Below are 56,423 nucleotides of genomic sequence, written 5' to 3'. Positions count from 1 at the left end.
TGTCGAATGCAACGAAGGGTATTATCTTTCCGCCAATGCCAGCAATCCGGCGGCCGCATTGTTTCGGGACTGGTTGCTTGAACAGATACGTGTTTGATCAGGCGCGGGCCCAGGATCGTTCGTGCACCACTCAGGGCTTGACGATTACTTTGCGTGGTCGTTTGCACAGACACTCTGCGGGACCGTTTTCCTTGATCAGGATGGTTTCGGTGATCGCAAGCCCCCAATCATCCATCCAGAGCCCGGGCATGAAGTGAAATGTCATGCCAGCTTCGAGGATCGTATTGTCTTCGTCCCGCAGCGAGATCGTGCGTTCGCCCCAGTCCGGAGGATAGCTGAGGCCGACAGGATAGCCGCAGCGGGCACCGCGTTCGATCCCCGCACGTTCGAGAGGCGCCGCAAGCGCTTTGGCGATATCCTTCGCGCGATTGCCGGGGCGCGCAGCCTCCAGACCCGCTTCCAACCCCTCGACCAAGGCCGCCTCGGCCCTTTTGAGATAATCAGGCGGTTGACCCAGAAATACCGACCGGCAGAACGGAGCATGATATCGGCGATAGCAGCCAGAGAGCTCGAAGAAGGTGCATTCGCCCGATTTGAACACATCTCCATTCCAGGTCAGGTGCGGCGCGGCGGCATCTGAGCCGGACGGCAAAAGTGGGACGATGGCTGCGTAATCCCCCCAGTCATCACCGACGCCCGTGATTGCGTCATGGTAAATCTGTGCGACCAGCTCGTTCTTGCGCAGGCCGGGTTCAACGCGCTCAAGCACGCCGTCAGTCACAAACTCTGAAATCCGGGCCGCCTTGCGCATCAGGGCGATTTCTTCGTCGGATTTCACGACCCGTTGCCAGTTGACCAAGGCCGTTGCATCGATCAGGGTTGCCCCGGGCAGTTCCGTTGTCAAAGTAATATGGGCTTTGGCCGAGTAGTAATAATTGTCCAGTTCCACCCCAATTCGGCTTTGGCCGTGTCCGCAGTCCGCAATAAGTTTGGCCAGATCCTGCATTGGATGCCGTGTGGTCGACTGCACGAAGTGATCCGCGTATCCGAAAACCCGATCGTCCCCCATCCACACCGTGCGCAGCGCACCGTTTGCATCCTGCCGGCGCCCCCACCAGATCGGGTCCGCGTCAAGAAAGATCAAGGCACCCTGGTGAACGTAAAATGACCAGCCATCATACCCGGTGAGCCATCCGATGTTCGAAGGGTCTTCGACAAAAAGGCAGTCAATTCCCTTTGCGGCCATCGCCTTTCGGGTCTTGGCAAGACGGCGATCATATTCCGCCCGGCTGAAGGCTGGATCAGAGTGGGTCATTGGCGCCTCCGGTCAACAAAAGACTTTGGTTGACAGAACCCTACCGATCCGCTCACGTCAACGAACGAAAATTCGGGGGGCTGCATGAAAGCCGATATCAATCTACACCGAACGGGCCATAGCACCGGGCCAATCAAGCGGTGTCGTTTCAACGGTTCAGCCTGCATGCGACGCACCACCTGTGAGGTCGCCGGATGAGAGGGTTCGAGCCAGCAGAATTCGCAGCGCGTACCGAACGCGCACAGGTGATGATGAATGCCGCTGGCCTGTCGGCGCTGCTGCTGACCACGGAAACCGACGTGCGTTACTTTACCGGATACCTGACCAGATTCTGGGAAAGCCCGACCCGCCCTTGGTTCCTGATCCTGCCTGCGGCCGGTAAACCGGTTGCGGTTATCCCTTCGATCGGCGCCTCGTTGATGGGGCAAACCTGGATCGACGACATCCGAACGTGGAGCTCACCCGACCTTCAGGATGACGGCGTCTCGCTTTTGACGGATGCCCTGACGGAATTGACACCCCTCAAAGGCCGTATTGGAATGCCCGATGGTCACGAGACGCACGCGCGTATGCCCGTGTCGGATATTGAACGCCTGCGAAACAGGCTCGGTTCGCGCCACATCACCGGAGATCACGGTATTTTGCGCCAACTTCGCATGGTCAAATCCGAGGCGGAAATCGCCAAGATCGAAACCGCATGCGCCATAGCCGGTCGGACCTTCGCCCGAGTTCCCGAGATTGCTCGGGCAGGCGTGCCTTTGGATGAAGTATTTCGCGGTTTCCAGATACTCTGTCTGGAAGAGGGTGCCGACTGGGTGCCGTATCTCGCAGGTGGGGCAGAGCAGGGCGGTTACTCTAACGTAATATCGCCGGCGTCTTCGTCCCCCTTGGAGGATGGCGATGTACTGATGCTTGATACCGGCTTGGTCTGGGATGGCTATTTCAGTGACTTCGACCGCAACTGGTCGGTCGGCCCAGCAAATCCGGACGTGAAATCTGCTTACGCCAGGCTGATTGAGGCGTCTGATGCTGCTTTCGAGATTGCCCGCCCCGGCGCCACCGCAGCAGAGCTGTTTCATGCCATGAACGCCGTGCTGACCAAGGCATCCGAAAGCACAGATGCCGGTCGGTTGGGGCACGGGTTGGGAATGTCGCTGACCGAATGGCCGTCGCTCATCCCGACGGACCAGACAGTTCTTGAGCCAGGCATGGTGCTGACCTTGGAGCCGGGCATTGCCGTTGGTGGCAAGATCTTGGTTCACGAAGAAAACATCGTCGTAACAGACGATGTTCCGCGCTTTATCAGCCCGCGTATCGGGCCGGAGATGATCCAGCTATGACCTACGTGCCATACACGCTTGACGAGGACGACCCGCAAGCCCCGCCGCTTGGATTGATTGTTCTTCAGGTCGACGAGACGATCGAGCCGGAATTCAGCAAGATTTTCTCGGACCGGAAAAACCCGTTGTATGTAACACGGATACCCAGCGGCATTGAAGTGACACCGGAAACCCTGGCCGAGATGGAAGAGGCCCTGCCGGCGGCGGCGGGATTGCTGCCCAGCGCGCGTCCTTTCCGGGTGGTGGGTTATGGCTGCACGTCCGCAAGTTCCGTCATTGGTTCAGAACGTGTGGAGGAACTTGTCAAACAGTCGTGCAAAACAAAAGAGGTTACGAACCCTTTGCGCGCTGCCACGGCCTGCGCCGCGGATCTTGGCGTGTCCAGGTTTGCACTGCTGTCGCCTTACATCGAAGAGGTCAACGCACCGCTGCGTGCCGCGTTTTCGGAAAACGGAATAACCATGGATGTTTTCGGGACATTCGGGCAGGCCGAAGAGGCAAAGGTTGCTCGGATTTCGGTGCAGTCCGTGATCGAAGCTGCGACAGAATTGGGATCTGATCCGTCGGTAGAAGCGGTATTCATTAGCTGCACCAACCTTCGGACCATTGAAGCAATCCCTGAGATTCGCAAACGGATTGGTAAGCCTGTTCTTTCAAGCAATCAAAGTCTTGCATGGCATATGGGTCGCCTCAATCTTGCTGATTGAAACAGCAAATATGATATGAATATTCGCAAAAGCGTCATCTAATGTTGCCAAGTGCCTACTGCATGGTCTTAACTGCTGACTACAGATCAATGAAATCCGCAACTCTCGGATAATCATTTGACGCAACAGGGGGTCTTGTGACCGACACAAATACTGATGCCGCGTTTGTTGAATTCCAACGCGTACAAAAATCTTATGATGGCGAGAATCTCGTTGTCAAAGATCTCAACCTTGCAATGCCTAAAGGCGAATTCCTGACCATGCTCGGGCCGTCCGGGTCTGGAAAGACAACCTGCCTTATGATGCTTGCCGGATTCGAAACCGCCACACATGGCGAAATCCTTCTTGACGGGAAGCCCATCAACAATATCCCTCCACACAAGCGTGGGATTGGCATGGTCTTCCAGAACTACGCCCTGTTTCCGCATATGACGGTGGCCGAAAACCTTTCATTCCCCTTGGAAGTTCGCAAATTGGGCAAGTCTGAACGGGATGAAAAGGTTCAGCGTGCCCTGGACATGGTTCAGATGGGTGCGTTTGGTGGGCGGCGCCCGGCTCAGTTGTCTGGCGGTCAGCAACAACGAATAGCCTTGGCGCGCGCCTTGGTTTTCGAACCCGAACTGGTGTTGATGGATGAACCCCTGGGCGCACTGGACAAACAGCTGCGCGAGCATATGCAGTTTGAAATCACGCGTCTTGCGCATGAGCTTGGAATTACCACGGTCTATGTGACGCATGACCAGACCGAAGCGTTGACTATGTCGGATCGTGTCGCTGTGTTCGACGATGGCCGTATTCAGCAGCTTGCACCGCCTGATCAGCTTTATGAAGAACCAGAAAACAGCTTTGTTGCCCAATTCATCGGGGAAAACAACACCTTGGAAGGTGTCATCAAATCGATTGATGGCGACACATGCCTTGTCCAACTCGATGATGGCTCTGAAATTGACGCGGTTCCGATCAATGTTCGCAATCCGGGCGAAAGGACAAAGGTGTCAATCCGGCCTGAGCGGGTGGAATTCAACAAGGATCGCTTGCACGCCGATGCTCATACGCTGAAAGCGACTGTCAAAGAATTCATCTACATGGGTGACGTATTCCGTTTCCGCATGTCCGTTGCAGGAAATGATGAATTCATCGTCAAAACACGGAACGCGCCAGACGCAATCCGCCTGACCCCCGGTCAGGAGATCGAGATCGGCTGGCTGGCTCAGGATTGTCGTGCGCTCGACGCATAGGCCAAGTCGCGCGGAACAAGCGCGACCTCACTGAGGGACCGGCTGGTGAAAACCCGTGCATCAGTCGACCACACACATAAACGGGAAGAACTGGGAGTAATTCATGAAGAAAACCAAAACATTGTTGACAGCAGCGGCACTTGGGGCGGTTGCCGGCGGTGCGTTCGCCGAGGAGATGACGATCGTTTCCTGGGGCGGCGCTTATTCCAAATCGCAGCTGAAGGCGTATCACGAGCCCTATTCTGAAAAGACAGGTGTCACCATCCTGAATGATGACAGCTCAGCCGAAGCGGTTGCAAAACTGCGCGCGATGAACGAAGCCGGCAATATCACCTGGGACGTGGTCGATGTTGTGGCCGCAGACGCAATTCGTCTGTGTGACGAAGGGCTTGCGCTGGAAATCGACTTTGACACCCAGCTTGCCCCCGCGCCGGATGGCACACCTGCCTCCGAAGATTTCGGCGACCTGTTGGTCAGCGACTGCTTTATTCCGCAGATCGTGTACTCAACCACCTTCGGTTACCGTACCGACCTGGTCGGCGATACACCCCCAACCGATATCTGCGCTGTGTTCGATCTGGAAGCTTACCCCGGCAAGCGCTCGTTGGAAAAACGCCCGATCAACAATATGGAATGGGCCCTTTTGTGCGATGGCGTCGCGAAGGAAGAAGTCTATGACGTTCTGGCCACTCCGGAAGGTCAGGATCAGGCGCTGGCCAAGCTAGGAACCATCAAAGACAGCGTTGTCTGGTGGTCTGCGGGTGCCGACACGCCGCAGCTGCTGGCCGATGGAGAGGTTGTCATGGGTTCTACCTATAACGGCCGTTTGTTCAGCGTAATCGAAGAGCAGAAGCAGCCGGTCGCCATGCTTTGGGACGCTCAGGTGTTCGATCTGGATGGTTGGATCATTCCCGCCGGTCTGAGCGAAGAGCGTCAGAAGCGCGCGCTGGACTACATCATGTTCGCGACCGATACCCAGCGTCTGGCGGATCAGGCCAAGTACATCTCGTACGGCCCGGCCCGTGCATCGTCGGCTCCGCTGGTGGGTAAGCATGCCGAACTGGGTATCGATATGGCACCCCATATGCCAACCGATCCGGAAAACGCCAAGAACACGTTCCTGTACAACTATGAGTTCTGGGCGGACTACCGTGACGACATCGACGCCAAATTCCAGGCGTGGCTGGCGCAATAATCCAGTTTTGAATTGGTGACACTGTCAGGGGCGGGAAACTGCCCCTGACCCCAAAAAAGCCAAGGGGCAACAATGACCGACGCCACCCAAAACGCGGGCCCTATGCTGGCCGCTGATGGAACACCGCTCAAGCAGTCGCTGGCGCGGTCGCTACGCAGGCAAAAGCTCCGGGCGTTGCTGTTGGTTGCTCCGCTTCTCCTCTTTGTCCTGTTTTCATTCATCGTTCCCATTGCATCGATGCTGTTCAGGTCCGTTGAAAACAGTATCGTGTCCGACACGCTTCCCTTGACCGTAGAAGCCCTGAACAACTGGGACGAGCAGTCAGGTGAGTTGCCGGGTGAGGATGTATACGAGGCCTTTGTCCGCGACATGATTGTTGCGATTGACAACAAAGAGCACACAAGGCTCGGTTCGCGTTTGAACTACGAAGAGACTGGCATGTCTTCGATGTTCCGCAGGTCCGGGCGCCAGATCAAAAAACTGGACCCTGAAACGGATGGGCCGTTCAAGGAAAAATTGATCGAGATTCATGACGGATGGGGAGACCCGCAAACCTGGCGAGTGATCAAGACCCACTCACCAGCGATTACCAATGGTTACTTCCTGAATGCCGTCGATATGCGCAGAACCCCGGAAGGCGCACAGGCCCAACCCGAAGACAAGCAAATCCTGATAAAGCTTTTTGGACGTACTCTGTTCATGTCGCTCGTAATAACAGGTGCTTGTATCCTGCTTGCTTATCCTGTCAGTTATTTGTTGGCGACACTTCCGATGCGGGTATCGAACCTGTTGATGATACTTGTCCTTTTGCCCTTCTGGACGTCCCTTCTGGTTCGAACGTCCGCCTGGAAGGTCATGTTGCAGCAACAGGGGGTTATTAACGATACCCTCGTTTGGTTGGGGCTGGTCGCTGATGACGCTCGCCTGATCATAATCAACAACCAGATCGGCACCATCATCGCGATGACACACATCCTTTTGCCGTTCATGATCTTGCCAATGTATTCGGTGATGCAGACCATTCCGCCGTCTTACACGCGTGCGGCCAAATCCATGGGTGCAACGAACTGGACGACGTTCTGGCGCATCTACTTCCCGCAATCCGTGCCCGGAATCGGAGCCGGTTCGATCCTCGTGTTCATTCTGGCGATTGGGTACTACATCACGCCCGAGATCGTGGGCGGCACCAAGGGCGTCTTTATCTCGAACCGGATTGCCTATCACATCTCGTCCTCACTGAACTGGGGGCTGGCTGCGGCCTTGGGTACGATCCTTCTGGCGGTCGTGCTGTTGCTCTACTGGGTCTACGACAAGATCGTGGGCATCGATAACGTGAAGTTGGGATAATCAAGATGGCAGCACTGACACCGATATCCCGCAAACCCATGTCCATGGTTTTGCCCAGTGTCGCACTAGCCGGGGCATTTGCCGGCATTTTCGTCGGGGCCGGAAATGGTTCGGTCCTTCTGGGCATACTGGGCGGAGCCGTCCTGATCGCGGGGCTGGCCTGGGTCTACATAAATATCGTGAAGAACGAAAACCTCGCACGCTTGATCAATATCATCGGATTCGGTGTCGTGGGTTTTTTAGTGGCCGGGTTGATGGGCGGTGTATTGGGGCTGCTCGGCGGCTGGTTTTTCGCCTGGTTTATCTATTGGTTGTACGAGGGGCGGTATAGGCGCAAGCTGCTGCCGTATCTCACGGCACAACAGGTTTTCTATCACTACCTGTTTCGCGTGATCTGTGGTGCGATCTTCGTCTTTCTGATCACGCCGATTCTGGTGGTGTTGCCGTTGTCTTTCAACGCGCAGGACTTCTTTACCTTCACGCCCGAGATGCTGCGGCTTGATCCGGAAGGCTATTCGCTGAAGCATTACCGAGATTTCTTCACCAACAACGAATGGCAACGCAGCTTCAAGAATTCGCTGATCATCGCGCCGATTGCGACGGTTATCTCGGTAACGTTAGGAACGCTGGCCGCGATCGGGCTCAGCCAGTCTCACGTTCCAGGACGCCGTGCGATCATGGGAATTCTGATTTCGCCGATGATTGTTCCGCTGATCATCTCGGCGACGGGTATGTTCTTTTTCTACAGTGATATCGGACGTTTCCTCGAAGGTACACTTGGCATGAACAAGAACTTCGTAGGCTATCTGAAAGTTATCCTGGCCCACGCCGTGCTGGGTATTCCCTTTGTGATCATTACCGTGACGGCGACCTTGGTGGGCTTTGATCGATCTCTGACACGGGCGGCTGCCAATATGGGCGCAGGGCCCGTTAGGACCTTCTTCAAGATACAGATGCCGTTGATATTGCCGGGGGTTATCTCGGGCGGCCTGTTTGCCTTCATCACATCGTTCGACGAAGTGGTCGTGGTCTTGTTTGTGGGCTCCGCCTCGCAAAAGACATTGCCGTGGCAGATGTTCACCGGTCTGCGGGAACAGATCAGTCCAACCATTCTGGCGGTCGCGACAATCCTTGTGGTCCTCTCCATTGCCCTGTTGACGACGGTCGAACTGTTGCGGCGTCGGTCAGAACGTCTGCGGGGTCTTTCGCCCGCTTGACGCAGCAAATCGTCTGATCTAACGATTCACCTGTTCATCTCTGCCGCGATGGCGTCGCGGCGACTACGGAGGTGATCGGCTCTCGGACCCCGAGACCGCCTGTCCTGAACGCCGGGACATGTGGCCGGGAAAATGCATGCCCGGCATAGATGAGAGACCAAGGATGACTGACATTTCAAACCGCCCTCAGTTCTTCACCTGCCACAATGGTGAAAAGGCCCCGTTGCCGTTCAGCAAAGCCGAATATGACCGCCGTCTTGGCAAGCTGCGCGCCATTATGGCCCAGCGGGATATCCCGGTGGTGCTGCTGACGTCGATGCAGAATATCGCCTATTATTCAGGCTTTCTGTATTGTGCGTTCGGGCGCCCCTATGGCTGCGTTGTGACCCAGGACAACTGCACCACCGTGTCCGCCAATATTGATGCCGGGCAACCCTGGCGCCGGTCGGTTGAAGACAATGTGATCTATACGGACTGGAAACGCGACAACTACTGGCGGGCAGTTGCGAGCCTGATCGGCAATGCAAAGCGGATCGGCATCGAAGGCGACCACATGACGCTTGCGGTGCGCGACACGGCGCTGAACATGCTGGGTGAGCCTGAGTTGGTTGACATCGCGGCCGACACCATGGCCGCACGGATGATCAAATCCGCTGAAGAAATCGAATTGATCAAAGGCGGTGCCCGTACTGCCGATGTGGGTGGTGCTGCGATCCATGCCGCAATTCGCGAAGGCGCAACCGAAATCGAAATTGCGATGGCCGGCCGAGACGCGATGGAAGTGGAAATCGCGCGGGCCTACCCGGAATCCGAATACCGTGACACCTGGGTTTGGTTTCAATCGGGTTTGAACACCGACGGCGCGCATAACCCGGTCACCAAACGCGCGTTGCAAAAAGGCGATATCCTGTCGCTGAACACCTTTCCGATGATCTCGGGCTATTACACCGCCCTGGAGCGGACCCTGTTTCTGGGCGAGCCGGATGCCGACAGCCTGCGCCTGTGGAAGGCCAATGTGGCCGCGCATGAACTTGGACTGAGCCTGATCAAACCCGGTGCCACATGTTCCGGTATCACCGCCGAGATCAACCGGTTCTTTGCCGACGAAGGTCTGCTTCAATATCGTTCCTTCGGCTATGGGCACTCGTTTGGTGTTCTGAGCCACTACTATGGTCGCGAAGCCGGTCTGGAACTCCGCGAAGACATCGACACAGTGCTGGAACCCGGCATGGTGGTGTCGATCGAGCCGATGCTGTGGATCCCCGAAGGCCAGCCCGGTGCAGGCGGTTACAGGGAACACGATATTTTGGTGGTGGGCGAAGACGGAGCCGAAAACATCACAGGCTTCCCCTACGGGCCGGGGCACAACATTATCGACGCCTGAGGTTTTGGGTGGAGCTTCCGCTCCACCCGCTTTTCACGTGCGTCGGGCACGTTCGTGAAAAATGAAACCCAGAAAATTCAACAGCAGCTGCGCCGCCAGAATCTGAGTGCTTTCAGTGGGGTCGTAGGCGGGGGCCACCTCGACCAGATCGATGCCCACCACGTCACCCCTTTTCGCCAGCCCCTGAAGGATTTCCAGAACGTCGTAGTACAAGAACCCTCCGTGGCTTGGAGTGCCGGTTCCTGGCGCGATTGAGGGGCAGAACGCATCGATATCGATCGTTACATAGTACCGTTTGCCTTCGGGAATGCGGTCAAGAACGGCCTCTGTTCCCAACCTGCGAACCTGCCGCACGGACAGGATGTCCGATCCGCGCGCACGCGCGTCGTCATACCCTTCCTTGGCGGTGGACGATACGTTTCGAATGCCCAGCTGGTTCATCCCTGAAACATAGTCTTTCTCGATCGCGCGGCGCATGGGATTTCCGTGTCCGTTGGTGACGCCATGACGTTCATCTACAAAGTCCAAATGCGCATCGATTTGAACAACATGGATCGGGCCGTTTTCGACGCAGTCGCTTTCAAATGCGGAAATGCAGGGGATGTTGACCGAATGATCACCGCCAATCACCAGCGGAAGTGCCCCGGCCTCGAGAATTTTTTGCACGCCAAAGGCTATGTTCTTGTGGCTGGTCTGGGTCTTGGTGTGGACAATATCCGCATCGCCCAGGTCGACGATCCGAACCGAGCTGTCCAGATAGGTCGCGTCATCCTCATGATCATAGGCGCCGGCATGGCCAAAACTGAAAAGTGTCGATGCCTCTCGCACGGCCCGAGGACCAAAACGCGCGCCGGGGCGCCACTGAGTTCCAAAGTCGAACGGCGCGCCGAGCACGCAAACGTCGGCGTCAATTTTGTCCCAGTTCTCGACATATGGAGATTTTGCGAAGGTCGATATTCCGACAAAAGGAAGATTCAGTCGCCCGGACGCATATCCATGTTCCTGCACTTTTGGTCCTTTCGATGGTTAAGCCATTTTTTGCATGTGAACATGAGGACACGCCGTATTGAAACCAAATTCTCTTTGAACGGCTACTTCTGGGGGGACCAGAGGAAAATTTCCTCCAGAAGGGCGGGCTGCTTGCGTTCAAAGCTGATCCGGCCCAGCCCATCAGAGCGCTTTAAGATCAGTCAATAGATAATCCTGCTTGGTGTAACTTTCCTTCGTTTCCCATTCTCAAAGAACGTATGAAGGGTCCTCTTCGGCCTCAGCGATGCTCTGGCAGGTTTTCCTGTGCGGAAAGACGGTTTTGGATCCTTCCGGGCCAGAAAATCATAAGCGTTAACAAAAATATCGATTTGATATAAAGTTGTGGGGTTATTGATTGGTAACGCGCGGGTATTCGTGTGGCACAGACACTTTATGAAAAATATGGCGGTTTTAAAACGATCAGCCGGGTCGTGATGACCTTCTATGAAATGGCTTTGGATTCGGATGAGATCGGCCATCATTTCGAAGACATTGATATGCCGCGCCTGATCGACCATCAAACCAAGTTCGTCTCGTCTTTGATTGGCGGACCCGCATCCTTCAGTGATGACAGGATCGAAGCAGTTCATCGGCATCTAAACATTTCGCACAACGAGTTCGACGTCATGGCCGAGCTGTTTGGCGACGCGCTGAGTCAGCATGGCATGTCCGATGGAGACATCAAAACTGCGCTGACCGCAATCGAAGGCAAACGTTCGATCATAGTCACTCGGAACGCGGCATGAGCATTCTGGCGATAAACGAGCAATTGCTGCGTGCGATCGGAGTCGGCGTCGCCGTGGTGCGCGCATCCGACCTGCAATTCGTTTTTCACAACGGGCCTTTCACGGAGTGGTTCGGCACTCCTGAAAAGGGGAGTACCCTAAGCGACGTTCTGTCGGATCTCGACCCCAAAGAACTGGAGGATGTAAAGCAGTCCGGCCTTCGGTACTCGGTCGAATTGCAGATAAAGCCGAAACGCAGGACCTTGATCTTTGCAGTCACGGTCTCACTGGCCAATGGCTTGTCCGAGCAGGTGCTGATTGTGGAATGTCAGAACATCACCCGCATTCGAGAATTGGAAAGCATGATCGACAGCTATTCCACCATGGTCGAGCGCAACACCCGAGAGCTTGAGCGCGAAAAGGAAAGAGTGGAACGGCTGTTGCTGAACCTGATGCCCCGAGCCGTGTATGAAGAGTTCAAGACGTTCGGCGTTGTCACACCGCAGCTGTATCAGCAGGTTTCGGTAGTGATGCTGGATTTTGTCGGGTTCACGGATTTTGCGGCCAAGACCGACCCGACGGTCACCTTGAGTGAACTGAACGACATCTTCACGGCCTTTGACCGGATCGTGGAACAATTCGGGTGTGAGCGGATCAAAACGATCGGAGATGCTTATCTGGCCGTGTCAGGTATGCCAGATCCAACACCGGATCACGCGACCGCCGTGGCGCATTGTGCGGTAAGGTTCCTGCGCTATCTCGAACGCCGCAACGAAAGCCATCCGCATAAGTGGCAGGCCCGGATCGGATTGGGGATGGGTGCGGCGGTTGGATCGGTCGTGGGCATTCAGAAATATGTCTATGACGTGTTTGGCCCTGCCGTAAACATCGCATCCCGGTTGCAGGTCTTTGCCAACCCCATGAACATCGTGGCCCCGGAAGAGATGAAATATGCCCTGATCGACGAGTTTCAGGTCTCGGAGCTTGGGTGCGTTGATATCAAGGGGATGGGTGAGATGGATCTGATCAACGTGACATCGGGCTTGAGTATGCCGCAGGGCAGTCGTTCGTTCTGACCGCGTCACTCATCCTGGGGGATCAGACCCAGACCGCGCAGGTAGATGCCGATACCGCTTTCCAGCAAATCTTCGGGGGGAAAAGGCGAAGTTGCGCCGGTGTTTCGGGCATACAGCTCGACGACTCCGTGGCTCATCGCCCAGATATGGGCGCTGAACATCGACGCGGGCGGGCGCTTTTCCGGCGGAATATGCTGGGACAGGTCCGCGGCCGCTTTTTCAAGAACGGACTTCGCCCGATTGGCGGCCAGGGACAATTCGGGCGTGCGGTTCAGGGATATTCCACTTTCGAACATGGCGATGTAATGCCCGGGATTTTTGCGCGCAAAGGCCAGATACGCACGCCCCGTTGCTTCAAAGGCGGCAAGGGCTGAAGGCTGTCCTTCGTCATAGGCGTATTGCATCAGGTCTGCGAACATCTCAAACCCCTGCCGGGCGGCTTCGGCGATCAGGTCCTCGCGCCCTTGAAAATGACGGTAGACGGCGGCAGGCGTGACACCGGCAGTTTTTGCGGCCTCGGACAACGTGAAACCGGTTGGGCCCTTGTCTTCGATCAGGGACAAGGCAGCCTCGATCAGGGCTTGCTTCAGGTTTCCGTGGTGATAACCGCGTTTCGTCATCCCGGCCTCAGGTGCATTGATTGGGTGTTGGAAGACAAGGACATAGACCACCGATGCATTGTCGTCCAATACATGCTCGTGATGGCATCAACAGGGCAGGGCAGAGCGGCATTTTATGCCTCCCACACGTCCGGGCCACCGCAGATACGGGCATCAACCTCGCCGATACTCTTCTTGTCCTTCTCATCATAGTCCAAGGCATGCAGAACCGTTCGGATGGCCGCAAGGCGTGCGCGTTTTTTGTCGTCAGAACGGACAATTGTCCACGGGCAGGCATCAGAATGCGATCGGGTCAGGGTTTCCGAGATCGACTGCGTGTATTCGCCCCATTTGCTCAGCCCGGCCACGTCGATCGCGCTGAGCTTCCATTGCTTCAAAGGGTCGTTTTCGCGCGCAAGAAAACGGTTCAGTTGTTCTGCACGACCGACATTGAGCCAGAATTTGAAAAAATGGATGCCGTCATTCACCAGGCCCGTTTCAAGTGGCAGGACCTGACGAAAGAACCGCTCACGCTGTTCCTGTGTGCAGAAACCAAAGACATTCTCGACGACGCCTCGGTTGTACCAACTGCGATCAAAGAACACGATCTCTCCTGCGGCGGGCAGATGCGGGATGTAGCGCTGGAAATACCATTGGCTGCGTTCGGCGTCTGACGGCTTGCTGAGAGCCACATTGCGCGCGCCGCGGGGGTTCAGGTTTTCGCGAAACCGCTTGATGGTGCCACCTTTGCCTGCGGCATCGCGGCCTTCGAATATGATGGCAACCCGCTGGTCGGTTTCCTTGACCCAGGATTGCATTTTGACCAATTCAATCTGAAGCAGGTTCATCTGCTCATCATAATCCTTGGTCTTCAATTTTTCGGAATACGGGTAGGTCGGGTTCAGGATATCGCCCTTTTTCGCGTTTTGAATCTCTTCCCGTACAGATTTGGGCGCGTCTTTCCGAAAATACTTCTCGATTGAGCCTTTTCCTGACCGGGCCATATGTCACCTCGCGATAAAATCCATATCTGACTATGGATTAGAGCGTGGGCTAACGCAAACCCGCGCGCTGCGCCGCGCGATCTATCGCGGCGGCAACTTCGGGTGCTGCGACCACCTGTGGCATATGGCCGACACCCGGTAGCTCGATCAACTCGGCCCCGGGGATCTGTTCGATCAGGCGTTCAGAATGCCATTCAAGACCAACGGTGTCATCGGCCGTTCCGTGGATGATTTCCGTCGGAACGGAGATCTCGCCATATCTGGGTTGCAGACGGGTAATTTCGTCCAGCAGGTTGGCGCGCTGCTTGGCGTTTGCATGCATCGAGCCACGCCGGATCGTCAGCCCGGGCCCGAAATGTTCCGCATAGCCTTCGGGCGCCGTTTGCGGTGCAAAAACTTTGTCCAACGCCTGTGTGACGTACCATTCGGGCACGAAAGAGCTGATCAAGGGCAAGGCCAGCAGATTGCCCGCCGTGGTTGACGCAAGTCGGTTGAACCCATCCAAGGGCGTTTCCCATGGGATAGCGGCCGGGGCGATCAGAACCAGAGCCGAGATATTCTCGGGTCGGGTCACGGCCCAGGCCAGCGAGACCGATCCGCCATAGCTCTGCCCGGCCACGATGGGTTTTTCCGCACCAAGCTGAGCCGCCGCCCGTTGCAGGATATCCGCCTGTTCAATGATGGTTTCGCCATCCGGATTGAAGCTTTCGGAATAGCCCAGGCCCGGTCGGTCAAAAACGATCACGCGGTATGACTTGGCCAGAATGGGGGCCAGCGCAAAGGTCATGTCGCGCGTGTTCCCGCTGGAACCGTGGATCAGAACGACATCAGGGCCGTCCCCCATGACCACGGCGTGCACGGCGATGCCGCCCACATCCAGAATCCGACCCTCGGGGGGGAAAGCCGCCTCGGCCAGCGCTTCGTTCCGGGCGCTTCGCCAGGTTGTCAGTATGACAAGGCCCAGAACGGCCAAGCCAAGTGATATCAGGACTTTAGTGGCCAATTTTCGTTATGTCGAAAGGCGTGGTCTGATAGATTTCGTTGACCCAGTTACCGTACAGCAGATGTGCATGACTGCGCCACCGGTTCTGCGGCGTTTTGGTTGGATCATCATCTGGGTAGTAGTTTATCGGCACGTTGATAGGCGTGCCGTTGCTGACGTCCCGATCATATTCCTGTTTCAGCGTGTCACTGTCGTATTCGAAGTGATTGAATATATACAGCGCGCGATGGCCGGGATCTTCGACCAGACAGGGGCCGACATCGTCGCTGCCCAACAGGGTCCTCAGCCCGGGTGCGCGATCGATTTCATCCTGTTTCATTTCCGTCCATCGACTGACCGGAACTACGCAGTCATCCGAGAAACCGCGCAGGAACGGAGACGCCGGGTCCAGGTTGCGATGCCGGAAACACCCAAAGGCTTTTGCGTCCAGCATGTGCTTTTTGACACCGTGAAAATGGTTGATCATCGCCATCCCGCCCCAGCACACACCAAAGGTGGAATGTACGTTGGTTTGGGTCCAGTCGAAGATCTCGCTGATTTCGTCCCAATAGGTGACATCATGAAATTCCAGATGTTCGATCGGGGCACCGGTGATGATCAGGCCGTCGAATTTCTGATCCTTGATCTCCTGAAACGGGCGATAGAACTCGGACATATGCTCTGCGGCGGTGTTCTTGGTCCGGTGTTCGGTCATGCGGATCAAAGACAGATCGATCTGCAACGGGGTTGCCCCGATCAGACGCGCGAACTGGTTTTCGGTCTGGATTTTCTTGGGCATCAGGTTCAGTAATCCGATGCGCAGCGGGCGGATGTCCTGACGCATTGCCTGATCTTCGTCCATGACCATGACGCCCTCTTTGGTCAGGACGTCAAAAGCAGGCAGTTCCGATGGGATTTTGATGGGCATGTGTCAGGCTTCTAAGAGATCAGTGAAAACTGATAGTTAGGCGTTGTTGCGCGTGGTCTCAAGTGTGTGTTCGATCAACTCATCGAAATCGGCGGCATCGCGAATTTTTCCGATGTCGTTGGCGGCAATCGTCACGCCCCAGTTATTCGCCATGGCTTCGTAACGCGGCTGGCGGTGTGCCAAGGCCTGTGCATAGGTCCAACGGACGAAATCATCGGGATCCACATCCGCTTCTGAACAGCCTTGCAGGTCCAGATAATCTGTCCACGCCTTGGTCAGGAATTCGGCCTGATAGGACATCGGCTTTGGGGCTTTGTCAAAACGGCGTACAAGCTCTGCCGTGTGTTCCTCATCCCCCTTCAGCCAGATCATCAGGGTGTGTTGCGAAAGCTGGGACAGTACCCGATCGTTCGGATCTTCGGGGTCTACCCATTCGCAGATCGATCCACCGGTGTCGCAGATGAAATGGGGGTATTTGTACAAACGCTCGGCCCGGTCGATGAAATACTCGGTATCCAGCAGCGCGTGTATTTCGGCCAGCCGAAACTGTTCCTGCCTGCGGCGGTATTCCGGCATCTCCAATCCGCCAAGGGCAGGGTTGCCCGGTTTGCCCAGATAGGCTGCGACCGGAGTCAGATTCGCGAACGAGATATTAGAGCCGATGTAAATGGAATCCGACAGGAGCAGGTCACGCAAGAACGGGACTTTCATCGCCTCGGCCTTCGCATTGTCGGTGATGTACTCGCCCATGTACCGGGTGCCGATGCGATAGTCGATCGAGTAGTGAAACCAGTTCCCCGAGTCCCGAAGTATGTTCGAGACATATGTCTTGCCCAGACCGGACATGCCAAAGAACAGCACCTTCTTGCGGCTTGCCGTGCGCCAGTCTTTGGCTGAATTGTAGATCATCTTGTGCTGTCCCTTTTTTGCCTTTGCTAAATCGGGCAGCGCACGGCGTCAATCACGGCGGCCAGCTCGGTTCAATACCAGAAGACCCATGGCAAGGATGACAAAGCCGAAATAGGCATTCGGCGGCAGCGCTTCGTTCCGCAGAATTGCGCCAAGCACGATGGCGACAGGAGGGATAACAAGCGTCACCAGCATCAGGTTGCCGCTGCCCGCCATTGCCAGGACTCGATAGTACAAAAGATATGCCCCCGCTGTTGCCACAATGGCGTAATAGCCAATCGCAACCCAGGTAATCGCGGGTAGGGCAAGTGTTGGCACCCCGTCCGTCATGAGCGCCAGCGGCAGGATCAGCACAGTCGAACCGGTCAGCATTCCTGCTGCCGCGACTACGGGATGAAGGTCAGACAGATGATGCCGCGCCCAAGCCGCCGCAAAAGCATACGACAGCGTTCCGGCCAACACGGCAAGCTGCGCTGTGTTTTGCAGGCTGAAAGACGTGAAGGTCTTTAGTCCGATCGTGATCGAGACACCGAGAAAACCCAAAACGACTCCGATAACCCGGGCTTGTGTCAAACGCTCATCTTTGAAAAACAGCGCCGCAACCAGAACGCCAAAGATGGCTGTGGTCGCGTTCAGAATGGCCGTAAGACCAGAATCGATGTAAAGCTGACCCCATGCCATCAAGCTGAACGGGATGACATTGTTCAGCAATCCCATGATCAGAAATGCACCCCAGATGCGCACAGAGCGGGGCAGCGAAAGCCCCTTGCCCCAAGCCACCAGCCACAGCACCAGCATCGCCCAGAACGTGCGGTGCAGAACCGATGTCATAACGGGAATGGAGTCCAGAGCGATCCGGATGGCTACAAAGGATGCGCCCCAGATGACGGCCAGAAGAAGAAGCTCGACCCAGGCGCGCCGAGAAAGGTGTTTTTGCGTGTTCATGGCCGCACAATTTCATTCATTCGACAGATATACGACCCGAAACCTGCGCATAAAAAAGGCCCCGCTGATACAGCGGAGCCTAAGATGAAAACACCTTGGATTTAGTTCAGAGCGTAAGTGATCTGAAACCCAACACTCCAGGCGCTATTGCCGCTGAAGGTGGCTGTTTGCCCAAAGGCGCCATCTGCCGTTGCATCACCGATGTCAGTGTAGCGTACGCCACCGGAAATTTTGGCATTCTCCAACGAATATGTTCCGCCCAGACCAACGCTCCAGAACCCGTCGGTCGGGCCGAGGTTGGATACAGGAGTACCCTGAGAAGACTCATAGCCTAGTGTTACAGCACCGCTGAACTCTTCCGAGAATTGATACCCCAAGCCCAACGAATAGGTGAAGGTCGCATCGTCGTAGTCAACAAGGTTGCTGGTCGGCGGGTAGTTTGGCGGGTTGTACACCAGCTGTGGCCAGTCGACCCAACGAACAGAACCAAACAACAGCGTTTTAGGCGCGACGCCCGTCTGAAAGTCTAGGTTGATCGACTGGGGCGTCTCAATTTCGCTGTTTGTGTTGAAGGTGGCCACGGTCCCGGGTGGAATCGGAGGGAACGGTGGTGGGTTCAGAGATTCTGTTTGCGATAGATCGTGGCTGATCTTGGAGTTGTATGTCAGTGACACACGTGCTGCGATTTCCGGTTTCTCCCATGCAACCCCGATAACGTAGCCGAATGCAGTGTCGGCATTGGTGTCAACCTGGTACCCTGCTGCAAGCGGGACAGTGACAGAAGCCTTCACACGCTGTGCTCGAATACCGCCGATTGCGCTGAACCCGCCATCGAATTTGTAACGCAGCAATGCCGTAATGGCGTCCGTGTCTGCTGTAGCCCTCAAAACATCGGTACGACCACCCGGAATAGGGTTGATCGAAAGAGGGTAGGTGTTTGCGTATTCAATGTCGGCCCCAAAGGGCTGGTCATACATGATCGCGAAATCGAGCTTTTCGGTCAGTGACGTTTTATAACCCAGATGCGGTGTGAAAAAGTCGTTCGCAACTTCTCCGGAATCGACCGGCTGCCCGATGTTTGGTCCAGCCAAAGCAGGCATGGTGCCCGTTACGCTGGGGTTGGTGTATCCCAACCGGAACTGGACTGCTGACCCTTCTTCGAAGATCAGGTTGATGCCCTGACCACTTCGATCCAGGCCGCCTGCGTATCCTGCCGTCGCTCCAACACACAAAGCGCAGGTCGCGAGTAGTGTTTTTTTCATTCTGTCCTCCCTAACAATCTCAGGCGGGTTTCAATGGCGTTTGGCTGAGTGTTACGAACGCCTATCCCGTGTATGATGAGCGATACTCTCTTTTTGGTTACTTTAAGGTCAACTGGTGACGGTGCGTTACGTATTGCGACTACTGTTTTCAACTGTTGCTAAACTGTTACGGCTTTCAGACCAGATATTCAGGAATATTCCTGAAAAGATGATCGCCGCACCGATCAGAACCCAATGGTCAATGGGTTCGTGGTACAGGATCATTCCGACCACAGCGATGGTGGGAAGCCTCGCAAAATCAAATGGGATCACAACTGTCGCCGGGGCGATCGCCAGCGCGTTGGTAATGCAGAAATGTGCCAGCAGCCCCGCCAGACCGACCAGAACCAAAAACGGAGCGGTTTGCGCCGTGGGCAAGGCAATCTGCCCATCAAAACCGGCTGCGATGGCCCCAAGCACCGCCTGCATGGAAGTAAGCCAGAAAACGATGCACCCGATGCTGGCAAAACGAGTGAGGTTTTTTGTTGTAATCGTTGTAAATGCGAAGAAAATCGCAGACGCGGCTGCGGTAGCAAGGCCAGGGCTTAAAGGCGCACTGCTTGGGCGCGTGACAATCAGAACACCAGCAAAACCGATAAGTGCTGCCGTTATTTTGAGGGGCGTCAGACGTTCGTTCAGCAGCAGCGGCGACAGCAGGATCACCCAAAGCGGCTGTGTGAATTCCAGCGCGAATACCTGCGCCAGAGGCGCAACAGCGACCGCATAGAACCAAAGATTCTGCCCTGTGAAATGCAGGGTGTTTCGCAGGGCGTGCAACCCCAGGCGTTGCGTGGAAACCTGAATCCAACCTCCTGTGGCCGTGAGTACGAGGGCGACAACAAGAAACCCGACGAGGCTTCGATACATCATGATCTCGAAGGTGTCGTGCACGAGGCTCAATTCGCGACCGGCAACCGCCATCGAGGAGAAGGACGCGATGGCTCCGGTCATCCACAAGGCGGCCTTGAATGTGTTTTTTTGTGTCTGATTCACGTACCGCACCCCGGCCTGGCCGCGCGGTCACGGCCTCGATATCGGGGCTTTCGCTACGCGATCAAAAAGATTGAATTCGTTGAATCATTGAAACGCTTATGAAGCGTCAGGTTCAAGGCCGTGCCCGACTTTTTCAGGCACGGCTAGGGAAGATTTCCCGGGATCGGGTCGTTTTGGCGTCGAACGAGGTTGCGTTTTACCGGATCATTCCCACTCGATGGTTCCGGGGGGTTTCGAGGTGATGTCATATGTGCATCGGTTGATGCCTTTGACCTCGTTGATGATCCGGGTTGCCGTTTCGCCAAGGAACTCATGGCTGAACGGATAGTAATCCGCCGTCATCCCATCGACCGAGGTGACGGCCCGCAACGCACAGGCATAGTCATAGGTGCGCCCGTCGCCCATCACGCCGACGGTGCGGACGGGAAGGATGGCAACGAAAGCCTGCCAGATGTCATCATAAAGCCCGTGTTTGCGGATCTGATCGATGTAGATCGCGTCGGCCTCGCGCAGAATCTCCAGCTTTTCGCGGGTGATCTCGCCAGGGCAGCGAATGGCCAGACCCGGACCGGGGAAGGGGTGGCGCCCGATGAAGCTCTGCGGCAGACCAAGTTCGCGACCCAAGGCACGGACTTCGTCTTTGAACAATTCGCGCAGCGGTTCGACCAGTTTCAAGCCCATCTTTTCCGGCAGGCCGCCCACGTTGTGGTGGGACTTGATCGTTACGGAAGGCCCGCCCGAGAACGACACCGATTCGATCACATCGGGATAGAGAGTGCCCTGAGCCAGGAATTCGGCGCCGTCGATGGTATCGGCGTGTTGCTGGAACACGTCGATGAACAGCTTTCCGATGATTTTGCGTTTGGTCTCGGGGTCGCTCTGACCTTCCAGTTCGCCAAGGAACAACTCGGATTCGTCGGCGTGGATCAACTGAATGTTGTAGTTGTCCCGGAACATGCCGACGACTTCTTCGGCCTCATTCTTGCGCAGCAGCCCATGGTCGACGAAGACGCAAGTCAGCTGATCCCCGATTGCTTCGTGAATAAGGATCGCGGCAACCGAGCTGTCAACGCCACCGGACAATCCGCAAATGACCTTTTTGTCTCCGACTTGTTCGCGGATCTTGCGGATCATCTCTTCGCGATAGGCGCCCATGGTCCAGTCGCCCTTGAACCCGGCCAGCTTTACGAAGTTTTCATACAGTTTCGCGCCTTTTGGCGTATGGTGTACCTCGGGGTGAAACTGCACGGCATAGAAGTGCCGCGATGGATCGGCCGTGATCGCATAAGGTGCGTTGGGCGAGGTTCCGAATACCTCGAACCCCGGTGCGATTTCACTGACATGGTCGCCATGGCTCATCCAGACTTGTTCATCGCCGTCCGCGAACCAGCCTTCCAGGATATCCAATTTGTCTTTGGGTGTAACAAATGCCCGACCAAACTCGGCTGTGCCATGGCCACTTTCGACCTTGCCGCCAAGCTGATGCATCATCACCTGCTGACCATAGCAGATGCCCAGAATCGGAACGCCGTAATCAAAAATCTCTTGCGGGGCGCGGGGCGAGCCCTCGCGCGTTACGCTGTCCGGACCGCCCGAGAAAATCACGGCGCGCGGCGCCATTTCCCGCACGAAATCCATCGTGACATTCTGGTAAGGGTGAATTTCACAATAGACATTCAGCTCGCGCAGGCGGCGGGCGATAAGCTGCGTAACCTGGCTGCCGAAGTCGATGATCAGAAGGCGGTCGTGGGATGTCTGGGTCATAACCGGCTCATAAGTTGCAAGCCTTGCATGTGCAAGCGGTATGGCGTCATTTGGTACAAAAGCTGAGTCAAACCGGTGGAAAGATCAGGTGCCATGTCAAAGATCGAGTTCAGAACGGCTGATGTGGCGGATGCGGATAAGGTAACGCGGTGCCTGGAAAGTGCTTATGCAGATGCAATGAGCCGGATCGAAGATCTGCCGGACGTTACTGCCGGAATCGCGGATGACATCAAGACCCATCGCGTCGTGGTTGCGATATCCGGCGGTATAGTCGGGGTCATCGTTTTTGACCAAGTTGACGACGCAATCATGGTGTACAACCTTGCGGTTGCGCCCGAAGCCCAAGGGCAGGGGGTTGCGCGGCAATTGATGCAGTTTGCCCAAGAAGAAGCACAGGCGCGGAATCTGTCCAAGTTGAAGTTGCGAACTCATAAAATGATGAAAGACACTATTGCGATGTATCGGCACATGGGCTGGAAAGTGACGGATCAGGCGCGCAGCGGCCTTACCATGGAGAAAGCGTTGGCGGCCGATCCTGACTGACCGGCCTGGGGCGGCAATGTCGCTTTTCCCCCCAGAGCGCCGCAATCCCTATGCTTGAGTTCCGGCAAACCTGTATCAAAACGCTCAATCTAACCAATCAGACGGGATTTTCTCATGGCAGAGGCAAACACCCGGCGCAGGGCGAGAGGTGGCGGTGGCGCTGCCCGCCGTGCCGAGCGTACCGCAGTTCGTATCGAGACTGCGAAATACATCGAACGCAACATTCCGAATTTCGAGATCCTCAACGAAGAGGCGCTTGAGATTATCGAAAACAACGCTGAAACCGTGCTGGAAGAAATCGGCGTCAACTTTGTCGACAATCCAGCCGCTTTGGAACGTTGGCGCGACGCAGGCGCGGATATTGACGGTGAGCGTGTGCGCATTCCGCGAGGTCTGGCCCGTGAACTGATCAAGACAGCCCCCAGCCAGTTTACCCAGCACGCCCGCAACCCCGAAAAATCGGTTGTGATCGGTGGCCGCAACATGGTTCTGGCCCCGGTCTACGGTCCTCCGTTCGTGCGTGATGCACAGGGTGGTCGACGCTATGCAACCATGGACGATTTCAACAAGTTCGTGAAACTTGCCTACATGTCCAAGTGGTTGCACCACTCGGGCGGTACGGTGTGCGAGCCGACCGACATTCCGGTGAACAAGCGCCATCTGGACATGCTGAAGGCGCATATGACCCTGTCGGACAAGCCTTTCATGGGCTCGGTAACCGATCCCAGCCGGGCACAGGATTCGGTTGAAATGTGCGAAATCCTGTTCGGCAAGGAATTCGTGCAGGAAAACACCGTGATGACCTCGCTGACCAACATCAACTCGCCGATGACATTCGACGATGTGATGATGGGCTCGTTGGAGGTTTATGCGCGCAACAATCAGGCCTGCATCATCTCGCCCTTCATCGTGGGCGGAGCGATGGCGCCGGTCTCGGTGGCCGGTACTTTGACCCAGGTTCTGGCCGAGGTCATGGCCGGCGTTGCCTACAGCCAGATCATCCGTCCGGGTGCCCCCGTGATCTTCGGTGCATTTGTGACATCGATCGATATGAACTCGGGCGCGCCGACCTTCGGCACTCCCGAAGCTGCGCATATCACTTATGGTGCCGGCCAGCTGGCACGTCGTCTGAACCTGCCATACCGGTCGGCCGGGTCGTTCTGCGGCTCGAAACTGCCGGATGCGCAGGCAGCTTATGAAACAGCGAATTCGCTGAACATGGGTCTGCTGTCGGGCGTGAACTTCATGCTGCATTCCTGCGGTTGGCTGGAAGGCGGTCTGGTCGCCGATTTCGAGAAGTTCGTCATGGATGCGGATCAGTTGGGAGTGCTGCATTCACTGGCCAAGGGCGTTGCATATGATGAAAACGCGCAGGCCATGGACGCAATCCGCGAAGTCGGTCCGGGTGGTCACTATCTCGGTTGTGCCCACACGCAGGCCAACTTCAAGGAATCCTTCTGGAAATCCGAAGTGCTGGATTACAAGCCATATGAAACCTGGCAGGAAGAAGGCGCGCGTGACACACGGGCTTTGGCGACGGCACGGGTTGAACATTTGCTGGCCAATTATCAGCAACCCCAGATTGACCCGGATATCGCAGCGGCGCTGGAAGCCTATATCGCCGAGAAAAAGGCCTCCATGCCGGATGCATTCGGTTGATTATTGAAGAACCGAGGCGCGGCTGGCCTGATACAGCTGCGCCTCACCCAACAGCGCAATAAGAAGATCCAGATGCCGCACCAATGAATAGGCGGCATCATCTTCTTTTCGCAGTTCATTTATCTCTCTTTCCATCTCGAGCAAACGCAGAAGCGCCTGACCTGAACCGGGCAGCGACCCGTATCCCAGGATGCGTTGCAGATGCCTGTCCCGATTGTAATCCCGCGCCCCGAATCTGGCAGCACGCGCCAACATGCGTGGGCGGCGGAGGGTTGCGATCATTGTCATCAGGTCCTGCATGTCATGTGTCCCTTTTCAGAAAATTGATGGGTCCTGTTTTGCACAACCTAAGCGGGTGTTGCCTTAGTCAGAGTCTCCCCGAACGATGGTTTCACGACTGTTTATCTTTTTGAATCAAATCTGGTTCTTGCCTTGTGTGGTTAACGAACGAGTAACGAATGGACCTCTAGTTAGATTTGGTTAACCCACATTCCGAGGGCGAAAAGTGGCAGTTTGTTTTGTCGACGAGGGCAAATAATTATGGAAAACAACATGGCTTTCACCATTCCGGCATGGGTTCCAGAAGGGGCGCAAAGATACCTTGCTCATACCGAGACCGGTCGCTCGATCCGCGATATCGCGCGATCAGCCGGGTGCCATGCGTCAACTATCCTCAGGCAAATTCGACGCATCGAAATGCGCCGCGACGATCCATTGGTGGATGCGGCGTTGCAATCGCTTGCAGAGACACATTTTTCAGCTTCGGATTGCGCCGACGGTCCGGCAAGCGGGTCAGAAAACGCGGCTGAAGAAGAGTTTGAAAATGAGGCACTGCGTGTGTTGCGCCGCCTGAGTGAGACGGGTTCGGTCCTTGCCGTGGCCGAGGAAATGGACAAGGCGGTCGTCGTACGCGACACTGGCAATGCCGGGGCAACAAGAACCGCGGTCGTAGAGTGCAGGATCGCGCAGGCCTTGGCCTTGAAAGACTGGATAACCTGCGACAATCCCGGTCGTATTTCGCGATATCGGATTTCCGCAGCCGGGCGAACGGCGCTAAGTCACTTGATCGCCAAGGCAGAAAACAAGGCGCGTGCCGGGACTGACTTTGGTTTTGCCGAAGCTCAAACTCCCTTTCAGGGCAGGTCTTCAGGCGGGTCCGCCGAGCGGGTCAAGCGCATTCGGTACAGTGCCGCGGAAAGCCCGTTGATTGCATTGTCGCGCAGACGGGATCGTGACGGAAAACCGTTTCTGGATGAATCCCTTGTCAGCGCCGGCGAGCGCTTGCGCGAAGATTTCGAGCTGGCACAGATCGGGCCTCAGGTTTCACAGAACTGGGATCGTTTTCTGACGACAGGTGGTCGAAGCAGCTTTGACAGTGAAAGCCATGGAGGAAAGGGGGTTTCTGATGCGAAGGACCGCGTTGCTCGCGCCTTGTCCGACCTGGGGCCGGGGCTGAGTGATGTTGCGTTGCGATGCTGTTGCTATCTGGAAGGGTTGGAGCTGGCGGAAAAGCGAATGGGTTGGTCAGCACGGTCCGGAAAGATCGTCCTGCGGATCGCCTTGCAACGGCTGAAACGGCATTATCAGGAACAGGCGGAACGAGACCGGATGATCGGCTGAACAGAAAAAAAGGCCCGGTGTATACGGGCCTTTTCTTTGGATTTGCGGCTTAGGCCATTTCAGGTTCTGCCGACGCCTTCAGGTGCTTCATCAGGTTTTCCGGCGAGGACACGCCATAGGGGTCTTCCGGGCAGTTATCCATCAGCCCGGGCTCTTCGAACCACGCCTCGACAACGCCATCATTGACGATGGCCGCGTAGCGCCACGAACGCATTCCGAAACCCAGATTGTCCTTTTCGACCAACATGCCCATTTTCCGGGTGAACTCCCCCGATCCGTCGGGGATGACTTTTACGTTCTTCAGGTTCTGATCCTGGGCCCATTTGTTCATCACGAAGCTGTCGTTGACGGACATGCAGTAAATCTCGTCGATCCCCATGGCCTTGAAATCGGCATAGCCGTTCTCAAATCCAGGCAGCTGATAAGTCGAACAGGTCGGGGTGAACGCACCCGGCAATGAGAACAGGATCACGCGCTTACCGGCGAAATAGTCGGCTGTCGTCTTGTCTTCCCAACGGAATGGGTTTGGTCCTTCGATGGAATCGTCGCGGACGCGGGTGTGAAAGGTCACGTCGGGCAGTTTTGCGCCGGTTTTCATAGTCAAACTCCTGTGATTCACATGTGATTTAGGTGTGAATTAAAACAGTTCTAAACCGCATTCAATCGCGTAAACGCTGCGATTGCGAATAAGGCCAACGTCTTGCTAGATGTTGAAATTAAATTGCAAATACGAATACGCGCATGATGTATTTCTGCGCTTGCGAGGGTACAACGCATAGCGGCTATGCGCCGCTGGTCTAACACCGCGCTTCTGACTATGTTATGAGCAAGAAGAGTTGACCCAAAGTCAGGAAAACGACCGTGCGAGATCTGAAGATCCCCGAAGAGCGCCATCCGGAAAAAGCCCATCGTCCGGACAATGCACAGCCCAAAAAGCCGAACTGGATCAGGGTCAAGGCACCTGGTGGCAAGGGCTATGCGGATACGCGGCGGATCATGCGCGACAACAATCTGGTGACGGTCTGCGAAGAAGCGGGGTGCCCCAACGTAGGAGAATGCTGGAGCCAAGGTCATGCCACCATGATGATCATGGGCGAGATTTGTACGCGCGGCTGCACCTTCTGCAACATTGCAACCGGTCGCCCCGACGACCTTGACGCGTTTGAGCCGGGTCGCGTGGCCCATGCGGTCGAAAAACTTGGCCTGAACCACGTGGTGATCACCTCGGTGGACCGTGACGACCTGCAAGACGGCGGGGCCGAGCACTTTGCGCAGACAATTCGCGCGGTACGTCATCGTTCTCCGAAAACCACGATCGAGATTCTGACGCCGGATTTCCTGAAATGCGACAGCACGGTCCTTGAGATTGTGGTCGAAGCGAAACCGGATGTGTTCAACCACAATCTGGAAACGGTACCGGGTCTCTACCCCGAAGTGCGCCCGGGGGCGCGGTACTTTCATTCCCTGCGTCTGCTACAGCGGGTGAAAGAACTTGATCCGTCGATCTTCACCAAATCGGGCATCATGGTCGGGTTGGGCGAAAACGAACAGCAAGTGCGTCAGGTCATGGATGACATGCGCGCGGCGGATATCGATTTCCTGACCATCGGCCAGTACCTGCAACCGACACCGAAACATCACGGAGTGGATCGGTTCGTAACCCCAGAAGAGTTCGCATCTTACGAAAAGGCGGCTTATGGCAAGGGGTTCCTGATGGTATCCGCGACGCCTCTGACCCGGTCTTCATACCACGCGGGCGACGATTTCGCCCGGCTTCGCGCGGCCCGGCAAGCAAAGCTACAGCAAGCGTGACGCCGGAGCGGATCGCGCAGCTCATCCGCCTGCGCCACGAGTTTCACCAACAGCCAGAGCTTTCGGGGCAGGAGGAGAATACCGCGGCGCGGGTTGCGGATCTTTTGCGCCAAGCGGGTGCGGACAGGGTTTTGTGTGGCATCGGCGGGCACGGTGTTGCGGCGGTTTACGAAAGCGGTGTTACCGGCCCCACAGTTGGAATTCGATGCGAGCTGGATGGGCTGCCAATTCAGGAACTCTCGGATCTGGAATATGCATCTCAGATTGCAGGCAAAGGGCATCTGTGCGGCCATGATGGCCACATGGTGATGGTTCTCGGGGTGGCGGAGGCGTTGAAGGAACAGCGCCCAAAATCTGGCCGCGTGGTTCTGATCTTCCAACCCGCCGAGGAAACCGGACATGGTGCGATTGCATATCGGGCCGATCCTCAGTTCGCTGAGGTTGCCCCTGACATCGTGCTGTCTCTGCATAATTTGCCGGGGCTGGAGCTGGGCGCGGTGGAACTGTGTGAAGGTCCCGCGAATTGTGCCTCGCGCGGGATGCAAATCGTTCTGACAGGCAAAACCTCACACGCAGCGGCCCCTCAGGACGGCGTGTCACCGGCAGTTGCATTGTCCACGTTGATTCCGGCATTGGCCAACTTGGGGGCGGGTGGCGACTTGGATGACACCTACGCTTTGACCACGGTCACCCATGCCACTCTGGGCGAGCGCACAGTCGGTGTCGCACCGGGACAGGCCGAACTGTGGGTGACCCTGCGTACGGTTTCGGACGCGCGGATGGAAAGCCTGATGACCGAGGCCGAAACTCTGGTCAAAAACACGGCGGAGGCCGAAGGTCTGGCGTTCGAAATCAGCTATGACGAGGTGTTCGAAGCCTGCGTCAATGACCGTGAAACCGTTTCGGTTTTGGCCAAAGCCTGTGCCGATCGGGGCGTCGCGTGCAGGCTGGTCGATCAGCCACAGCGTTTTTCCGAAGACTTCGGCCAATTTGGCAAAGGCGCGCAGGCGGCCATGTTCTGGTTGGGGGCGGGGCAGGACCATCCGCAACTGCACAACCCGGATTACGATTTCCCGGATGCGCTTATTCCGATTGGAACCGGGGTTTTCCTGAGCGCGATTGATGTCGCACTTAGCAACAACTACTAGACGCCATCCACTTATTTGACCAGATCACCAACGATTCCAAAGGCTTCTATAACTGTCTTTGTATCATCAGATATCGAGAGTATTTCATCATCCACCCGGATATAGCGCTGGCCGGGCCCCAAAGGCTTGAGCTTCCAGTTGTCGAGATCGTCGATATAGTCAAAACTCAGATCACCCGGCAGCTTCTGCCCGCGCGTGTATCTTTTGATTTGACCGGGCGGTACGGCTTTGCCGTTTGACTTGATGGATTTCTCTACCTTGTTTTTATTGGCACCTTGCCCTTTGCCCTTGTTGTCTTTTGCAGCACCCGAACTTGCAAGTGCTACGATCGCTATAACGACGCCGGCTGTCGCAACTACACGCTTCATCCATAATCCTCCCGAGCTGATAGGAAGAGTAAGGGCGCGCAAATAAGTTTGTCTATTATTATTCGGGTTTTTGAATTTGAGGCGCTGGGTAGCCACTCAAATTGCCCGGGTAAAGTGCGGCTAGTCCTCGGTAAACCGGACTTTGCCGATAAACGGCAGGTTGCGGTTGCGCTGAGCGTAATCGATCCCGTAACCCACGACGAATTCATCCGGAATTTCAAAGCCTATCCAGTCTGACCGGAAATCAACTTCGCGACGGCTGGGTTTGTCGAGCAGGGCAATCGACTTGAGCCGTTTCGGCTTGCGGCTGCGGAGCAGGTTGGTGACGTGGTTCAGCGTGTGTCCGGTGTCGACGATATCTTCGACCACCAGCACGTCGCGGCCTTCGATGGCGCCGCGCAAGTCCTTGAGAATGCGTACTTCCCGGCTGCTCTCCATCGAATCGCCATACGAGGACGCCTCAAGGAAATCCACTTCGATCGGCAGGTCCAGTTCCCGCACCAGATCGGCGATGAAGACGAAACTGCCGCGCAGCAATCCTACGACGACAAGCTTGTCCGTGTCGCCGAACTCATCCGTTATTTCGCGGCATAACTCTTCGATCCGCGCCGCGATGGCCTTGGCCGAGATCATCTCATCTATCACATAAGCGCGGTTAGTCATCGCAGCCCCCTTGATCTTTGGCGCGCAACATACGACATGACGCGCCATTGTCACCTGTAAATACCGGACATCATGCCAATCCATTCGGAAACCCGCCACCTGCCATACACAGCCCAGCAGATGTATGATCTTGTTGCGGATGTGGGCAGCTACCCAAAGTTTCTGCCCTGGTGCGCCGCGGCCCGGATCCGCAAGACCTATGCGGTCGGTGCGGCCGAGGTGATGGAGGCCGATCTGGTCATTTCGTTCAAGGTGTTTCGCGAACGGTTCGGCAGCCGGGTGACCCTGTTTCCAGATCAGAAGAATATCGATACCGAGTATCTGGACGGGCCTTTCAAATACATGAAATCCGACTGGCAGTTCGAGGACGCGCCCGACGGGGGGTGCAACATCTCGTTCCATGTGGATTTCGAATTCACGAACGCCATCCTTCAGGGGATCATCGGCGTTGTGTTTAACGAAGCCATGCAGCGGATCGTCCGCGCCTTCGAGGCGCGTGCGAAAGAACTCTACGGCTAGGCCTTTACGCGGCAAGGGCGCACGCTAGACTGCGCTCATGACGGATTTCACAGCAGCATTGGCCACCTTCGCGGCCGGCCCGGTTTCAACGACGGCTCAGGCGCGGATTGTCACGTCGCTGTCCGTTCTGGATTGGATGGCGGTTGGTCGTGCAGGGGCGTCCGAGCCGGTGTCTTGCATAGTTCGCGATATGGTTCTGGCCGAGGGCGGGAACGCTCAGGCCCATCTGTTCGGAGGGGGCGCGGCCCCATTGCGCGGCGCAGCTTTGGTGAATGGAACCATATCCCACGCGCTGGATTACGATGACACGCATTTCGCGCATATCGGGCATCCGTCAGTCGCCATCCTGCCTGCGACCCTTGCCGTGGCCGAGTGGGATGACCGCATTCTGGTTGATCTGCTCGAAGCCGCGCTGGTCGGTATGGAAACGTCAATCCGTGTCGGCCTGTGGCTGGGCAGGGGGCATTATCAGGCCGGGTTTCACCAGACAGCGACATCCGGTGCATTCGGGGCCGCTGTCGCCGTGGGGCGGTTGCTTGGATTCGACAAGGTTCAGATGCGGTCCGTATTGGGTTTGACGGCAACGCGCGCGGCCGGGTTGAAGGCCCAGTTCGGAACAATGGGCAAGCCTTACAATGCCGGGCTTGCCGCTTCGGCAGGGGTCGAGGCGGCTGTGCTTGTTCAGCGTGGATTTCAACCCAACGCCGACGCGCTGGAAGGCACGTATGGATTTGGTGCGACACATCAGGGTGCAGCGGATCAAGGCGCGCTGGATGGTTTGGGCGATGAATGGTTGTTCGAAACGGTAAGCCACAAGTTCCACGCCTGTTGTCACGGCCTGCACGCGGCGTTGGAGGCGGCGCGCGCGCTGGACATCGCGGAACCCGAAGTGGCCGAGATCAAAATCAAAACCCATCCCCGTTGGATGAGTGTGTGCAATCAGCTTTCGCCCACAACCGGGCTGGGGGCCAAGTTCTCTTACCGGACGGTCATCGCAATGCAGGCGCTGGGTTATGATACGGCTTTGCCGGGCAGCTACACCGACAAGGTCTGCGCGGACCCGCGCATTACGTCTCTGCAAGATCGCATCACGGTCGAAGCGGAAGAAAACCTGTCGGAAACGCAGGCGCATCTGGCCTTGCTGCGTCGCGACGGTATCCGCCGCGAGGCGACGCATGACCTGCTGACCCCAATGTCGCTGTCTGACCGCGAGGATCGTGTGCGCGCCAAAGCGTCGAAGCTGATCGGAACGGATGAGGCGGACGCGATCTGGTCGATGCTGCGCACCGGCGGTCGCGCCCGTGATCTGGCCGAACGTATGGCGGGTTAAGCCACGCGCCAGTGCAGCGGAAAACCGGGGTCGAACACCGTGACAGGTCCATCGCCCGTGTCGATCTTTGACGGGTATGCAACCGGCTCGCCTTTGGTCAGGGTAATCGTCTCTTCGTTCACAGGCAGGCGGTAGAAGCCCGGCCCGTTGAGAGAGACGAACGCCTCGAGCTTGTCCAGTGCACCTTCGCGGTCGAACATCTCGGCCACCAGAGACATGGTATTCGTCGCGGTGAAACACCCCGCACAGCCGCAGGCCATTTCTTTGTTTGCATCCGTGTGCGGAGCGCTGTCCGTGCCCAGGAAGAACCTCGGGTCGCCCGAGGTGGCGGCAGCCAGCAAAGCCTGGCGATGTTCCTCGCGCTTGGCGACCGGCAGGCAATAGTAATGCGGTTTGATCCCGCCCACCAGAATATGGTTGCGGTTGATGATCAGGTGGTGCGCGGTGATCGTCGCACCCAGATCCGTTTCGTTGGCTTTGACATAGTCCACGCCATTGGACGTGGTGATATGTTCCATCACCACGCGCAGACCCGGCGTCGATTTTCGGATTGGGTCCAGAACGCGGTCGATGAACACAGCCTCGCGGTCAAAGATGTCGATCTCGGCGTCGGTCACTTCACCATGGACACACATGGGCAGGCCGATCTCGGCCATTTTCTCCAGAACCGGGCGCACTTTGTCAAAGTCACGCACGCCCGAGGCCGAATTGGTCGTGGCCCCTGCGGGGTACAGCTTGACCGCTTTTATCAGCCCGCTGGCATGGGCGGCGGCGACGTCCTGCGCATCTGTATCCTCGGTCAGGTACAGAGTCATCAGTGGCTCGAACACCATGCCGTCGGGCAGGGCGGCCAGGATTCTGTCGCGGTAAGCGGCGGCCTGATCCCCGCGTACAACGGGCGGCACGAGGTTCGGCATAATGATTGCACGGGCGAAATGACGTGCAGTTTCGGGCAGAACGGCCTGCAACATGGCGCCATCGCGCAGATGCAGATGCCAATCGTCGGGGCGGCGGATCGTGAGGGTATCAGTCATGGCCTTCCGCTAGCATAGCTGCTCCGAAAGACCAACCAGCCCGGAACGAGTTGCCGAAAAAACTTGTCAACCAACCGGAACGTCGTAGCTCTGACAGGGGCTAGGGCCTTGACGCAAAGGCGCTTGCGTGACCTGTTTGTCCGCGAAGTAGAGAGGAATTCCATGACGCAGCCAAATTCCATCGATGCCGTGCAGCAGATGCTGGGACGTCAGGGCTATGTCTGCGGACGGGCCCTTGCCACGGTTGTGTTCCTGTCGCTGAAGCTTGGACGCCCGTTGTTTCTGGAAGGCGAAGCCGGAGTTGGAAAGACGGAAATCGCCAAGGCGCTGGCATCCGGTCTGAACCGCCGTTTGATCCGGTTGCAGTGCTACGAAGGTCTGGACGCGTCCTCGGCCGTTTACGAATGGAACTTTCCGGCGCAGATGGTTGCGATCCGAACGGCCGAAGCTTCGGGCGGGGCCGACCGGGGCGCGTTGCAGGCGGAACTGTTTTCGGATGAATACCTGATCGAACGCCCCTTGCTGCAAGCAATGCGCCCCGACGAAAACGGAGCACCGGTTCTTCTGATCGACGAACTGGACCGGACCGATGAACCGTTCGAAGCCTTTCTGCTGGAAGCTCTCAGTGATTTTCAGGTCACGATCCCTGAACTGGGCACCGTTGCAGCACCCCAACCACCCATTGTGATTGTCACGTCGAACCGGACCCGCGAAGTGCACGATGCGCTCAAGCGTCGCTGCCTGTATCACTGGGTCGATTATCCCGATTTCGAACGCGAGATCGAAATTCTGCACGCGCGCGCGCCCGAGGCCGCCGATGCGCTCAGCCGCGAAGTCGTGGCTTTCGTTCAGCGTCTGCGCACCGAGGACCTGTTCAAGAAACCCGGCGTGGCCGAAACCATTGACTGGGCCAAATGTCTGCTGGCGCTGGACGTGATGAACCTTAGCCCCGAGGTGATCGGTGACACGCTGGGGGCGATTCTGAAATATCAGGACGACATCCAGAAGCTGCAAGGGTCTGAGGCCAAGCGCATTCTGGATGAGGCCAAAGCGACGCTTGAACCGGCCTGACGCGCTATGGCCGAGCAAATCCCGCTGGAGATTCCCGACAACCCGAAGCTGGCGCAGAACATCACCCATTTTGCCCGCGCGCTGCGGAAGGCGGGGCTGCCGATTGGTCCGGGGCGGGTGATCGATGCAATTCGTGCGGTACAAGCCGCGGGTTTTACCCGGAAACGGGATTTCTACTGGACGCTGCACGCCTGTTTCGTGAACCGCCCCGAACATCGCACGGTGTTTGCGCAGGTCTTCCGAATGTACTGGCGCGACCCGCGATACATGGAACACATGATGGCCATGATGCTTCCTGCCATTCGGGGCGTGCAAGAGGAGCGTAAGGCGGATGCCGGTGAAAAGCGCGCAGCCGAGGCCCTGCTGGATGGTATCGAACGTGACGCGCCCCAGCCGGCTGCGCAAGACGAGGGCGAAACCGAAATCGAGATTGACGCCACGCAAACGGCATCGTCCGAAGAGCGTCTTCGCAACCTGGACTTCGAACAGATGAGCACCGCAGAAATCGCGCAAGCCAAACGCGTATTGGCGCGGATGACCCTGCCGGTCAAACCCATTGAGTCGCGCCGCGGACAGGCCAGTCATCTGGGGCACCGTATCGACCGTGCCCGCACCTTGCGCGCAGCCATGCGGCAAGGGGGCGAGTTGCGTGACATCGCCCGGCTACAACCCAAACCGCGATGGCCAAATCTAGTTGCGCTTTGCGATATCTCGGGCTCGATGAGCCAGTACAGCCGTGTCATCCTGCATTTCCTGCACACGGTCTCGAACGCCAAGGGGGCGGGTTGGGCCAAGGTTCATGCCTTCACGTTCGGCACGCGCCTGACCAACATAACCCGCCACTTGCATCATCGGGATGTCGACGCAGCGCTCGCCGCTGCCGGGGCCGAGGCACAGGACTGGGAAGGGGGCACACGCATCGGCGACTGTCTGCATCAGTTCAACAGAGATTGGTCAAGACGTGTCATGGGGCAAGGTGCAGTTGTTCTTTTGATCACCGACGGTTTGGAACGGGGTGACCCGGAGAGCCTTGAGAAAGAGATCGAGCGGCTGCACCTGTCTTCCAAACGCCTGATCTGGCTGAACCCTCTGCTGCGCTGGGACGGGTTTGCCCCCAAGGCGCAGGGTGTGGCGGCCATGCTGCCCCATGTCGACAGTTTCAGGGCAGGGCACTCGATTGCCTCGCTCGAGGATCTGGCCGCCGTGATTTCACAACCTGACGACCAGGGGCAGAAAGCACGGCTGATGGCCGCGCTTTCCGATTAGACCGTTACGACAACTGTTCTTCGTTGCACTTCCGGGCCATTTCCATGGCCTTGTAGGTGCCGGTCAGATCGACGGTAAATGCATAGGATGTCTCGGGGAACACGATCATGACCTTTTTCTTGGCCAGATCATCCGCGAATTGAGGGTTGTCTGACAGAACATAGCCGCCGGAATAGCCCTTGGTGATGTTGCCTTTCATACCTGTGGCTTCACCCAGATAGATGTTGTCCCCGATCAGGATGGCCACTTCTTGTGTTTCGCCACGTTTGATGTCGGTATCGGCTTTCGTGAATACCCCCACATACCCCACGCCGCGATCTTCGGTCAGGCCCATCTGAACGACATTTTCCGCGTCGTCCACGGCCTCGATCAGGCAGGATTTCTTTTCGTTGTCGATGAAGACTTTCCAGCCCTCGACCTCTCCATAACGTTCGAATGTGTCAGCCCACGCTGCGGTCGAAGTCAAAAGGCCAACCACTGCGCCCAGTGCAAGATAATGTTTCAACTGCTTGTCTCCGAAAAAATGTGTTTGGTATGCAGCTTGGGCAACTGGCCCGCTGCCCGCACAAGCTAAAACCCGGGCCCATAACAATCAATACTATGATTTATTGAATATTGTTCAGGCTTTAGCATCGGCTTGCAGGGTTCAACATGGACGTTTTGACAGGGGCGTTGCGCTTTTCATCCCGCCAATCCTGCCTATGTTGGAGGCAGACGACGTCTGGAGGTCCTGATGGAACGATTCGACAACAGCCCGGAAACGGCATTGAAGTGGCACCGCAATGGCAGCGGCGCCGCGCTTGCCACGGTTGTCGAAACCTGGGGCAGCGCGCCACGCCGGGTGGGTTCCCAGCTGGTGATCGGCGGCGATGGTCGGATCGAGGGCTCTGTGTCTGGCGGCTGTGTCGAAGGCGCGGTGATCGTCGAGGCGCTTGAGGCCATTGACGAAGGCGAAGCCCGCTTGCTGGAATTCGGAGTGAGCGACGAAGATGCATTTGCGGTCGGGCTGGCCTGTGGCGGGACCATTCGCGTTCTTGTCGAACCCGTTGGAAAGGTGCTGCCTGAACCGATGCTTGCGGAACTGGTTGCAGCCCGCGCAGCGCGTGAACCAATCGCTTACGAAGTCAACATCGATACCGGGCACAGAGCCTTGCGTCGTAACGCCTATGCGGAACGGCTGCGCATGGATCGGTCTGGTTTTGAAGAAGATGGTCAGACCTTTGTGGCTGTTCACAACCCGCCGCTGCGATTGATCGTTGTTGGTGCGGTGCATATCGCACAGGCATTGGTGCCGATGGCGCGAATTGCCGGGTATGATCCGGCCATAATAGACCCGCGCGACGCGTTTGCATCCAGCGCCCGTTTTCCGGGGGAAACGATCCTTACGGATTGGCCGGATGAGGCCGTTGCAAAACTCGGGTTGGATGCGCGCACCGCAATTGTCCTGCTGACACATGATCCAAAGCTGGATGATCCGGCATTGCAAGCTGCACTGGATGCGGATGTGTTCTATATCGGTGCATTGGGATCGACACGCACCCATTCCAAACGCGTCGAACGTATGAAGGCGGCGGGTTTCAGTGATGAGCAAATCTCGAGGATTCATGGGCCAATCGGGTTGTATATCGGGGCTGCCGGCCCATCCGAGATTGCCGTTGCAATTCTGGCGCAGATGACGGCCGTTCTGCGAGGCAAGGCATGAGGTTTGGTCCGGTACCCGTCTCCGAAGCAAAAGGCGCCATTCTGGCCCATTCGGCGACGGCTGACGGTCAAAAGCTGCGCAAGGGGCTGTCACTGCAAGCAGAGCATGTGGCGCAGTTGACGCAGGCGGGCATCCGCGAAGTGATCGTTGCGCGCCTTGAACCCGGCGATTGTCACGAAGACGAGGCCGCACGTCGTTTGGCCGCAGCTCTTGCGCCAGATGCGGCGTCGGCCAATCTGCGCGTGACCGACGCGTTCACCGGCCGGGTCAACCTGTTGGCGGACGGGCCGGGCGTGGCGGTTCTGGATGTGGATGCGTTGGAAATGTTCAATCAGGTCAACCCGATGATCACGGTTGCGACGGTTCCGCAATACCAGCAGATGGGCCCGAATGGCATGGTCGCCACCATCAAGGTCATCTCATATGCCGTGCCAGAGGCTGATGTTCGGCGGGCCGCCAATTTGGCGCAAGGGGCCGTGCGTCTGGCAAGACCCGTTCACAAGACGGCAGGTTTGATCGTCACCGATATCCGCGGCGGCCCGCCCAACGACAAGGGGATCGCCGCCATTCGCGGACGGACCGAAGCCCTGGGTCTGGATTTGTGTGATGTGCAGATCGTGCCGCATCGCGTGGATGCGCTGGCCAAGGCGGTTTCCAGAACGACCGGTGATCTGCTCATGATCCTGACCGGATCCGCGACCTCGGATCCGGACGATGTTGCCCCGTCTGCTGTTCGGTTTGCCGGCGGGCGGGTGGATCGGTTCGGGATGCCGGTTGATCCGGGAAACCTGCTGTTTCTGGGTGCGATGCAGGATCGACCGGTGATCGGGTTGCCCGGATGCGCGCGATCTTCGGCGTTGAACGGGGCGGATTGGGTTCTGTCACGGGTTGCCTGCGGGATCAAAACGACCGGATCGGATATTGCCGGAATGGGTGTCGGAGGATTGCTGAAGGAAATCCCGACCAGACCGCAGCCGCGCGCCAAACGAAAAGAATGATCCGCCGCTGATCCTGAGCGGGGCTGAATTCTGAGGTTGACCCCAGAGGCTTTGACCGAACCGGCTTATGGTTTTCTGAGCTTTGGCAATACGCCGGGTCGCCAATACGCACCGGTATCTTCCCGCGCTTTCTGATAGGCATCCACTCTTTCTCTGGCGGTCTCTCCGCCGGCGTCAAACAAATGGCCCAGCAGGCATTCAAGAACAGCCATTGCCCCCGAAAAACTGGAAAACGGGTGTAGGGTTCGCGTGCTGACAGGCAGGACGACATCCGGTTCAACCCCCGGGGCGATGACCTCGCTATCCGACAACAGGACGATGCGCATCGACCGGTCACGAGCATACCGCATCGCCTGAATCGTGTCGGCGGAATAGGGGTGAACCGTGATGGCAAACAGACAATCCTCGGCGGTGGCTTCGACCAGATCGTCGATGGCCGAACCCATGTGGCGGGGCACCAGCTGAAGCCCGGGATGGGCCATGCGGGCGGCGTAGTGAAAGTAATAGGCCAGCGCGTGGCTGGATCGTGTGGCCGTCACATAACAGCGGCGCGCCGACCTGATGTGCGCGACGGCCTGTTGCGTCAACTGGGGGACCATGAGGCGCAGCGATCTGGCCACGACATTTATTTCGTTCTGCGCAAATCGTGCCTGCGCCGCACCAAACTGTCCTTGTTCCTTTAGGTGTTCCAGCCAATCCTGCCCAAACCTGTCCTCACCATCGGTTGTCAGAGCGTTTCGAAATGGGCGCCGAAAAGCGTCAAAGCTGTCATACCCCATGCGTTGCGCCAGCCGGATCAGAACGTTCGAGCTGATGCCGATACGATCGGTGGTGGTGCGGATCGAATTCAACGCGAACTCGGCGGGATGATCGATGATGTACTTTACAGCGACCTGCATTTGCGCAGGCATTTCATCGATCTCGCGGCGCATTTGCGTAACGATGGCAGTTAGAGCGCGGGTCATGCGGCAAGCAAAACATATGTTTTCCAATTGGTAAATTGAAAACGAAACTTGAGCTCATTAGCTGAAGACAGACGAACACGAGGGCGCAATGACCGAGAGCACAGTGAAAACCACCGGGCAGCCATATATACTGGTTGCTCCGAACGGGGCCCGGCGGGGCCGAGCGGATCACCCGGGCTTGCCAGTCACGACGGATCAGATCGTCGCAACGGCGCAGAGCTGCCACGAGGCTGGTGCGAATGGCATACACCTGCATGTGCGGGATGCCGACGGACACCACACGTTGGATGCCGGATTGTATCGCGAAACAATCGCGGAACTGAAAAGGGTGGTGCCGGGCATGGATGTTCAGATCACCACCGAGGCAGCAGGCGTGTTCGACGTCTCGTCGCAGTTTGACTGCCTGCAACGGGTCCGGCCTGAATGGGCCTCGATTTCAGTCCGGGAAATCGCGCGGGCCCTTGATCTTGCGCCTCGGGTCTATGCGCTATGTGCGGCTCAGGGCACGCGGGTTCAGCATATTCTCTACGACTTGGAAGATGTGAAGCTGCTGGAAGACTGGCAGTCAAAAGGTATCGTCCAGCCGGACCAGACAGACCGATTGCTTGTGTTGGGACGCTACAGTCAGAACCAGCAATCCGTGCCAGCGGATCTGGATGCGTTTCCGTCCAGCCCGGCCAATTGGATGGTGTGCGCCTTTGGGACGCAGGAACATGATTGTCTTGCCGAAACAGCGCGGCGCGGCGGTGACTTGCGTGTTGGATTCGAAAACAGCCTGACGGCACCGGATGGCACGCTCTGGACGGACAACGCGGCCTCGGTCGCGGCTTTGGTTGAAACACTTGGAAGGACCGGAACATGAGTCATGTTTTCCCACGCCACACCAAATCTGAACTTCCCGTCGCAGCGGGTGGCGACGGCGCTTACCTGATCGATGCCGACGGCAAGCGATATCTGGATTGCGGCGATGCGGCCGTGTCCTGTCTGGGGCATTCCAACCCGGCAGTGATCCGGGCCGTGCAACAGCAGGTGGAACAGATCGCATTTGCCCATACCGGGTTCATGACCTCGGAACCGGCCGAGGCATTGGCCGATCTGCTGATCCAGCACGCGCCGGGGGATTTGGACCGGGTGTATTTCGTATCGGGCGGGTCCGAGGCGACCGAAGCGGCCATCAAATTGGCGCGCCAGTATTTTCTGGAAATCGGGCAGCCCGAGCGCCGCCACGTGATCGCGCGCAAGCAAAGCTATCATGGCAACACTCTGGGGGCCTTGTCTGCCGGGGGAAACGCCTGGAGACGGGCCCAATTCGCACCGATGCTGATCGAAATGACCCATATCTCGGCCTGCTATGAATATGCCGAAAAGCCCGAGGGTGAGAGCAGCTTTGACTATGGTCAGCGCGTCGCCAACGAGCTGGAGGCGGAAATTCTGCGCCTTGGTCCCGAAACGGTTATGGCTTTCATGGCCGAGCCGGTTGTCGGTGCTACGCTTGGCGCGGTTCCGGCGGTTGAGGGGTATTTCAAACGCATCCGGGAAATCTGCGACCAATATGGCGTGCTGTTGATTCTGGATGAAGTGATGTGTGGCATGGGGCGCACCGGTCATCTGTTCGCCTGCGATCACGACGGAGTTGCACCGGATATTCTGTGCATCGCCAAAGGGTTGGGCGCAGGCTATCAACCGATCGGGGCGATGCTGTGCACCGATGAAATCTATGGCGCAATTCGCGATGGGTCGGGGTTTTTCCAACATGGGCACACCTATATCGGCCATCCTGTCGCCACGGCTGCGGCTCTTGCGGTGGTCCGTGAACTGACAGAGGGTGATTTACCGGCGCGCGCCGGACGCATGGGCAGCAAACTGCATTCCGCACTGGAAGCCGCGTTTGGACAGCACCCGAACGTGGGCGATTTGCGTGGCCGCGGCCTGTTCCGGGGCGTGGAATTGGTGGCGGATCGCGAGACGAAGACCCCCTTTGATCCATCGTTGGGCATTGCCGGAAAGATAAAGAAGGCGGCGCTGGCCGAAGGGTTGATCTGTTATCCCATGGCGGGCACCCGGGATGGCCGGAACGGAGACCATATACTTCTTGCGCCGCCATTCATCATAAATGACGAGCAGATAGGCGAACTTGTCAGCAAACTGGAACGCTCTTTTTCAGCCGTTCTCTGACAATACCGTGAGCACCCTGTTTGCCTGCGACACGTTTGTTATGTGTCGTGGGCTATGGAATTGGAAAAGGCGACGTCCATGGTGCTGGATATCTGGCGCAGTTTCCGAACGCTCCCTGTGTGGGTGCAGGTCTGGGTAGCCGTTGTTTTGGTGCCGGTAAACCTGCTTCCGTTGGCATTTCTGGATCAGCCACAGGGGCACCTGATTGCATTGCTTGCAATTTCAGGCATGGCGCTGAACGTGCCTATCATGTTGGGTGCACGCGGGATGAGCGGTGCGATGGCCTTGCCGCACATTCTGTGCTGGGTGCCGTTGGTCATCATCGCGACGCTTCTGCTGTTTTCTGAAGACCCCCTGAGCCCAGCCTTTGCCGGCTTTCTCCGGGGGCTTCTGATCGTCGATATCACCTCGCTGGTGTTCGATTTCCGGGATGCGGCCCGTTGATTGCGCAGCAGGCATGCGCCCTGAGCAAAAAAGCCCCTTCAAGAGAGAAGGGGCTTGGACCGTTTCGATCTTTGGACCGGATTATTTCTGCGGCAGCGGGCCGATCATCATGATCATCTGACGGCCTTCCATCTTGGGCATGTTTTCAATCTTGCCCAAGTCCTTGACGTCCTCGGCAACGCGCTCCAGCAATTCGCGGCCCAGGTTCTGGTGTGCCATTTCGCGACCGCGAAAACGCAGGGTAACTTTGACCTTGTCGCCGTTTTCCAGAAACTTGAAGACGTTGCGCATCTTGACGTCATAGTCATGCGTGTCAGTGTTGGGTCGGAACTTGACCTCTTTCACCTCGATGATCTTTTGCTTCTTGCGGGCTTCGGCTTCGCGTTTCTGCGTTTCGTATTTGAATTTGCCGAAGTCCATGATCTTGCAGACCGGTGGGTTCGCATTGGGCGAAATTTCGACCAGATCAAGACCGGCATCGGCGGCCATCTGCATGGCTTTGGCGGGATGAACCACCCCGACATTTTCACCTTCGGCGCCAATCAGGCGAATTTCGGGGGCACGGATCTTATCATTGACGCGCGGGCCGGTGTCTCGTTGTGGCGGCGCGTTGTGAGGTCTGCGAGCTATGGGTTCATTCCTTTGATAATTGCAGAATTTCGAGCCCGGAATTTAAACCGGGCCGGGCCACACTTCAAGCGGCATAAACACCGGCAGTTGCGAAAAAACAGTGTTTTGTCCGCTGATTTTTGCGTTCGGGGCTGCAAAGCTCCGAACGCATGGTGCCTTTAGCCGACAAAGGCCTTTTCGATCACGAACTCTTTGGGTTCGGAATTCGCGCCCTCACGCAGACCAAAACCTTCAAGGATTTCCTTGATGTCCAGGTTGAAAGCCAGCGAACCGCAGACCATGGCGCGATCGGTTTCGGGCTTGATCCCGCCTTCGATGCCCAGATCGCTGAACACGGTGCCGTCCTTCAGCAGGTCGGTGATCCGGCCCATCTTGGGGCTCTCTTCGCGCGTGGTTGTCGGGTAGTAGCGGATCTTGTCAACAAAGCCTTCGCCAATAAGTTCGGCCAGCATTTCATCCTGACGGATGCTGTCGATCAATTGGCGGCCATATTCCAGTTCGGCCACTTCGCGGCAGGTATGGGTGATGATCACCTCGTCATAATCTTCATATGTTTGCGGTTCACGCAACAACGAAGCAAACGGGGCAAAGCCAGTGCCGGTGGCAAAGAACCAGATGCGTTTGCCCGGCAGCAGGGCGTCATGCACCAACGTGCCAACCGGCTTGGGGCGCAGGATGATCTGGTCGCCGGGCTTGATATGCTGAAGCTTCGACGTCAGCGGGCCGTTCTGAACCTTGATCGAATAGAACTCCAGCTCATCGTCCCACGACGGCGAAGCGATTGAATAGGCGCGCAGCAATGGCTTGCCATTGTCGCCCAGCAGACCAATCATCACGAACTCGCCCGAGCGGAAACGCAGCGTGGCGGGGCGCGTCACCTTGAAAGAGAACAGGCTGTCGGTCCAATGCTTGACCTCGGTTACAGTTTGCGCGTCCGGCAGGACCGGGGCCTTCACGGCAGTTGCTTCGCTCACGGGCTTCATCTCTGTCATCGTTTACCTGCCGGTCTGCTAAACCGACATCTCCGTTTAATCTTTGATCCAAGTCAGGAAAAGGGGACAGATTGCCCCCTATGTGTCACAAGCCGGCGATGGGCGGCTTTTAACCGCGCAAACGCGCCTGATAGTTGTTCTCTTTCCAGTTGGCCCGGGAAAGCCACTGATCTTCGGGCTGGCGATCTGCCAGGTCTCCGTCAATCTCAACTTCGTCAAAGCCGCAGCGACGTGCCATGGCATATTGGTCTGCCAGAACATGACCCTTGGCGCGCAAGCGTCCCGTATAGCCCTTAAGGCGCAGGGTGCGAGCGATGGTAAAGCCGCGACCGTCGGCAAAGGATGGAAAATCCACCCGGACCAGCTTGGCACTGCCCAAGCGGTCAAAAAGCTCATCCGGGTCCGTGTCCGAGCTGACGTCCAGCGCAACCACGTCATTTGCGGCATCATCCAGAGTGACAAAGCCGTCGGTCCAGTCATCGGGCGAAAAGCCCTCATCCGTTACGATTACGTTCATGTTTTCTCTCCGATGCGCACCATCTTGCCATCGACAAAATGAATGCCGCATTCTTCCTTGTTCTGATCGCGCCAGCGCCCGGCGCGGGGGTCTTCGCCTTCCTTCACCGGTGAAGTGCAGGGCGCACAGCCGATCGATGGGTATCCCTTGGCCACCAGCGGATGCCGGGGCAGGTTGTTTTCTTCCATATAGGCGCGCACATCGTCCGGCGCCCAATGGGCCAGCGGATTGACCTTGATCCGGCCCGTGCCGTCTTCGACCTCGAAAAACTCGAGCGCGGCGCGCGTGCCGGACTGAAACCGTTTTCGGCCGGTAATCCAACCGCAATACCCGGTCAGGGCTTGCTGCAAGGGAAAGGTCTTGCGCAAGTTGCAGCACGCATCCGTATCCCGCAGGCGCAGCGCGCCATAGGGGTCTTCGCGTTGCAGTTCTTCGTCATCTGCCCGGATGATCCGGATGTTCCTGAGACCCAGACGCTCGCTGACTTCCTGCTGGTATTCCAGCGTTTCGGTGAACAGCAATTGGGTATCCACGAACAACACCGGCGTCATCTTGTCGATCACCGCAGCCATGTGCAGCAGCACCACCGATTCCGCACCAAAGCTTGAGACCAGAGCAAGCGCATCGATCTCTTCAAGGGCGCCATGCATCACGTCATGGGCGCTGTGGTGACGGAACCGGGCATTCAATGCGTTGACCTTCTCGGTCAGGTCGCTGCGGTCTTTGCCCAGTTCCGTTTGGATCAGATCAAGCGGCATTCGCCCGAGCCTCGGGGTAGAGAGCGGCCTTGAACGGCTCCATGCCGACGCGGCGATAGGTCATCAGAAGAGTTTCTTCAGCACTCTCGCGCAGATCCAGGTAGGTGTCGACGATGCGTTCCACGGCCGGCACGATCTCGTCATAGGCAAAGCCCGGACCGGTGCGGTCGCCGATCGCTGCCGTCTCAGTGGCGTCGCCACCCAGTGTGATCTGGTAGTTTTCGACGCCTGCACGATCCAGGCCCAGGATGCCGATATGGCCCACATGGTGGTGGCCGCAGGCGTTGATGCAGCCCGAGATCTTGATCTTCAGGTGCCCGATGTCATGCTCCAGCTTCAACTCTTCAAAGCGGGTCGCGATTTCCTGAGCAACCGGGATCGAGCGGGCCGTCGCCAGCGCGCAGTAATCCATGCCGGGGCAGGCGATGATATCGCTGATCAGGCCGATATTGGCGGTGGCCAGTTCGTGCTGTTTCAGCTTGGCGTGAATCGCGGGCAGGTCCGATTTGTGGACATGCGGCAGGATCACGTTCTGCTCGTGGCTGATACGCAGCTCATCATAGGCGAATTCTTCGGCCAGATCGGCCATCACGCGCATCTGCTCGGCGGTCGCATCACCCGGCGTCTGGCCGTGTTTCTTGATCGAGATCGTAACGATCGCGTGGTCCGCGTTCTTGTGCGGCGCGATGTTGGTATCGACCCACGACCGGAAAACCGGATCGTTGGAATAGGCACTTTCAAACGACGCAACCGAACCTTCGCGGAAGGCCGGAGGCGCAAAATGGCCCTTGATCTCATCCAGCAGCGCCATGTCGGCGCCCTTGAACTGTGGGCGAACCTGCAAGAAACGTTCATTCACCTTGGCGCGGATGGCGTCGATGCCGTGTTCATGCACGGTGATCTTGATGCGCGCCTTGTACTTGTTGTCGCGGCGACCGATCTGGTTCCAGACCGACACTGTGGCTTCCAGATAGGCCAGCAGATCATCGAATGCGACGAATTCGGACAGTTCCTTGCCGATCATGGGCGTCCGGCCCAGGCCGCCACCGACGATGACGCGCGCACCCAGAACGCCGTCACGTTCGACCAGTTGCAGGCCGATGTCATGCGCTTTGATCACGGCGCGGTCGTTTTCCGAACCGATGATGGCGATCTTGAACTTGCGCGGCATGAACTGGAACTCCGGGTGGTCGGTCGACCACTGACGCAGCAGTTCGGCATAGGGGCGCGGGTCGGCGACCTCATCCGCGGCGGCACCGGCGAAATGGTCGGCGGTCACGTTGCGGATGGTGTTGCCCGAGGTCTGGATGGCGTGCATGCCGACCTCGGCCAGCGCGTCCAGCATGTCTGGCACATCTTTCAGTTTCGGCCAGTTGTACTGGATGTTCTGACGGGTGGTGAAATGACCATAGCCCTTGTCCCACTTTTCAGCCAGCAGGGCCAGTTGACGCATTTGCGCGCTGTTCAGCGTGCCGTAGGGAATGGCGACTCGCAGCATGTATGCGTGCAATTGCAGATACAGGCCGTTCATCAGGCGCAAAGGCTTGAATTCATCTTCGGTCAGCGAACCGTCGATGCGGCGCTCGACCTGAGCGCGGAACTGCGCGTTACGCTCTGCCAGAAAATCTTTGTCAAACTCGGAGTAGCGATACATGTCTAGCTGTCCTTGGTTGCAGCCCCGAACCTGGGGCCTTGAAGGGGAGAGAGAAGGGCCAGAGGTCAGGCCCGGGGCTGCGGGGAAGTTTCCTGTTTGCCGTGGGCATAGTTGGACGGACCAGTGCGGCGGAAGTCTTCCCGGAAATGGGTGGGCTCGGGGCCGTTTTCGCCAGCGACGGCATCGGCCAGATAAGCGCCCACGATTTTGTTTGCCTGACGCGCGGCATCCAGCAGGCGAACCTGCGCATGCGCCTCGTCGGTGATCAGTTCTGCTTCGCTCAGGTCACGAGACCAGCGGTCATCTTCCGTCAGATAAATCACGTCACCTTCGAGCAAGTCATTTGCAGTGACGACTTTGGGGGTAAAAGCGCGGGCCATCAGGCAAGCTCCTTGTTGAATTCGGTTACAGCCTGCGCCGCTTCGCGCGGGGCAAGGCCATAGAAGGTCAGGGCCGGTCCATCCATTTCGGCGGCGGCCAGATCGGTGGGCAATTGGTCCAAGGTGGTGGCCAAAATCCGTTGGTCGGGACGCGATGCATTCTCGACCAGGGTAATGGGGTTGGTGCGATCGGCGCCGTGCATGATCAGACGGCCCTGAATGAACCGAGCGGATTTCTTGCCCATGTAGATTGCCGCCACGGAACCGGCCTGAGCCAGAGCGTTCCAATCGTGATCCGCGAATCCTTGCATGTCGTGCCCGGTCAAAAAACGCACCGATGAGTTGCGTCCGCGGCGGGTCAAGCTTTGACCGATGCCAGCCACTGCGGCAGAGGCCGCCGTGATGCCGGGAATGATCTGCCAGGAAATACCGGCCGCATCGACGGCCTCGATTTCTTCGTCCAGGCGGCCAAAGATTGTGGGATCCCCCGATTTGAGACGCACCACACGGTTGCCATTCAGGGCGTGTTCAACCAGAAGCGCGTCGATATCGCTTTGCTTCCACGAGGGGCCGAACCCGGCCTTGCCGACATCGACCAAAGCGGCGTTCTGGGCGGCAACGTCCAGCACAGGCTTGCTGATCAGGCGATCATGCAGCACCACATCCGCGCGCTCGAATGCGGCCAACGCCTTGAGCGTCAGCAATTCGGGGTCACCGGGTCCGGCGCCGACAAAGTCGACATGACCTTTGGGCTTGGTTGTGTGAAAATCCTGCATCGGATCGTCTCGGACATTGTTTGACTTGACCCTTAATATAGGAAATATTCCCACCAAAGCGCCATATCGCCGCTGAAATAAGGACAAGTGTTCCGATTTTCGGGAAAACCGGAACAGGGGTGTCGAAACAGAAGGAAAATTGGAATGTCGGTGCGGATAGATGACACGGATCGAAAAATTCTGGCCGAGCTGCAACGGGACGCAGGACAATCATTGGACGAAATTGCGGCTCGGGTCGGTAGTTCAAAGACGCCTGTCTGGAATCGCATTCGCAAGCTCAAGGGGGCGGGAATCATCGGCCAGCAAACGGTGCTGCTGGATGCCGAGGCACTTGGGTTCGAAGCCACCTTTTTTGTTTTGATCCGCACCTCGGAACATGAGGCGGACTGGCAACGTAAATTCCTGAAAGCATTGAAGGATCACCCCGAAGTGCAAGAGGCGCACCGGTTGGCGGGTGATATCGACTATATCCTGAAAGTCCGGGTCAAGAACGCACGTGCCTATGATCAGTTCTATCAGTCGCTCATCTCGGAGGTGCGCGTGCACAATGTCACGGCGTTGCTGTCCATGGAAGAGATCAAGTCCACGACGATGTTGCCGCTGAATGCGTTGGCAGAGGGGGCCTAGAACACTCGACCGTGGCTCCTCCGCCAGTGTCTTTCAGGGGTCTTTGAGCCAGATGAACTGATGGGTGTTTTCATCCGGCCGGAAGCAAAATCGCCGGAAGCGTCGTGTAGATATGCGAAATGTGATGGCTAACGTCTGACCAGCAGCTGATTCAGCCCGTGAAAGTGATAACTGTCCGAGTAAAGCGGCGGCGCAGCCAGTTTCAGGTTTGGACAGCTTTCGAACAGGATCGGCAAAGCAATCCGCATTTCAAGACGCGCCAGAGGTGCGCCGACGCAGAAATGAATTCCGCCCCCAAAGCTTGTGTTGACTTCAATCGGACGGCTCGGCTGAAACGTGTTCGGTTCAGCCCAGACAGCGGGGTCGCGGTTGGCCGCGCCAAGCAACAGTGCCACTTGATCGCCACGTTTGAATGAATGGCCGAACAGATCCACGTCCTCATACGCGTAACGTGTGAACATGTGCAGAGGCGGGTCATAGCGCAGGATTTCTTCGATGGTTGCGTCGAGTCCATCCGGTGCCAGGGCGTCGGGGGCGGTACTGGTCTGCAACAGGGTTTTCACCCCGTTCCCCAGTGAATGCACGGTGGCCTCATGGCCTGCGTTGAGCAGCAGGATGCAGGTGGCAACCAGCTCGTCCAGTGACAGTTTCTGGCCTTCTTCCTCGGCGCTTATCAACCGGGTTATCAGGTCGTCCCGTGGATCATTGCGCCGCAGCTCTATGTATTCCTTCAGGAATTCGGTGAACTCCCGAGATGATTTGGCGGCCGTGTCTTCGGTGTCCTGCGTGCGATTGGCCTGATACATGGCAACCATATCGTGAGACCACCGTAGCAGATCGGGCGCCATGGCTTCGGGGACGCCCAGAAGCCGGCAGATCGTGACCACCGGAACCTGAGTGCAATAGGCTTCCAACAGGTCGAACGTGTTCCGAGGGAAGTCCTTTATCAGGCCGTGGCACAGATCTTCGATGGAAGGTTGCAGCGCAGAAATCGCCCGTGACGTGAAGGCGCGCATCACCAATGATCGAAGGCGTGTGTGCCTTGGCGGTTCTGCCTCAAGCAGTGAATGGGCCTCGATGGCCAGCCAGGGCGCCAGATGGGCGGGACCTTGCTCTGCCAGTTCGGGCGGTACCTCGCGGCCAAATCGGCGGTCCCGAAACAGGGCGCGAACCGCGCGGTATGAAACCGCGGCGACCATACCGTAGTCCTGCCAATGGAACAGATCGCCCGAGCCTCGCGCCTTGTCGTAGAACGGGTAGGGGTTTTGGACGAAACCCGGGTCTGTCGGTGATTGCGAAAAAGACTTCATGCGCCGCACACTTGCCATGCGGCGCATTGAATGCAAGACCCTGTCTATGCACAGGGTTTGGTTCATTTCCGGTTTTTTGCTCGCCGTTGGGCTATTGTCGGGGTTTGTCTGGTCTTATGGATATCGACAGGCCCTGTCTCAGCTGAGCGAGAAGGCAGAGGCAGATCTTGAGCTGGCGGCTGACCGGCTGAGCACGCAGATGCAAGTGTATCAGGAACTTGCCGTGCTGATGGCGACACATCCCGTTTTGCATGAACTGGAAACACAGGCCGACAGACGCCAGGCTCGGGAAATGCTGCTGGACGTTGCAGACAAGACTGCCGCCGTAAACATGATGTACCTGGATACGAGCGGGCAGGTGCTGGTATCGGCGCAGCCTGTGTCCCAGCGCAACATGGCCCATCATCCGGCTTTCCGCCGTGCGATGCAGGGCGCCTTGGGCAGTGCGCATGAGGTTGTACCTTCGGGCGAAGACCGGATCTATTCCTATGCCGCCCCCACTTTTGGCCCGTCTGGCCAGATCGAAGGCGCGTTGATGGTCGTTGCTGATGTTCAGGACGTTGAACAAACGTGGCGTGGCAGTACCGAGGCGGTTTTCTTTGTCGATTCAGATGGTGTCGTTTTCATTTCCAACAGATCCGACCTGCTGTTCTGGCGCCGGGCGGACGGTGAGGCGGGATTGACGCCGCCAGATGGTGCGGCCGTCGATTTTTCCTCGAAACAGGTTGGCAGGCACGAGTTGTGGCATTTGAACTGGGGGCGTTACCTGCCGCGCGATGCGCTGCATCTGACCCTTGATTTGCCGGTGATCGACATGACTGCCGAGGTTCTGGTGGACGTGGCGCCGGCCCTTCAGCTTGCCAGGCTTCAGGCGGCGGCCGTCGCAGCGATCTGTCTGGCCTTTGGGGCCATGCTCTTTCTTGCCATGGAGCGGCGGCGGGCATTGGCAGAAGCGAATGCCGTTCTGGAAAGCCGTGTGGCCAAACGTACCCATGACCTGACAGTGGCAAATGCCAGTTTGCGCAAGGAAGTGGCGGAACGGGAAGAAGCCGAGGCGGCGCTGCGGCGGGCCCAGGCAGACCTGGTGCAGGCGGGAAAGCTCAGCGCTTTGGGGCAAATGTCGGCGGGCATCAGCCACGAACTGAACCAGCCGCTTATGGCCATACGACAATTCGCGGATAACGGTTCAGCGTTCATGACGCGGGGAAAACCTGAAATGGCTGCCGAGAACCTGGGCCGGATCTCGGAAATGGCGGCGCGGATGGCGCGGATCATCAAGAACCTTCGCGCCTTTGCCCGCAACGAAAGCGAACCGATGGGGCGGGTTGACCTGATTCAGGTTCTCAACACCGCTGTTGAACTGACCGAGGCCCGCCTGCGAGACGACGATGTAACCCTGAACTGGAACCCCCCGAATGGCGCTGTGTATGTTTGGGGGGGTGAAGTACGTTTGGTGCAGGTGTTCGTGAATCTGATCAACAATGCGGCGGATGCAATGCTGGGGCGACCAAAACGGATTATTACGATAACGCTGCGAAAAGGCGCACGATTGAGCGTTTCCTTGCAGGATACTGGCCCGGGCATTGAAGACCCCGACCGGATGTTCGAGCCGTTCTATTCCACGAAAAGCGTTGGATCGTCAGAAGGTTTGGGGCTGGGGCTTTCCATTTCCTACGGGCTGGTTCAAAGCTTTGGTGGGGATATACGGGGCGCGAACACGGCGGATGGGGCCATGTTTACCGTAGAACTGGAACCCTGCGACAAGGAAGAGGCCGCATGATGCGCAGGGTTTTGTTGGTCGATGATGATGCAGCCGTACGCGAGGCCCTGTCTCAGACTCTGGAATTGGCGGACTATCAGCCAACAACCGCTGGATCCTTTGTGGCGGCCAAGGATCACATCAGCCGCGAGTTTCCCGGTGTCATCATCTCGGATATCCGCATGCCGGGGCGGGACGGGTTCCATCTTTTGTCTTATGCCCGAGAGGTCGATCCGGATCTTCCCGTGGTTCTTCTGACGGGTGAGGGCGATATTCCCATGGCCGTCGACGCCATGGGAAAGGGTGCGTTCGATTTTCTGGAAAAGCCGTGCGCCGCGTCCGATCTTCTGGAGGTGCTTGAACGCGCCTTTGCAGCCCGTTCGCAGGTATTGGAGCAAAGAGCGGCGAAATCCGAGCTGGAACGAGGAGACCCCGCCGCGCGTTTGCTGTTCGGCCTGTCGCCCCAGGCCGAGGCCCTGCGCGAGCGGGTTCGGACCGTTGCGCCAACAGGTGCCGAAGTTCTTGTGACAGGACCGCCAGGCAGCGGCATCTCGAAGGTCGCCGAGGTCGTGCATCTGATGTCGCCAGCAGGGCAGGGACCATTTGTCAAACGCACGGCCTCAAGCCTCAGCCCCGACGACTTGGCCGAGAGCTGTGAAGATGCGGCAGGTGGGTCATTGTTTCTGGATGAAGTCTCGGCCATGCCCCATGCCACGCAATTTGCGGCGTTGGAGATCATCGAGCATGGACCAGGCGGGCGTATCATTGCAGGAACGACCGCTGATCTTTCAGCGCTGAGTTCTGAAGGCCGGTTCAATGCAGACCTGTTTTACAGGCTGGATGTCATGCGGGTGCGTATTCCATCGCTGGCAGAACGCCCCGACGACATTCCGGTGATCTTCCGCCATTACGTTGCACAGGCCGCAGAACAGGCGGGGATCGTGGCGCCGGAAATCTCGTCCGAGCATCTGGCGTCGCTAATGGCCAGCGACTGGCCGGGGAATGCGCGATCCCTGATGTCAGCCGCGATGCGCTTCGTGCTGGGAATGCCGGAAGAAGTCGCGCAGGCAACTGATCTGGGGCTCAGCGAACAGATGGCGCGGGTGGAGCGGTCGCTGCTCATCGCGGCGCTGGGTCGTCACAACGGTAAGGCATCAGATGCGGCGAAGGCATTGAAACTGCCGCGCAAGACATTTTACGACAAGCTGGCAAGGTACCAGATTCGGGCCGAGGATTACCGGCGGTAACGGTCGGGCTCCCGCCACCTTTTTCCGTTTTAACATGCGTCTAAAGCTGTTGGGCCGGGCAGCCCGCTGTCGCGGGCTGCGGTTTCGCGCCAGTTGATTCGGGTGTTTTGATTCGCAGGGTGTGCGGATTTCCGCACAAACTGGAAGATTGCTGTGCGGAATTTCGCACTCGGGGTTTCGAGTGCGTCAAGTATCCATTGCAGAACGGTTCATAACCTTATGAAATAAAATCACTAAATAGAAACTCGAGGAGCAAAAAACAAATCGTTGAGTGGATCGTGCCGATTCGTTTCACTTCGCTGCATCTGATACCGAATTGGTGTCGAAGGACAGTTTCAAGGAAGTCTGGGAGGAAAAGACAGATGAAATTCCTGACAACGGCAGCAACCGCTCTGGCGCTGACAGTCACAGCCACCGCAGGGATGGCAGCCTGTGACGATGGTGAAATCGTCGTCAAGTTCGCGCATGTGACCAACACTGACAAACACCCCAAGGGCATTGCCGCATCGCTGCTGGAACAGCGCGTCAATGACGAGATGAACGGCGTGATGTGCATGGAGGTCTATCCGAACTCGACCCTGTACAACGACGACAAGGTGCTGGAAGCGATGTTGCAGGGCGACGTTCAGCTGGCCGCACCGTCGCTGTCAAAGTTCGAGAAGTTCACCAAGCAGTTCCGCCTGTTTGACCTGCCGTTCATGTTCAAGAACATTGACGCTGTAGATGCATTCCAGGCTTCGGCCGATGGTCAGGCGATGAAGGACAGCATGCAGCGCCGTGGCCTTCAGGGTCTGGCCTTCTGGCACAACGGCATGAAGCAAATGTCGGCCAACAAGCCGCTGGTCGATCCGTCGGATGCAAACGGTCTGAAGTTCCGCGTGCAGTCTTCGGACGTTCTGGTGGCACAGATGGAGGCCATTGGTGGCAGCCCGCAAAAAATGGCGTTCTCGGAAGTTTACGGCGCGCTGCAACAGGGGGTTGTGGATGGTCAGGAAAACACCTGGTCGAACATCTATGGCAAGAAGTTCTTCGAGGTGCAGGACGGCATCACCGAGACCAACCACGGCATCATCGACTATCTGGTCGTAACCTCTGTCGACTGGCTGGACAGCCTGGATCCGGACGTACGTGACCAGTTCCAGACCATTCTGGCTGAAGTCACGGAAACACGGAACAAAGAGGCCTTTGCCGTGAACGAAGCAGCCAAAGCTTCGATCGTTGAAGCAGGCGGTGTCATCCGCGAATTGACCCCGGAACAGCGTCAGGCCTGGGTTGATGCGATGAAGCCTGTTTGGGACCAGTTCGCAGGTGACGTGGGTCAGGACAAGATCGACGCGGCTCAGGCCATCAACGCCGGCTTCTGAATCTGGCTAAAGGCAGCGCGTCCGGGGACTGGGGAGTATTCGACGCGCTGGCCGGGCGGGCTGAACAAGCCCGCCCAACACTCTCTCATCACAAAAAATGCGGGGACAGAAAGATGTCTGGTGCGAATTCCGGCCAAGGCGGGCTGGTCGACCATATCGAAGAAACCCTGATCGCGTGTCTGTTGGGCCTGATGACGGTCGTGACATTTGCCAACGTGATCGCGCGGTTTGTTTTCAATTCCAATATCCTGTGGGCGCTTGAACTGACGGTGTTCACTTTTGGCTGGCTGGTGCTGCTTGGTGCCTCTTACGCGGTCAAGAAACACTCTCATCTGGGTGTTGACGCGATCCTAAACATGCTGGCCCCGGCGCCGCGTCGCATTCTGGCGCTCATCGCTGTGGGGTGCTGTCTGGTGTTTTCGCTGCTGTTGCTGAAAGGCGCCTATGACTATTGGGCGGTCTTCGCGGATCTGCCGCCGACATCCGGACGCTGGTTCCCGACCGGGCTCAACTTCGACGCCCGCAGCCAGAGCTTCTATGAGGTTGACGATATCCCGATGGTCGCTCCGCTGCGGTTTCTGGAAGACCTGATCAACTATGGCGAAGGATACGAGAAGCTTCCCAAGGTGGTGCCCTATCTTGTGCTGCCGGTATCGATGCTGCTGCTGGTGATCCGGTTCGCCCAGGTTGCCGTTCAGATCTGGCGTGGTGAAACGGACCGCCTTGTCGCCAGCCACGAAGTCGAGGACGAGATCGAAGAAGTCCGCGCTCAGCAAGGAGAGCACAACTGATGGACGTCGTACTTCTTTTCTCGATGGTCGTCGGCCTGCTGCTGATCGGTGTGCCGATTGCGGTTGCGCTTGGCCTCAGCTCGACCCTGTTTCTGCTGATCTACTCAGACAGTTCACTCGCTTCTGTCGCGGGCACGCTGTTCGAGGCTTTTGAAGGGCATTTTACCCTGCTTGCGATCCCGTTCTTCATTCTGGCGTCGTCCTTCATGACAACAGGTGGTGTCGCACGACGGATCATCCGGTTCTCGATCGCCTGTGTCGGGCATTTGCCCGGCGGGCTGGCGATTGCGGGCGTCTTTGCCTGTATGCTGTTCGCAGCCCTGTCCGGGTCGTCTCCGGCGACCGTGGTCGCCATTGGCTCGATCGTCATCGCGGGGATGCGTCAGGTGGGCTATTCCAAGGAATTTGCCGCCGGTGTGATCTGCAACGCGGGGACGCTGGGTATTCTGATCCCTCCGTCCATCGTCATGGTCGTATATGCCGCCGCTGTTGAAGTCTCGGTTGGGCGCATGTTCCTTGCAGGTGTTATTCCCGGTCTGATGGCCGGTTTGATGCTGATGATCACCATCTATGTCATGGCCAAGGTCAAGAACCTGCCCAAGGGCGAATGGAAAGGCTGGGGAGAGATCTTTACCTCGGCCCGTGAGGCCGGTTGGGGTCTTTTCCTGATCGTCATCATTCTGGGTGGTATCTATGGTGGCATCTTCACCCCGACCGAGGCCGCCGCAGTCGCCGCAGTCTACGCGTTCTTCATTGCCAGCTTTGTGTACAAGGACATGGGCCCGCTGAGCACGGAAGAAGGCACCCAGAACCTGCCGCTGCTGAAAAAACCCTATGCGCTGATCACGGCGTTCTTTCACCCGGACACCAAGCATACGCTGTTCGAGGCTGGCAAGTTGACTGTCACTCTGCTGTTCGTGATCGCCAACGCGCTGATCCTCAAGCATGTTCTGACCGACGAACAGGTGCCGCAGCATATCGCCGAAGCGATGCTGTCGGCGGGCCTTGGCCCGGTCGCATTCCTGATCGTGGTGAACGTGATCCTGCTGATCGGCGGTCAGTTCATGGAACCGTCTGGCCTGCTGGTCATCGTAGCGCCCCTGGTGTTCCCGATCGCTATCGAGCTGGGCATCGACCCGATCCATCTGGGTATCATCATGGTGGTCAACATGGAGATCGGGATGATCACACCTCCGGTCGGTCTGAACCTGTTCGTGACTTCGGGTGTTGCGGGTATGCCGATGATGAGCGTTGTGAAGGCGGCGCTGCCGTTCCTGGCGGTGCTGTTCGTCTTCCTGATCATGGTGACGTATATTCCGTGGATATCGACCTTCCTGCCCAACACGTTCATGGGGCCGGAAATAATAACCAACTAGACTGTCTGAAAACTGAACAAAGCCGGGTGGTGTCAACTGCCCGGCTTTTTCGTGTCTTGAAACCGCGCGATGGGTTCTTATTTGAGGCACAGAGGACGACCTCTGCTTTCTGGAACATCATTCGGGACGACCCGTACGGCTATGAGGTTGTCTTATGCCCTGGATCTTTCTTCTGTTTGCTGGCCTTTTGGAAATTGTCTGGGCGGTTGCCATGAAGCAGTCGGCCGGTTTTACCCGATTGTGGCCGACGGCCGTGATGGGCGTTTCGATGTTGGGTTCATTTGGTCTGCTGGCGCTTGCAATGCGGGACTTGCCGTTGGGGACCGCATACACGATCTGGACTGGGATCGGTGCGGTGGGGGCGTTCAGTGTCGGTATTCTGTTTCTTGGCGAAGCCCTGACACCTGCGCGGATCGCAGCTGCGGTTCTGATCGTGACAGGCCTTGTGGTGATGAAGCTGGCCTGATGCGCTTGACTTGCCAAGCCAAAGTACTTCGGCAGTTTATAGTACACACACGCGGCTCGGAATTTTGACCGGCTCTGACAGACGCATTTTGCGTGGCTCCTGAAAAGGCGGAGGCCGGATTTGACGACGGCGGATGTCGCATCGGATCGGTTCTGGCGCGGGATGGCGGAGTTGTCTCACAAGGTCGCAATCATCCTGTACAGGGCGGCAACCCGACCGTGCTGGAAGAGCTGGATGCCCTGCCCAAGGCGGGGCGTCAGAAAACATATCGCGCCATTACCCAGTGTAATTTGTTCGCTTCCCATTGCTCAGATCGGAACCCCGCGTATCTTCGTCAACTCACGGAGTTTCGTGCGCAAGGCAGGACTTTTGTACGATCAAAGGGGACGGGCCTGTTGTAGTGAACAACCCTGACCGCAACGCGTTGAAGCGACGATCTATTGAATAACCGATCCTTGGGC

General features: G+C 57.4%; 58 protein-coding genes (1 of these 58 running past the window's edge). 32 read left to right on the top strand and 26 right to left on the bottom strand.

Annotated features, from left to right (window positions below; translation table 11 throughout):
- On the top strand, positions 1-97 hold the 3' portion of the coding sequence (locus tag GOW09_RS05370) for a LysR family transcriptional regulator (RefSeq protein WP_171116234.1). 746 nt of this gene lie to the left of the window's left edge; 97 of the gene's 843 nt are visible here — the last part of the coding sequence; its start codon lies off the left edge, out of view; its stop codon occupies positions 95-97.
- Positions 98-130: 33 nt separating this feature from the next.
- Here GOW09_RS05370 and GOW09_RS05365 read toward each other — a convergent pair whose 3' ends face one another.
- Positions 131-1,315, bottom strand: a complete 1,185-nt coding sequence (locus GOW09_RS05365; protein WP_171116232.1) for a M24 family metallopeptidase — start codon at positions 1,313-1,315, stop codon at positions 131-133.
- Between the two features lie 194 nt (positions 1,316-1,509).
- Between GOW09_RS05365 and GOW09_RS05360 the strand changes: the two genes are divergently transcribed.
- The 7 genes from GOW09_RS05360 (at position 1,510) to GOW09_RS05330 (ending at position 9,743) form a co-directional block, all read left to right on the top strand.
- Positions 1,510-2,655 carry a Xaa-Pro peptidase family protein gene (locus GOW09_RS05360; protein ID WP_171116230.1) on the top strand — a complete coding sequence of 382 codons (1,146 nt, stop codon included), beginning with the start codon at positions 1,510-1,512 and terminating at the stop codon, positions 2,653-2,655.
- Positions 2,652-3,362, top strand: a complete 711-nt coding sequence (locus tag GOW09_RS05355) for an aspartate/glutamate racemase family protein (protein WP_171116228.1) — start codon at positions 2,652-2,654, stop codon at positions 3,360-3,362. The genes GOW09_RS05360 and GOW09_RS05355 overlap by 4 nt, the downstream gene beginning before the upstream one ends.
- A gap of 137 nt (positions 3,363-3,499) precedes the next feature.
- Positions 3,500-4,600: an ABC transporter ATP-binding protein gene (locus tag GOW09_RS05350; protein WP_152457796.1), complete on the top strand. Its 1,101-nt coding sequence runs from the start codon at positions 3,500-3,502 to the stop codon at positions 4,598-4,600.
- 103 nt (positions 4,601-4,703) lie between these two features.
- Positions 4,704-5,795, top strand: a complete 1,092-nt coding sequence (locus GOW09_RS05345) for an extracellular solute-binding protein (protein WP_171116226.1) — start codon at positions 4,704-4,706, stop codon at positions 5,793-5,795.
- Positions 5,796-5,867: 72 nt separating this feature from the next.
- Positions 5,868-7,142, top strand: a complete 1,275-nt coding sequence (locus tag GOW09_RS05340; protein WP_152457798.1) for an ABC transporter permease — start codon at positions 5,868-5,870, stop codon at positions 7,140-7,142.
- 5 nt (positions 7,143-7,147) lie between these two features.
- Entirely contained in the window at positions 7,148-8,359 is a 1,212-nt protein-coding gene (locus GOW09_RS05335; protein WP_152457799.1) for an ABC transporter permease, read from the top strand.
- Between the two features lie 163 nt (positions 8,360-8,522).
- Positions 8,523-9,743 (top strand): aminopeptidase P family protein, encoded by a 1,221-nt coding sequence (locus tag GOW09_RS05330; RefSeq protein ID WP_171116224.1) that lies wholly within the window; start codon positions 8,523-8,525, stop codon positions 9,741-9,743.
- A gap of 33 nt (positions 9,744-9,776) precedes the next feature.
- Here the strand turns inward: GOW09_RS05330 and speB are convergent, their stop codons facing one another.
- Positions 9,777-10,751 carry an agmatinase gene (gene speB / locus GOW09_RS05325; RefSeq protein WP_171116221.1) on the bottom strand — a complete coding sequence of 325 codons (975 nt, stop codon included), beginning with the start codon at positions 10,749-10,751 and terminating at the stop codon, positions 9,777-9,779.
- Positions 10,752-11,149: 398 nt separating this feature from the next.
- Between speB and GOW09_RS05320 the strand changes: the two genes are divergently transcribed.
- Positions 11,150-11,518, top strand: coding sequence for a group 1 truncated hemoglobin (locus GOW09_RS05320; RefSeq protein ID WP_152457802.1), 369 nt, complete (start codon positions 11,150-11,152; stop codon positions 11,516-11,518).
- Positions 11,515-12,573, top strand: coding sequence for an adenylate/guanylate cyclase domain-containing protein (locus GOW09_RS05315; protein ID WP_171116220.1), 1,059 nt, complete (start codon positions 11,515-11,517; stop codon positions 12,571-12,573). The genes GOW09_RS05320 and GOW09_RS05315 overlap by 4 nt, the downstream gene beginning before the upstream one ends.
- Before the next feature lie 5 nt (positions 12,574-12,578).
- On the opposite strand, the gene GOW09_RS05310 is transcribed toward GOW09_RS05315, so the two are convergent.
- The 9 genes from GOW09_RS05310 to guaA all read right to left on the bottom strand — a co-directional run bounded on the left by GOW09_RS05310 (position 12,579) and on the right by guaA (position 21,998).
- Positions 12,579-13,193 (bottom strand): TetR/AcrR family transcriptional regulator, encoded by a 615-nt coding sequence (locus GOW09_RS05310; protein ID WP_170344749.1) that lies wholly within the window; start codon positions 13,191-13,193, stop codon positions 12,579-12,581.
- 113 nt (positions 13,194-13,306) lie between these two features.
- The gene (ppk2, locus tag GOW09_RS05305) at positions 13,307-14,176 is read right to left on the bottom strand and encodes a polyphosphate kinase 2 (protein WP_171116218.1); all 870 of its coding nucleotides are present in this window, start codon (positions 14,174-14,176) and stop codon (positions 13,307-13,309) included.
- Between the two features lie 49 nt (positions 14,177-14,225).
- A complete protein-coding gene (locus GOW09_RS05300; RefSeq protein ID WP_171116216.1) occupies positions 14,226-15,179 on the bottom strand; it encodes an alpha/beta fold hydrolase in 954 nt (317 codons plus the stop codon).
- A complete protein-coding gene (gene metA / locus GOW09_RS05295; RefSeq protein ID WP_171116214.1) occupies positions 15,169-16,086 on the bottom strand; it encodes a homoserine O-succinyltransferase in 918 nt (305 codons plus the stop codon). The genes GOW09_RS05300 and metA overlap by 11 nt, the downstream gene beginning before the upstream one ends.
- A gap of 36 nt (positions 16,087-16,122) precedes the next feature.
- Positions 16,123-16,995: an ATPase gene (locus GOW09_RS05290; RefSeq protein ID WP_171116212.1), complete on the bottom strand. Its 873-nt coding sequence runs from the start codon at positions 16,993-16,995 to the stop codon at positions 16,123-16,125.
- A gap of 48 nt (positions 16,996-17,043) precedes the next feature.
- Complete coding sequence (locus tag GOW09_RS05285; protein ID WP_171116209.1) at positions 17,044-17,940, bottom strand: DMT family transporter; 897 nt, start codon at positions 17,938-17,940, stop codon at positions 17,044-17,046.
- A 101-nt stretch (positions 17,941-18,041) separates the two neighbouring features.
- Positions 18,042-19,202 (bottom strand): OmpP1/FadL family transporter, encoded by a 1,161-nt coding sequence (locus GOW09_RS05280; protein WP_171116207.1) that lies wholly within the window; start codon positions 19,200-19,202, stop codon positions 18,042-18,044.
- A 126-nt stretch (positions 19,203-19,328) separates the two neighbouring features.
- Entirely contained in the window at positions 19,329-20,234 is a 906-nt protein-coding gene (locus tag GOW09_RS05275; RefSeq protein WP_371808017.1) for a DMT family transporter, read from the bottom strand.
- 204 nt (positions 20,235-20,438) lie between these two features.
- Entirely contained in the window at positions 20,439-21,998 is a 1,560-nt protein-coding gene (gene guaA, locus GOW09_RS05270; protein WP_171116205.1) for a glutamine-hydrolyzing GMP synthase, read from the bottom strand.
- A 93-nt stretch (positions 21,999-22,091) separates the two neighbouring features.
- Here guaA and GOW09_RS05265 point away from each other — a divergent pair, with 93 nt between their 5' ends.
- Complete coding sequence (locus GOW09_RS05265; RefSeq protein WP_171116203.1) at positions 22,092-22,541, top strand: GNAT family N-acetyltransferase; 450 nt, start codon at positions 22,092-22,094, stop codon at positions 22,539-22,541.
- A 114-nt stretch (positions 22,542-22,655) separates the two neighbouring features.
- Positions 22,656-24,200: a trimethylamine methyltransferase family protein gene (locus GOW09_RS05260; protein WP_171116200.1), complete on the top strand. Its 1,545-nt coding sequence runs from the start codon at positions 22,656-22,658 to the stop codon at positions 24,198-24,200.
- Here GOW09_RS05260 and GOW09_RS05255 read toward each other — a convergent pair whose 3' ends face one another.
- Positions 24,201-24,488 (bottom strand): DUF6477 family protein, encoded by a 288-nt coding sequence (locus GOW09_RS05255; RefSeq protein ID WP_256368136.1) that lies wholly within the window; start codon positions 24,486-24,488, stop codon positions 24,201-24,203.
- A 252-nt stretch (positions 24,489-24,740) separates the two neighbouring features.
- On the opposite strand from GOW09_RS05255, the gene GOW09_RS05250 reads away from it, so the two are divergent.
- The gene (locus GOW09_RS05250) at positions 24,741-25,820 is read left to right on the top strand and encodes a DUF6456 domain-containing protein (protein WP_170344552.1); all 1,080 of its coding nucleotides are present in this window, start codon (positions 24,741-24,743) and stop codon (positions 25,818-25,820) included.
- Between the two features lie 49 nt (positions 25,821-25,869).
- On the opposite strand, the gene GOW09_RS05245 is transcribed toward GOW09_RS05250, so the two are convergent.
- Positions 25,870-26,418: a peroxiredoxin gene (locus GOW09_RS05245; protein ID WP_171116196.1), complete on the bottom strand. Its 549-nt coding sequence runs from the start codon at positions 26,416-26,418 to the stop codon at positions 25,870-25,872.
- A gap of 263 nt (positions 26,419-26,681) precedes the next feature.
- Between GOW09_RS05245 and lipA the strand changes: the two genes are divergently transcribed.
- Positions 26,682-27,632, top strand: a complete 951-nt coding sequence (gene lipA, locus GOW09_RS05240) for a lipoyl synthase (protein WP_171116194.1) — start codon at positions 26,682-26,684, stop codon at positions 27,630-27,632.
- Complete coding sequence (locus GOW09_RS05235; RefSeq protein WP_171116191.1) at positions 27,629-28,780, top strand: amidohydrolase; 1,152 nt, start codon at positions 27,629-27,631, stop codon at positions 28,778-28,780. Before lipA ends, GOW09_RS05235 begins: the two co-directional genes overlap by 4 nt.
- A gap of 11 nt (positions 28,781-28,791) precedes the next feature.
- Here the strand turns inward: GOW09_RS05235 and GOW09_RS05230 are convergent, their stop codons facing one another.
- Positions 28,792-29,244: a hypothetical protein gene (locus GOW09_RS05230; protein ID WP_171116189.1), complete on the bottom strand. Its 453-nt coding sequence runs from the start codon at positions 29,242-29,244 to the stop codon at positions 28,792-28,794.
- Positions 29,245-29,268: 24 nt separating this feature from the next.
- On the bottom strand, positions 29,269-29,811 hold the full coding sequence (gene hpt / locus GOW09_RS05225; RefSeq protein WP_152457820.1) for a hypoxanthine phosphoribosyltransferase: 543 nt from the start codon (positions 29,809-29,811) through the stop codon (positions 29,269-29,271).
- Between the two features lie 72 nt (positions 29,812-29,883).
- Here hpt and GOW09_RS05220 point away from each other — a divergent pair, with 72 nt between their 5' ends.
- Together GOW09_RS05220 and GOW09_RS05215 are read left to right on the top strand one after the other, a co-directional pair.
- Positions 29,884-30,330 (top strand): type II toxin-antitoxin system RatA family toxin, encoded by a 447-nt coding sequence (locus GOW09_RS05220; RefSeq protein ID WP_171116187.1) that lies wholly within the window; start codon positions 29,884-29,886, stop codon positions 30,328-30,330.
- A gap of 37 nt (positions 30,331-30,367) precedes the next feature.
- A complete protein-coding gene (locus tag GOW09_RS05215; RefSeq protein WP_171116185.1) occupies positions 30,368-31,660 on the top strand; it encodes an MmgE/PrpD family protein in 1,293 nt (430 codons plus the stop codon).
- Here the strand turns inward: GOW09_RS05215 and pyrC are convergent.
- Complete coding sequence (gene pyrC, locus GOW09_RS05210; RefSeq protein ID WP_171116182.1) at positions 31,657-32,694, bottom strand: dihydroorotase; 1,038 nt, start codon at positions 32,692-32,694, stop codon at positions 31,657-31,659. The two genes, GOW09_RS05215 and pyrC, sit on opposite strands and share 4 nt — an antisense overlap.
- Positions 32,695-32,856: 162 nt before the next feature.
- Here pyrC and GOW09_RS05205 point away from each other — a divergent pair, with 162 nt between their 5' ends.
- A complete protein-coding gene (locus tag GOW09_RS05205; RefSeq protein WP_152457823.1) occupies positions 32,857-33,765 on the top strand; it encodes a MoxR family ATPase in 909 nt (302 codons plus the stop codon).
- Between the two features lie 6 nt (positions 33,766-33,771).
- A complete protein-coding gene (locus GOW09_RS05200; RefSeq protein WP_171116180.1) occupies positions 33,772-35,031 on the top strand; it encodes a VWA domain-containing protein in 1,260 nt (419 codons plus the stop codon).
- A gap of 4 nt (positions 35,032-35,035) precedes the next feature.
- On the opposite strand, the gene GOW09_RS05195 is transcribed toward GOW09_RS05200, so the two are convergent.
- Entirely contained in the window at positions 35,036-35,536 is a 501-nt protein-coding gene (locus tag GOW09_RS05195; RefSeq protein WP_152457825.1) for a hypothetical protein, read from the bottom strand.
- Between the two features lie 228 nt (positions 35,537-35,764).
- Here GOW09_RS05195 and GOW09_RS05190 point away from each other — a divergent pair, with 228 nt between their 5' ends.
- Together GOW09_RS05190 and GOW09_RS05185 are read left to right on the top strand one after the other, a co-directional pair.
- Positions 35,765-36,733: an XdhC family protein gene (locus GOW09_RS05190; RefSeq protein ID WP_171116179.1), complete on the top strand. Its 969-nt coding sequence runs from the start codon at positions 35,765-35,767 to the stop codon at positions 36,731-36,733.
- Complete coding sequence (locus tag GOW09_RS05185; protein ID WP_171116177.1) at positions 36,730-37,731, top strand: molybdopterin-binding protein; 1,002 nt, start codon at positions 36,730-36,732, stop codon at positions 37,729-37,731. Before GOW09_RS05190 ends, GOW09_RS05185 begins: the two co-directional genes overlap by 4 nt.
- A gap of 65 nt (positions 37,732-37,796) precedes the next feature.
- Here the strand turns inward: GOW09_RS05185 and GOW09_RS05180 are convergent, their stop codons facing one another.
- Complete coding sequence (locus GOW09_RS05180) at positions 37,797-38,696, bottom strand: MurR/RpiR family transcriptional regulator (protein ID WP_171116175.1); 900 nt, start codon at positions 38,694-38,696, stop codon at positions 37,797-37,799.
- A gap of 88 nt (positions 38,697-38,784) precedes the next feature.
- Here GOW09_RS05180 and GOW09_RS05175 point away from each other — a divergent pair, with 88 nt between their 5' ends.
- The 3 genes from GOW09_RS05175 to GOW09_RS05165 are packed head-to-tail and all read left to right on the top strand — an operon-like array spanning position 38,785 to position 41,315.
- Positions 38,785-39,558, top strand: coding sequence for a 3-keto-5-aminohexanoate cleavage protein (locus GOW09_RS05175; protein WP_171116173.1), 774 nt, complete (start codon positions 38,785-38,787; stop codon positions 39,556-39,558).
- Positions 39,555-40,871: an aspartate aminotransferase family protein gene (locus tag GOW09_RS05170; RefSeq protein ID WP_171116171.1), complete on the top strand. Its 1,317-nt coding sequence runs from the start codon at positions 39,555-39,557 to the stop codon at positions 40,869-40,871. Before GOW09_RS05175 ends, GOW09_RS05170 begins: the two co-directional genes overlap by 4 nt.
- Positions 40,872-40,925: 54 nt before the next feature.
- Complete coding sequence (locus GOW09_RS05165) at positions 40,926-41,315, top strand: hypothetical protein (protein WP_171116169.1); 390 nt, start codon at positions 40,926-40,928, stop codon at positions 41,313-41,315.
- 81 nt (positions 41,316-41,396) lie between these two features.
- Here GOW09_RS05165 and infC read toward each other — a convergent pair whose 3' ends face one another.
- From infC to cobA, 7 genes are all read right to left on the bottom strand, one after another.
- Positions 41,397-41,945, bottom strand: coding sequence for a translation initiation factor IF-3 (infC, locus tag GOW09_RS05160; RefSeq protein ID WP_152457832.1), 549 nt, complete (start codon positions 41,943-41,945; stop codon positions 41,397-41,399).
- Between the two features lie 158 nt (positions 41,946-42,103).
- Entirely contained in the window at positions 42,104-42,937 is an 834-nt protein-coding gene (locus GOW09_RS05155) for a ferredoxin--NADP reductase (RefSeq protein WP_171116167.1), read from the bottom strand.
- Between the two features lie 109 nt (positions 42,938-43,046).
- The gene (locus GOW09_RS05150; RefSeq protein ID WP_171116164.1) at positions 43,047-43,454 is read right to left on the bottom strand and encodes a DUF934 domain-containing protein; all 408 of its coding nucleotides are present in this window, start codon (positions 43,452-43,454) and stop codon (positions 43,047-43,049) included.
- On the bottom strand, positions 43,451-44,212 hold the full coding sequence (locus tag GOW09_RS05145) for a phosphoadenylyl-sulfate reductase (protein WP_171116163.1): 762 nt from the start codon (positions 44,210-44,212) through the stop codon (positions 43,451-43,453). Before GOW09_RS05145 ends, GOW09_RS05150 begins: the two co-directional genes overlap by 4 nt.
- Entirely contained in the window at positions 44,202-45,866 is a 1,665-nt protein-coding gene (locus GOW09_RS05140) for a nitrite/sulfite reductase (protein WP_171116161.1), read from the bottom strand. The genes GOW09_RS05145 and GOW09_RS05140 overlap by 11 nt, the downstream gene beginning before the upstream one ends.
- Before the next feature lie 65 nt (positions 45,867-45,931).
- Positions 45,932-46,246: a DUF2849 domain-containing protein gene (locus tag GOW09_RS05135; RefSeq protein WP_152457837.1), complete on the bottom strand. Its 315-nt coding sequence runs from the start codon at positions 46,244-46,246 to the stop codon at positions 45,932-45,934.
- Positions 46,246-47,022: a uroporphyrinogen-III C-methyltransferase gene (cobA, locus tag GOW09_RS05130; RefSeq protein WP_171116159.1), complete on the bottom strand. Its 777-nt coding sequence runs from the start codon at positions 47,020-47,022 to the stop codon at positions 46,246-46,248. Before cobA ends, GOW09_RS05135 begins: the two co-directional genes overlap by 1 nt.
- Before the next feature lie 144 nt (positions 47,023-47,166).
- Between cobA and GOW09_RS05125 the strand changes: the two genes are divergently transcribed.
- A complete protein-coding gene (locus GOW09_RS05125) occupies positions 47,167-47,649 on the top strand; it encodes an Lrp/AsnC family transcriptional regulator (RefSeq protein ID WP_117869097.1) in 483 nt (160 codons plus the stop codon).
- Between the two features lie 128 nt (positions 47,650-47,777).
- Here GOW09_RS05125 and GOW09_RS05120 read toward each other — a convergent pair whose 3' ends face one another.
- Entirely contained in the window at positions 47,778-48,959 is a 1,182-nt protein-coding gene (locus GOW09_RS05120) for a cytochrome P450 (RefSeq protein WP_171116157.1), read from the bottom strand.
- Here GOW09_RS05120 and GOW09_RS05115 point away from each other — a divergent pair.
- The 7 genes from GOW09_RS05115 to GOW09_RS22285 all read left to right on the top strand — a co-directional run bounded on the left by GOW09_RS05115 (position 48,958) and on the right by GOW09_RS22285 (position 56,363).
- Positions 48,958-50,739, top strand: coding sequence for an ATP-binding protein (locus GOW09_RS05115; protein ID WP_171116155.1), 1,782 nt, complete (start codon positions 48,958-48,960; stop codon positions 50,737-50,739). The genes GOW09_RS05120 and GOW09_RS05115 overlap by 2 nt on opposite strands.
- Positions 50,736-51,965, top strand: coding sequence for a sigma-54 dependent transcriptional regulator (locus tag GOW09_RS05110; protein ID WP_171116154.1), 1,230 nt, complete (start codon positions 50,736-50,738; stop codon positions 51,963-51,965). Before GOW09_RS05115 ends, GOW09_RS05110 begins: the two co-directional genes overlap by 4 nt.
- A 362-nt stretch (positions 51,966-52,327) precedes the next feature.
- The gene (locus GOW09_RS05105; protein ID WP_171116152.1) at positions 52,328-53,329 is read left to right on the top strand and encodes a DctP family TRAP transporter solute-binding subunit; all 1,002 of its coding nucleotides are present in this window, start codon (positions 52,328-52,330) and stop codon (positions 53,327-53,329) included.
- Between the two features lie 113 nt (positions 53,330-53,442).
- On the top strand, positions 53,443-54,120 hold the full coding sequence (locus GOW09_RS05100) for a TRAP transporter small permease (protein WP_171116150.1): 678 nt from the start codon (positions 53,443-53,445) through the stop codon (positions 54,118-54,120).
- Positions 54,120-55,496: a TRAP transporter large permease gene (locus GOW09_RS05095; RefSeq protein WP_152457844.1), complete on the top strand. Its 1,377-nt coding sequence runs from the start codon at positions 54,120-54,122 to the stop codon at positions 55,494-55,496. Before GOW09_RS05100 ends, GOW09_RS05095 begins: the two co-directional genes overlap by 1 nt.
- Positions 55,497-55,650: 154 nt before the next feature.
- Entirely contained in the window at positions 55,651-55,962 is a 312-nt protein-coding gene (locus tag GOW09_RS05090; RefSeq protein ID WP_171116148.1) for a multidrug efflux SMR transporter, read from the top strand.
- Positions 55,963-56,054: 92 nt separating this feature from the next.
- A complete protein-coding gene (locus GOW09_RS22285) occupies positions 56,055-56,363 on the top strand; it encodes a hypothetical protein (RefSeq protein WP_217360254.1) in 309 nt (102 codons plus the stop codon).
- The last annotated feature ends 60 nt before the right edge of the window (positions 56,364-56,423 follow it).

It is taken from the genome of Ruegeria sp. HKCCA5463, from assembly GCF_013034175.1.
GTDB lineage: Bacteria > Pseudomonadota > Alphaproteobacteria > Rhodobacterales > Rhodobacteraceae > Ruegeria.
Note: the sequence above shows the minus strand (reverse complement) of the source record. Positions and strands in the feature narration are given on the sequence as shown.

What these genes read in the sequence shown, in the direction of transcription:
- GOW09_RS05365 (WP_171116232.1), bottom strand. Translation starts at nt 1,315, where the DNA reads ATGACCCACTCTGATCCAGCCTTCAGCCGGGCGGAATATGATCGCCGT.
- GOW09_RS05360 (WP_171116230.1), top strand. Translation starts at nt 1,510, where the DNA reads ATGAGAGGGTTCGAGCCAGCAGAATTCGCAGCGCGTACCGAACGCGCA.
- GOW09_RS05355 (WP_171116228.1), top strand. Translation starts at nt 2,652, where the DNA reads ATGACCTACGTGCCATACACGCTTGACGAGGACGACCCGCAAGCCCCG.
- GOW09_RS05345 (WP_171116226.1), top strand. Translation starts at nt 4,704, where the DNA reads ATGAAGAAAACCAAAACATTGTTGACAGCAGCGGCACTTGGGGCGGTT.
- GOW09_RS05340 (WP_152457798.1), top strand. Translation starts at nt 5,868, where the DNA reads ATGACCGACGCCACCCAAAACGCGGGCCCTATGCTGGCCGCTGATGGA.
- GOW09_RS05335 (WP_152457799.1), top strand. Translation starts at nt 7,148, where the DNA reads ATGGCAGCACTGACACCGATATCCCGCAAACCCATGTCCATGGTTTTG.
- GOW09_RS05330 (WP_171116224.1), top strand. Translation starts at nt 8,523, where the DNA reads ATGACTGACATTTCAAACCGCCCTCAGTTCTTCACCTGCCACAATGGT.
- GOW09_RS05315 (WP_171116220.1), top strand. Translation starts at nt 11,515, where the DNA reads ATGAGCATTCTGGCGATAAACGAGCAATTGCTGCGTGCGATCGGAGTC.
- GOW09_RS05310 (WP_170344749.1), bottom strand. Translation starts at nt 13,193, where the DNA reads ATGACGAAACGCGGTTATCACCACGGAAACCTGAAGCAAGCCCTGATC.
- ppk2 (WP_171116218.1), bottom strand. Translation starts at nt 14,176, where the DNA reads ATGGCCCGGTCAGGAAAAGGCTCAATCGAGAAGTATTTTCGGAAAGAC.
- metA (WP_171116214.1), bottom strand. Translation starts at nt 16,086, where the DNA reads ATGCCCATCAAAATCCCATCGGAACTGCCTGCTTTTGACGTCCTGACC.
- GOW09_RS05290 (WP_171116212.1), bottom strand. Translation starts at nt 16,995, where the DNA reads ATGATCTACAATTCAGCCAAAGACTGGCGCACGGCAAGCCGCAAGAAG.
- GOW09_RS05285 (WP_171116209.1), bottom strand. Translation starts at nt 17,940, where the DNA reads ATGAACACGCAAAAACACCTTTCTCGGCGCGCCTGGGTCGAGCTTCTT.
- GOW09_RS05280 (WP_171116207.1), bottom strand. Translation starts at nt 19,202, where the DNA reads ATGAAAAAAACACTACTCGCGACCTGCGCTTTGTGTGTTGGAGCGACG.
- guaA (WP_171116205.1), bottom strand. Translation starts at nt 21,998, where the DNA reads ATGACCCAGACATCCCACGACCGCCTTCTGATCATCGACTTCGGCAGC.
- GOW09_RS05265 (WP_171116203.1), top strand. Translation starts at nt 22,092, where the DNA reads ATGTCAAAGATCGAGTTCAGAACGGCTGATGTGGCGGATGCGGATAAG.
- GOW09_RS05260 (WP_171116200.1), top strand. Translation starts at nt 22,656, where the DNA reads ATGGCAGAGGCAAACACCCGGCGCAGGGCGAGAGGTGGCGGTGGCGCT.
- GOW09_RS05255 (WP_256368136.1), bottom strand. Translation starts at nt 24,488, where the DNA reads ATGACAATGATCGCAACCCTCCGCCGCCCACGCATGTTGGCGCGTGCT.
- GOW09_RS05250 (WP_170344552.1), top strand. Translation starts at nt 24,741, where the DNA reads ATGGAAAACAACATGGCTTTCACCATTCCGGCATGGGTTCCAGAAGGG.
- GOW09_RS05245 (WP_171116196.1), bottom strand. Translation starts at nt 26,418, where the DNA reads ATGAAAACCGGCGCAAAACTGCCCGACGTGACCTTTCACACCCGCGTC.
- hpt (WP_152457820.1), bottom strand. Translation starts at nt 29,811, where the DNA reads ATGACTAACCGCGCTTATGTGATAGATGAGATGATCTCGGCCAAGGCC.
- GOW09_RS05220 (WP_171116187.1), top strand. Translation starts at nt 29,884, where the DNA reads ATGCCAATCCATTCGGAAACCCGCCACCTGCCATACACAGCCCAGCAG.
- GOW09_RS05215 (WP_171116185.1), top strand. Translation starts at nt 30,368, where the DNA reads ATGACGGATTTCACAGCAGCATTGGCCACCTTCGCGGCCGGCCCGGTT.
- pyrC (WP_171116182.1), bottom strand. Translation starts at nt 32,694, where the DNA reads ATGACTGATACCCTCACGATCCGCCGCCCCGACGATTGGCATCTGCAT.
- GOW09_RS05205 (WP_152457823.1), top strand. Translation starts at nt 32,857, where the DNA reads ATGACGCAGCCAAATTCCATCGATGCCGTGCAGCAGATGCTGGGACGT.
- GOW09_RS05200 (WP_171116180.1), top strand. Translation starts at nt 33,772, where the DNA reads ATGGCCGAGCAAATCCCGCTGGAGATTCCCGACAACCCGAAGCTGGCG.
- GOW09_RS05190 (WP_171116179.1), top strand. Translation starts at nt 35,765, where the DNA reads ATGGAACGATTCGACAACAGCCCGGAAACGGCATTGAAGTGGCACCGC.
- GOW09_RS05185 (WP_171116177.1), top strand. Translation starts at nt 36,730, where the DNA reads ATGAGGTTTGGTCCGGTACCCGTCTCCGAAGCAAAAGGCGCCATTCTG.
- GOW09_RS05180 (WP_171116175.1), bottom strand. Translation starts at nt 38,696, where the DNA reads ATGACCCGCGCTCTAACTGCCATCGTTACGCAAATGCGCCGCGAGATC.
- GOW09_RS05175 (WP_171116173.1), top strand. Translation starts at nt 38,785, where the DNA reads ATGACCGAGAGCACAGTGAAAACCACCGGGCAGCCATATATACTGGTT.
- GOW09_RS05170 (WP_171116171.1), top strand. Translation starts at nt 39,555, where the DNA reads ATGAGTCATGTTTTCCCACGCCACACCAAATCTGAACTTCCCGTCGCA.
- GOW09_RS05165 (WP_171116169.1), top strand. Translation starts at nt 40,926, where the DNA reads ATGGAATTGGAAAAGGCGACGTCCATGGTGCTGGATATCTGGCGCAGT.
- GOW09_RS05155 (WP_171116167.1), bottom strand. Translation starts at nt 42,937, where the DNA reads ATGACAGAGATGAAGCCCGTGAGCGAAGCAACTGCCGTGAAGGCCCCG.
- GOW09_RS05150 (WP_171116164.1), bottom strand. Translation starts at nt 43,454, where the DNA reads ATGAACGTAATCGTAACGGATGAGGGCTTTTCGCCCGATGACTGGACC.
- GOW09_RS05145 (WP_171116163.1), bottom strand. Translation starts at nt 44,212, where the DNA reads ATGCCGCTTGATCTGATCCAAACGGAACTGGGCAAAGACCGCAGCGAC.
- GOW09_RS05140 (WP_171116161.1), bottom strand. Translation starts at nt 45,866, where the DNA reads ATGTATCGCTACTCCGAGTTTGACAAAGATTTTCTGGCAGAGCGTAAC.
- GOW09_RS05135 (WP_152457837.1), bottom strand. Translation starts at nt 46,246, where the DNA reads ATGGCCCGCGCTTTTACCCCCAAAGTCGTCACTGCAAATGACTTGCTC.
- cobA (WP_171116159.1), bottom strand. Translation starts at nt 47,022, where the DNA reads ATGCAGGATTTTCACACAACCAAGCCCAAAGGTCATGTCGACTTTGTC.
- GOW09_RS05125 (WP_117869097.1), top strand. Translation starts at nt 47,167, where the DNA reads ATGTCGGTGCGGATAGATGACACGGATCGAAAAATTCTGGCCGAGCTG.
- GOW09_RS05115 (WP_171116155.1), top strand. Translation starts at nt 48,958, where the DNA reads ATGCGCCGCACACTTGCCATGCGGCGCATTGAATGCAAGACCCTGTCT.
- GOW09_RS05120 (WP_171116157.1), bottom strand. Translation starts at nt 48,959, where the DNA reads ATGAAGTCTTTTTCGCAATCACCGACAGACCCGGGTTTCGTCCAAAAC.
- GOW09_RS05110 (WP_171116154.1), top strand. Translation starts at nt 50,736, where the DNA reads ATGATGCGCAGGGTTTTGTTGGTCGATGATGATGCAGCCGTACGCGAG.
- GOW09_RS05105 (WP_171116152.1), top strand. Translation starts at nt 52,328, where the DNA reads ATGAAATTCCTGACAACGGCAGCAACCGCTCTGGCGCTGACAGTCACA.
- GOW09_RS05100 (WP_171116150.1), top strand. Translation starts at nt 53,443, where the DNA reads ATGTCTGGTGCGAATTCCGGCCAAGGCGGGCTGGTCGACCATATCGAA.
- GOW09_RS05095 (WP_152457844.1), top strand. Translation starts at nt 54,120, where the DNA reads ATGGACGTCGTACTTCTTTTCTCGATGGTCGTCGGCCTGCTGCTGATC.
- GOW09_RS05090 (WP_171116148.1), top strand. Translation starts at nt 55,651, where the DNA reads ATGCCCTGGATCTTTCTTCTGTTTGCTGGCCTTTTGGAAATTGTCTGG.